Annotated in this window: 52 protein-coding genes and 3 pseudogenes; 37 read left to right on the top strand and 18 right to left on the bottom strand. The window is 71.1% G+C overall.

Annotated elements, in window-relative coordinates:
* The first annotated feature begins 34 nt into the window (after nt 1–34).
* The 4 genes from ABD127_RS01945 (at nt 35) to ABD127_RS01960 (ending at nt 2,070) form a co-directional block, all read left to right on the top strand.
* Complete coding sequence (locus ABD127_RS01945) at nt 35–376, top strand: DUF2200 domain-containing protein (RefSeq protein ID WP_344197158.1); 342 nt, start codon at nt 35–37, stop codon at nt 374–376.
* 13 nt (nt 377–389) lie between these two features.
* On the top strand, nt 390–722 hold the full coding sequence (locus ABD127_RS01950; protein WP_344197160.1) for a glyoxalase superfamily protein: 333 nt from the start codon (nt 390–392) through the stop codon (nt 720–722).
* Between the two features lie 197 nt (nt 723–919).
* Nucleotides 920–1,417, top strand: coding sequence for an S-layer homology domain-containing protein (locus ABD127_RS01955; RefSeq protein WP_344197162.1), 498 nt, complete (start codon nt 920–922; stop codon nt 1,415–1,417).
* Between the two features lie 122 nt (nt 1,418–1,539).
* On the top strand, nt 1,540–2,070 hold the full coding sequence (locus ABD127_RS01960) for a helix-hairpin-helix domain-containing protein (RefSeq protein WP_344197164.1): 531 nt from the start codon (nt 1,540–1,542) through the stop codon (nt 2,068–2,070).
* A gap of 81 nt (nt 2,071–2,151) precedes the next feature.
* Here the strand turns inward: ABD127_RS01960 and ABD127_RS01965 are convergent, their stop codons facing one another.
* On the bottom strand, nt 2,152–2,481 hold the full coding sequence (locus tag ABD127_RS01965) for a hypothetical protein (RefSeq protein WP_344197166.1): 330 nt from the start codon (nt 2,479–2,481) through the stop codon (nt 2,152–2,154).
* A 9-nt stretch (nt 2,482–2,490) separates the two neighbouring features.
* A complete protein-coding gene (locus tag ABD127_RS01970) occupies nt 2,491–3,750 on the bottom strand; it encodes a YibE/F family protein (RefSeq protein WP_344197168.1) in 1,260 nt (419 codons plus the stop codon).
* A 9-nt stretch (nt 3,751–3,759) separates the two neighbouring features.
* Between ABD127_RS01970 and ABD127_RS01975 the strand changes: the two genes are divergently transcribed.
* The 3 genes from ABD127_RS01975 to ABD127_RS01985 are packed head-to-tail and all read left to right on the top strand — an operon-like array spanning nt 3,760 to nt 8,104.
* A complete protein-coding gene (locus ABD127_RS01975) occupies nt 3,760–4,545 on the top strand; it encodes a phosphotransferase (protein ID WP_344197171.1) in 786 nt (261 codons plus the stop codon).
* Entirely contained in the window at nt 4,542–4,949 is a 408-nt protein-coding gene (locus ABD127_RS01980; RefSeq protein ID WP_344197173.1) for a cupin domain-containing protein, read from the top strand. Before ABD127_RS01975 ends, ABD127_RS01980 begins: the two co-directional genes overlap by 4 nt.
* 59 nt (nt 4,950–5,008) lie before the next feature.
* A complete protein-coding gene (locus ABD127_RS01985; protein ID WP_344197175.1) occupies nt 5,009–8,104 on the top strand; it encodes an IPT/TIG domain-containing protein in 3,096 nt (1,031 codons plus the stop codon).
* 4 nt (nt 8,105–8,108) lie between these two features.
* On the opposite strand, the gene ABD127_RS01990 is transcribed toward ABD127_RS01985, so the two are convergent.
* Nucleotides 8,109–9,452, bottom strand: coding sequence for an ATP-binding cassette domain-containing protein (locus ABD127_RS01990; RefSeq protein WP_344197177.1), 1,344 nt, complete (start codon nt 9,450–9,452; stop codon nt 8,109–8,111).
* Complete coding sequence (locus ABD127_RS01995) at nt 9,436–10,302, bottom strand: ABC transporter permease (RefSeq protein WP_344197179.1); 867 nt, start codon at nt 10,300–10,302, stop codon at nt 9,436–9,438. The genes ABD127_RS01990 and ABD127_RS01995 overlap by 17 nt, the downstream gene beginning before the upstream one ends.
* Before the next feature lie 124 nt (nt 10,303–10,426).
* Here ABD127_RS01995 and glf point away from each other — a divergent pair, with 124 nt between their 5' ends.
* Both glf and leuS read left to right on the top strand, forming a co-directional pair.
* The gene (glf, locus tag ABD127_RS02000; RefSeq protein ID WP_344199389.1) at nt 10,427–11,608 is read left to right on the top strand and encodes a UDP-galactopyranose mutase; all 1,182 of its coding nucleotides are present in this window, start codon (nt 10,427–10,429) and stop codon (nt 11,606–11,608) included.
* Nucleotides 11,609–11,687: 79 nt separating this feature from the next.
* Nucleotides 11,688–14,387 (top strand): leucine--tRNA ligase, encoded by a 2,700-nt coding sequence (gene leuS / locus ABD127_RS02005; RefSeq protein ID WP_344197181.1) that lies wholly within the window; start codon nt 11,688–11,690, stop codon nt 14,385–14,387.
* 131 nt (nt 14,388–14,518) lie between these two features.
* Here leuS and ABD127_RS02010 read toward each other — a convergent pair whose 3' ends face one another.
* Nucleotides 14,519–14,818, bottom strand: coding sequence for a GIY-YIG nuclease family protein (locus ABD127_RS02010; RefSeq protein WP_344197183.1), 300 nt, complete (start codon nt 14,816–14,818; stop codon nt 14,519–14,521).
* A 331-nt stretch (nt 14,819–15,149) separates the two neighbouring features.
* Here ABD127_RS02010 and ABD127_RS02015 point away from each other — a divergent pair, with 331 nt between their 5' ends.
* The 5 genes from ABD127_RS02015 to ABD127_RS02035 all read left to right on the top strand — a co-directional run bounded on the left by ABD127_RS02015 (nt 15,150) and on the right by ABD127_RS02035 (nt 21,240).
* Nucleotides 15,150–16,031 (top strand): DegV family protein, encoded by an 882-nt coding sequence (locus tag ABD127_RS02015; RefSeq protein WP_344197185.1) that lies wholly within the window; start codon nt 15,150–15,152, stop codon nt 16,029–16,031.
* A gap of 80 nt (nt 16,032–16,111) precedes the next feature.
* Entirely contained in the window at nt 16,112–16,831 is a 720-nt protein-coding gene (locus tag ABD127_RS02020) for a ComEA family DNA-binding protein (RefSeq protein ID WP_344197187.1), read from the top strand.
* Between the two features lie 7 nt (nt 16,832–16,838).
* Nucleotides 16,839–19,103, top strand: a complete 2,265-nt coding sequence (locus ABD127_RS02025; protein WP_344197189.1) for a DNA internalization-related competence protein ComEC/Rec2 — start codon at nt 16,839–16,841, stop codon at nt 19,101–19,103.
* Nucleotides 19,104–19,112: 9 nt separating this feature from the next.
* A complete protein-coding gene (holA, locus tag ABD127_RS02030) occupies nt 19,113–20,096 on the top strand; it encodes a DNA polymerase III subunit delta (protein WP_344197192.1) in 984 nt (327 codons plus the stop codon).
* Between the two features lie 7 nt (nt 20,097–20,103).
* Entirely contained in the window at nt 20,104–21,240 is a 1,137-nt protein-coding gene (locus ABD127_RS02035) for a DUF418 domain-containing protein (RefSeq protein WP_344197194.1), read from the top strand.
* Nucleotides 21,241–21,367: 127 nt separating this feature from the next.
* On the opposite strand, the gene rpsT is transcribed toward ABD127_RS02035, so the two are convergent.
* Entirely contained in the window at nt 21,368–21,628 is a 261-nt protein-coding gene (rpsT, locus tag ABD127_RS02040; RefSeq protein WP_344197196.1) for a 30S ribosomal protein S20, read from the bottom strand.
* A 307-nt stretch (nt 21,629–21,935) separates the two neighbouring features.
* Between rpsT and lepA the strand changes: the two genes are divergently transcribed.
* From lepA to ABD127_RS02055, 3 genes are all read left to right on the top strand, one after another.
* Complete coding sequence (lepA, locus tag ABD127_RS02045) at nt 21,936–23,798, top strand: translation elongation factor 4 (RefSeq protein ID WP_344197198.1); 1,863 nt, start codon at nt 21,936–21,938, stop codon at nt 23,796–23,798.
* Between the two features lie 90 nt (nt 23,799–23,888).
* Nucleotides 23,889–24,629, top strand: coding sequence for a class I SAM-dependent methyltransferase (locus ABD127_RS02050; RefSeq protein WP_344197200.1), 741 nt, complete (start codon nt 23,889–23,891; stop codon nt 24,627–24,629).
* Between the two features lie 133 nt (nt 24,630–24,762).
* Nucleotides 24,763–26,604: an AMP-dependent synthetase/ligase gene (locus ABD127_RS02055; RefSeq protein ID WP_344197202.1), complete on the top strand. Its 1,842-nt coding sequence runs from the start codon at nt 24,763–24,765 to the stop codon at nt 26,602–26,604.
* 52 nt (nt 26,605–26,656) lie between these two features.
* On the opposite strand, the gene ABD127_RS02060 is transcribed toward ABD127_RS02055, so the two are convergent.
* Nucleotides 26,657–27,112, bottom strand: a complete 456-nt coding sequence (locus ABD127_RS02060; RefSeq protein WP_344197204.1) for a hypothetical protein — start codon at nt 27,110–27,112, stop codon at nt 26,657–26,659.
* 50 nt (nt 27,113–27,162) lie between these two features.
* Between ABD127_RS02060 and hemW the strand changes: the two genes are divergently transcribed.
* The gene (hemW, locus tag ABD127_RS02065) at nt 27,163–28,350 is read left to right on the top strand and encodes a radical SAM family heme chaperone HemW (RefSeq protein ID WP_344197206.1); all 1,188 of its coding nucleotides are present in this window, start codon (nt 27,163–27,165) and stop codon (nt 28,348–28,350) included.
* Nucleotides 28,351–28,438: 88 nt separating this feature from the next.
* Here the strand turns inward: hemW and ABD127_RS02070 are convergent, their stop codons facing one another.
* Nucleotides 28,439–29,266: a DUF3097 domain-containing protein gene (locus tag ABD127_RS02070; protein WP_344197208.1), complete on the bottom strand. Its 828-nt coding sequence runs from the start codon at nt 29,264–29,266 to the stop codon at nt 28,439–28,441.
* A complete protein-coding gene (locus ABD127_RS02075; RefSeq protein WP_344197210.1) occupies nt 29,259–29,699 on the bottom strand; it encodes a hypothetical protein in 441 nt (146 codons plus the stop codon). Before ABD127_RS02075 ends, ABD127_RS02070 begins: the two co-directional genes overlap by 8 nt.
* 73 nt (nt 29,700–29,772) lie before the next feature.
* Here ABD127_RS02075 and hrcA point away from each other — a divergent pair, with 73 nt between their 5' ends.
* From hrcA to ABD127_RS02145, 14 genes and pseudogenes are all read left to right on the top strand, one after another.
* Nucleotides 29,773–30,786 carry a heat-inducible transcriptional repressor HrcA gene (hrcA, locus tag ABD127_RS02080; RefSeq protein WP_344197212.1) on the top strand — a complete coding sequence of 338 codons (1,014 nt, stop codon included), beginning with the start codon at nt 29,773–29,775 and terminating at the stop codon, nt 30,784–30,786.
* Nucleotides 30,787–30,822: 36 nt separating this feature from the next.
* Nucleotides 30,823–31,983, top strand: a complete 1,161-nt coding sequence (dnaJ, locus tag ABD127_RS02085; RefSeq protein ID WP_344197214.1) for a molecular chaperone DnaJ — start codon at nt 30,823–30,825, stop codon at nt 31,981–31,983.
* Between the two features lie 26 nt (nt 31,984–32,009).
* Complete coding sequence (locus ABD127_RS02090) at nt 32,010–32,351, top strand: histidine triad nucleotide-binding protein (RefSeq protein WP_344197216.1); 342 nt, start codon at nt 32,010–32,012, stop codon at nt 32,349–32,351.
* A 42-nt stretch (nt 32,352–32,393) separates the two neighbouring features.
* Nucleotides 32,394–33,071: pseudogene (locus ABD127_RS02095) on the top strand (PhoH family protein); the annotation flags it as partial.
* A gap of 324 nt (nt 33,072–33,395) precedes the next feature.
* A pseudogene (locus ABD127_RS02100) lies at nt 33,396–33,863 on the top strand (LAGLIDADG family homing endonuclease); the annotation flags it as partial.
* Nucleotides 33,864–34,142: 279 nt separating this feature from the next.
* Nucleotides 34,143–34,466 (top strand): annotated as a pseudogene (locus tag ABD127_RS02105) (PhoH family protein); the annotation flags it as partial.
* Nucleotides 34,444–34,920, top strand: coding sequence for an rRNA maturation RNase YbeY (ybeY, locus tag ABD127_RS02110; protein ID WP_344197218.1), 477 nt, complete (start codon nt 34,444–34,446; stop codon nt 34,918–34,920). The pseudogene ABD127_RS02105 and the gene ybeY, both read left to right, overlap by 23 nt.
* Nucleotides 34,920–36,221 carry a hemolysin family protein gene (locus ABD127_RS02115; RefSeq protein ID WP_344197220.1) on the top strand — a complete coding sequence of 434 codons (1,302 nt, stop codon included), beginning with the start codon at nt 34,920–34,922 and terminating at the stop codon, nt 36,219–36,221. The genes ybeY and ABD127_RS02115 overlap by 1 nt, the downstream gene beginning before the upstream one ends.
* The gene (locus ABD127_RS02120) at nt 36,218–36,556 is read left to right on the top strand and encodes a cytidine deaminase (RefSeq protein WP_344197222.1); all 339 of its coding nucleotides are present in this window, start codon (nt 36,218–36,220) and stop codon (nt 36,554–36,556) included. Before ABD127_RS02115 ends, ABD127_RS02120 begins: the two co-directional genes overlap by 4 nt.
* Before the next feature lies 1 nt (nt 36,557).
* Nucleotides 36,558–37,520: a GTPase Era gene (era, locus tag ABD127_RS02125; protein ID WP_344197224.1), complete on the top strand. Its 963-nt coding sequence runs from the start codon at nt 36,558–36,560 to the stop codon at nt 37,518–37,520.
* 37 nt (nt 37,521–37,557) lie between these two features.
* A complete protein-coding gene (locus ABD127_RS02130) occupies nt 37,558–38,577 on the top strand; it encodes a PHP domain-containing protein (protein ID WP_344197226.1) in 1,020 nt (339 codons plus the stop codon).
* Between the two features lie 73 nt (nt 38,578–38,650).
* Entirely contained in the window at nt 38,651–39,574 is a 924-nt protein-coding gene (locus ABD127_RS02135; RefSeq protein ID WP_344197228.1) for an AAA family ATPase, read from the top strand.
* On the top strand, nt 39,574–40,767 hold the full coding sequence (locus ABD127_RS02140) for a DUF58 domain-containing protein (protein WP_344197230.1): 1,194 nt from the start codon (nt 39,574–39,576) through the stop codon (nt 40,765–40,767). The genes ABD127_RS02135 and ABD127_RS02140 overlap by 1 nt, the downstream gene beginning before the upstream one ends.
* Entirely contained in the window at nt 40,754–42,967 is a 2,214-nt protein-coding gene (locus ABD127_RS02145; protein ID WP_344197232.1) for a transglutaminase TgpA family protein, read from the top strand. Before ABD127_RS02140 ends, ABD127_RS02145 begins: the two co-directional genes overlap by 14 nt.
* A gap of 3 nt (nt 42,968–42,970) precedes the next feature.
* On the opposite strand, the gene ABD127_RS02150 is transcribed toward ABD127_RS02145, so the two are convergent.
* Nucleotides 42,971–43,363, bottom strand: a complete 393-nt coding sequence (locus ABD127_RS02150; protein ID WP_344197234.1) for a MerR family transcriptional regulator — start codon at nt 43,361–43,363, stop codon at nt 42,971–42,973.
* A 56-nt stretch (nt 43,364–43,419) separates the two neighbouring features.
* Here ABD127_RS02150 and ABD127_RS02155 point away from each other — a divergent pair, with 56 nt between their 5' ends.
* The gene (locus ABD127_RS02155; protein ID WP_344197236.1) at nt 43,420–44,358 is read left to right on the top strand and encodes an NAD(P)/FAD-dependent oxidoreductase; all 939 of its coding nucleotides are present in this window, start codon (nt 43,420–43,422) and stop codon (nt 44,356–44,358) included.
* 130 nt (nt 44,359–44,488) lie between these two features.
* Here the strand turns inward: ABD127_RS02155 and ABD127_RS02160 are convergent, their stop codons facing one another.
* The 3 genes from ABD127_RS02160 to ABD127_RS02170 all read right to left on the bottom strand — a co-directional run bounded on the left by ABD127_RS02160 (nt 44,489) and on the right by ABD127_RS02170 (nt 47,838).
* Nucleotides 44,489–44,938: a flavodoxin family protein gene (locus ABD127_RS02160; protein ID WP_344197238.1), complete on the bottom strand. Its 450-nt coding sequence runs from the start codon at nt 44,936–44,938 to the stop codon at nt 44,489–44,491.
* A gap of 126 nt (nt 44,939–45,064) precedes the next feature.
* Complete coding sequence (locus ABD127_RS02165) at nt 45,065–46,495, bottom strand: acyl-CoA synthetase (RefSeq protein WP_344197240.1); 1,431 nt, start codon at nt 46,493–46,495, stop codon at nt 45,065–45,067.
* Nucleotides 46,492–47,838, bottom strand: coding sequence for an SLC13 family permease (locus ABD127_RS02170; RefSeq protein WP_344197242.1), 1,347 nt, complete (start codon nt 47,836–47,838; stop codon nt 46,492–46,494). The genes ABD127_RS02165 and ABD127_RS02170 overlap by 4 nt, the downstream gene beginning before the upstream one ends.
* Nucleotides 47,839–47,962: 124 nt before the next feature.
* Here ABD127_RS02170 and ABD127_RS02175 point away from each other — a divergent pair, with 124 nt between their 5' ends.
* Nucleotides 47,963–48,709 carry an IclR family transcriptional regulator gene (locus tag ABD127_RS02175; RefSeq protein ID WP_344197244.1) on the top strand — a complete coding sequence of 249 codons (747 nt, stop codon included), beginning with the start codon at nt 47,963–47,965 and terminating at the stop codon, nt 48,707–48,709.
* Between the two features lie 3 nt (nt 48,710–48,712).
* On the opposite strand, the gene ABD127_RS02180 is transcribed toward ABD127_RS02175, so the two are convergent.
* On the bottom strand, nt 48,713–49,675 hold the full coding sequence (locus ABD127_RS02180) for a glutathione S-transferase family protein (RefSeq protein WP_344197246.1): 963 nt from the start codon (nt 49,673–49,675) through the stop codon (nt 48,713–48,715).
* Between the two features lie 141 nt (nt 49,676–49,816).
* Between ABD127_RS02180 and leuA the strand changes: the two genes are divergently transcribed.
* From leuA to ABD127_RS02195, 3 genes are all read left to right on the top strand, one after another.
* Nucleotides 49,817–51,550, top strand: a complete 1,734-nt coding sequence (gene leuA, locus ABD127_RS02185; RefSeq protein ID WP_344197248.1) for a 2-isopropylmalate synthase — start codon at nt 49,817–49,819, stop codon at nt 51,548–51,550.
* A gap of 109 nt (nt 51,551–51,659) precedes the next feature.
* Nucleotides 51,660–52,661 (top strand): ATP-binding cassette domain-containing protein, encoded by a 1,002-nt coding sequence (locus tag ABD127_RS02190; protein ID WP_344197250.1) that lies wholly within the window; start codon nt 51,660–51,662, stop codon nt 52,659–52,661.
* The gene (locus ABD127_RS02195; protein ID WP_344197252.1) at nt 52,658–53,470 is read left to right on the top strand and encodes an ABC transporter permease subunit; all 813 of its coding nucleotides are present in this window, start codon (nt 52,658–52,660) and stop codon (nt 53,468–53,470) included. Before ABD127_RS02190 ends, ABD127_RS02195 begins: the two co-directional genes overlap by 4 nt.
* A gap of 6 nt (nt 53,471–53,476) precedes the next feature.
* On the opposite strand, the gene ABD127_RS02200 is transcribed toward ABD127_RS02195, so the two are convergent.
* The 4 genes from ABD127_RS02200 to ABD127_RS02215 all read right to left on the bottom strand — a co-directional run bounded on the left by ABD127_RS02200 (nt 53,477) and on the right by ABD127_RS02215 (nt 56,598).
* A complete protein-coding gene (locus tag ABD127_RS02200) occupies nt 53,477–54,301 on the bottom strand; it encodes a hypothetical protein (protein WP_344197254.1) in 825 nt (274 codons plus the stop codon).
* 19 nt (nt 54,302–54,320) lie between these two features.
* Nucleotides 54,321–55,262, bottom strand: coding sequence for a 2,3,4,5-tetrahydropyridine-2,6-dicarboxylate N-succinyltransferase (gene dapD, locus ABD127_RS02205; protein WP_344197256.1), 942 nt, complete (start codon nt 55,260–55,262; stop codon nt 54,321–54,323).
* A 623-nt stretch (nt 55,263–55,885) separates the two neighbouring features.
* Complete coding sequence (locus ABD127_RS02210) at nt 55,886–56,242, bottom strand: fluoride efflux transporter FluC (protein ID WP_344197258.1); 357 nt, start codon at nt 56,240–56,242, stop codon at nt 55,886–55,888.
* Nucleotides 56,239–56,598 carry a fluoride efflux transporter FluC gene (locus tag ABD127_RS02215; RefSeq protein WP_344197260.1) on the bottom strand — a complete coding sequence of 120 codons (360 nt, stop codon included), beginning with the start codon at nt 56,596–56,598 and terminating at the stop codon, nt 56,239–56,241. The genes ABD127_RS02210 and ABD127_RS02215 overlap by 4 nt, the downstream gene beginning before the upstream one ends.
* Nucleotides 56,599–56,657 lie beyond the last annotated feature (59 nt).

The following is a 56,657-nucleotide window of genomic DNA, read 5'->3' on the forward strand; positions in this document are numbered from 1 at the left end:
GCGGGGCCGGCCGTCGGTCGCCTACCCTCGAAGGATGCACCGGATCTTCACGACCAGCGTCGCGTCGGTCTACCCCCACTACGTGACCAAGGTCGAGAAGAAGGGGCGGACGACCGCCGAGCTCCACGAGGTCATCGAGTGGCTGACCGGCTTCGACGAGAGCGAGCTGAACGCGCACCTCGACGCCGGGACGACTTTCCTCGACTTCTTCGCCGCCGCCGAGATGAACCCGAACGTCTCGCTCATCACCGGCTCGGTGTGCGGCGTGAAGGTGCAGGAGGTCGAGGACCCGTTGATGCAGAAGATCCGGTACCTCGACAAGCTCGTCGACGAGCTGGCCAAGGGACGCCCCATGGTCAAGGTCCTGCGCGCCTGAGATCCTCGAGCGCATGACGACCGCGGTCCCGATCCTGCGCATCTCCGACGTCGAGGTCTCGCTCGCGTGGTGGGCTCGGCTCGGGTTCGTCGAGGAGTTCCGTCACGAGTTCGAGCCCGGGCTGCCCCTGTTCATCGGTGTCGTGCGCGACGACTGCAGGGTCTACCTCTCGCAGCACGAGGGTGACGCGCACGGACCGTCGCTGGTCTACCTCTGGGTCGATGACGTCGACGTGGTCGCTGCCGAGCTCGGCGTCCAGGAGGAGGACATGCCGTGGGCCCGTGACTGCGAGGTCACCGACCCCGACGGCAATCGGATCCGGGTGGCGTCACCGCCCCGAGGCTGAGCCTCGAACTGAACGCTTGGTGAACAGCCGCGATAGCCCCACGCCCCCCAGGCCGAGGCCGCGGGCCTGAGCTCGTTCACCGACGTCCCCGACAACCACGTCTTCCTGAACGAGATCGAGTTCCTGGCCGACACCGGGATCACGACCGGCTACGCCGACGGCACGTTCCGCCCGGCCAGCCGGTCCTGCGTGAGCAGATGGCCGCGTTCCTGTACCGCATGGAGACCCTCTACACCGGCTCGGAGCCCGAGTTCTCGCTGCCGTCGACGTCGCCGTTCGTCGACGTCAGCCCCGGCCACGTGTTCTACAAGCAGATCGTCTGGCTCGCGGGAACCGGCATCACGACCGGCTACGCCGACGGCACGTTCCGTCCGAGCCAGCCTGTCCTGCGTGAGCAGATGGCCGCCTTCATCTGCCGTTTCGACCTGGCCCAGCCGTGCGCCGACGTCTCCGAGGACATCGGTGGCGATCCGTTCCAGGTCTTCGTCGACGTCCCGCCGGGTCACACCTTCTTCGACGCCATCTTCGTGATGTTCGCCGCCGGGATCTCGACGGGCTACGCGGACGGCACCTACCGTCCCTCCCAGCCCGTGCTGCGTGAGCAGATGGCGGCGTTCCTGACCCGATACATCAACCTGTGGTCCTCCTCGTCGACCGCGACGGACAAGCCCTCCCCGGAGGCGCTGATCCGCTGAGCCGGAACCGCTGAGAGCGCCTGCTCGTCGTCCCGGACCATCGGACGGCGGGCGGGCGCTCTCGTCTGCGTACGATCGACACGTGCCCATGATCGCGCTGAGGCCCCGCTAGCCTCGGGCGCATGACGAGCCTGACGCACGTGCGTACCGCCGTGAAGCGGCTGGACGAGGTTGAGTCGCTCACCGTGGGCGGGGAGTCCTACGCCGTCGACGGTGCGGTGTTCCTCGCGATCGCGGCGGCCCGCGACGCAGTGCTGCTGCACCTCCCGGTCGACGACGCGGCGAAGGTTGTCGCGGACATGCCGGGGGCGACCCAGCTCGACGGCGGAGCTGACGAGCCCACGGTCACAGTGCCGCTGGACGCGATGAACGGGATGCAGGCGAACGCGGTCATCGGTCGTGCCTGGGCGCATCGTGCGCCCGTGCGGCTCACCCAGGTGGGCGCTGCGGCGTCGGCCGTCGACGGTGACCTGCCACGGTCGATCGGCCGGCCCGCGACGTCGGCGCTCCACGGTGCCGGGATCGCGACGCTCGCCGACCTCGCGGGCCGGACGCAGGACGAGGTCGCGGCGCTGCACGGCGTCGGTCCGAAGGCGGTCCGCATCCTCACCGAGGCCCTCGCGGCCCGCCACCTCGAGTGGGCGGTGAGGTAGCGTCCACATGCGCCGGCGGAACGGACGCCAGGTCACCGCTCGGCGGCTCGAACGGACGCTAGGTCACCGCCCGGGGGTGGGTCAGTCGTCGGCGCGGGGCTCGGGGGCAGGTGTCGCGCGGAGCGTGACGCTGCGCAGGTGACCGTCCTCGTCGAACGTGGCCAGCTTTCCCGGCGGGTGGTCGTCGGCGGACGGCAGGACGGCTCCGGCCTTCTTCTGGCTCTCGAGGTCCTCGCGAGCATCACCGCGGCCGGGGCTGAAGATGTTCTCCACCAGGCCGAGACCGTTACCACCGGTGCCGAGGCCCTCACGGCCGCCGGGCTGGTCGAGCGAGCGCTGGAAGAGCCAGATGGCCAGCACACCGGCACCGAGGATGCCCCCGATCACGAGGACTGGCTCCAACCACGACATGCCCAAAGCCTACGCCGTGTCCGGTCGTCGCACCCGCCTTCCGGCGACCGGCTCCTCGCGCTCCTCCTCCTGCGCCTGCGGAGCCAGCCACACCGCGAACGCCGTCGTGACCGGCACGGCGAGCACGAGCCCGATCGCGCCGACCAGGGTCCGCACGACCTCCTGGGCGATCTCGCCGCTGGTCAGGACGTCGACGAGCCCGCGCTGGTAGGCGGTGATCAGCAGCATCACCGTCATCGCCGATCCCGCGTAGGCGAACACCAGGGTGTAGACGCTGGAGGCGATGTGGTCGCGGCCGATGCGCATCGCCGAGCGGAACAGGTCCCAGGCCGAGGCGAACGGCTGGAGGGCGCGCAGCTCCCAGACGGCGCTGGCCTGCGTGACGGTGACGTCGTTGAGCACGCCGAGTCCGGCGATGACCATGCTGGCCGCGACGATGCCCTGCATCTGCAGCTGCGGCACGGTGGCCAGGAGCAGCGCGTCGTCCTCGGAGGTCAGACCGGTCAGGTGCGACCAGTCGGTGCCGATCAGGCCTGCTGCGGCGGTGAACGCGATGCCGAACAACGTGCCGAACAGGGCCGAGGTCGTGCGTATCGAGATGCCGTGGGCGAGGTAGAGGACCGCGATCATGATGGCGGTCGACCCCACGACCGCGATGAGCAGCGGCGCCTGTCCCGACAGGATGCCCGGGAGCACGAACGTCATCAGCGCCACCAGCGTGACGCCGATGCCGGCGATCGCGAACAGGCCGCGCCAGCGACCGATCAGCACCACGAGCACCGCGAACACCAGCGCGAGCGCGGTGAGGGGGACGCCGCGCACGAAGTCACGGAACTCGTAGCCGTACGCCCCGCCCTCGATCTCGTACTGCACGAGGCGCACCTGGTCGCCCTCGGCGACCGTGCCCGCGACGAAGTTGGTGGAGTTGAGCTGGAACTCGGCGGTGTCGCCCTCGGCCGGGCCGCTGGTCACCTCCGCGGTGACGTTGGCGCAGTCGCCCGCCACGGTCGGCATGCTGTCGATGTCGACCTCGCCGGTGCTGCCGCAGTCGAACGCCTCGAGCCCGGTGACGGTCGCCTCGACGGTCGTCACCCCCTCAGCGCCGTAGGGGTCGACGTTGCGCGGGACGTCGTCGGAGGACGGCCAGAGCAGCACCATCGCGATGCCGGTCGCGACCGCGATCGCCGCGACGATGGCACCGAGGGTGCGGGCGAGCTGGGGGCGGGGCGGGCCCTCGTCGACGGGACCGTGGCCGTGGCTGTGTGACACCATGACAGCGTGCCACGTGATGACATCGGTTCCCACGAGCCCACGCCGGAGCACCTGCCCGGAGGCTCCGGAGGCGTGTGGAAGGTCGGCCGCACGGTCCGCCGCCCGACCGGGCCCTGGACCCCGGCGGTGCACGAGCTGCTGGGCTGGCTCGCCGACGAGGGCCTCGGCGGCATCCCGCACGTCAGCGGCCTGGACGACGAGGGGCGCGAGATCGTCTCGTACGTCGAGGGCCGCGGCGTCCCGGTCGACGACGAGGTCGTGCTCGACACGGTGCTGGTCGAGGCCGTCGCGTGGCTGCGGGACTTCCACGACCTCGTCGACGCGTACCGCCCGGACGGCCCCCGCAGGTGGCGGCAGACGGGGGAGGCACCGGTCGACCTCCAGCCCGGCCAGATCGTCTGCCACAACGACCCGGGCGCGTACAACTGGATCATCCAGAGCGGCCACTTCGTCGCGATGATCGACTGGGACCTCGCGGGTCCGGGCGACCCGATCGACGACCTCGCGTTCCTGTGCTGGACCGCGATCCCGCTCTACCGCGACATCGGGGCCGCCGAGACCGCTCGTCGTCTCGACCTCGTCGTCGACGCGTACGCCGAGTGGGGGCCCATGACGCTGCTCGACGCCGTCGAGCGCCGCATGACGACCGCCACCGAGCGCATCGCGGCCGGCATCGAGCGCGGCGACCCGGGCATGCTCAACCTGCAGACCAAGGGAGAGCCCCAGCGCACGCGTGACCGCGTGGCTGCATTCCGCGAGCGGCGTGCCGACATCGAGGCGGCCCTCGGATGACCGGTGACATCGAGCGTCTCGGTCTGGAGCGACACCCCGAGGGCGGCTGGTTCCGCGAGACGTGGCGCTCGCCGGTCGACGTGACGCTGCCGGACGGTCGGGTGCGGGCCACCGCGACGCTGATCCACTTCCACCTGCCGGCGGGGGAGTCCTCGGCCTGGCACGTCGTGGCCTCCGACGAGCTCTGGATCGCGCAGTCGGGCTCGGTCCGCCTCGAGCTCGCAGGTACCGGCGACCAGCCCGGCGCGGACGTCGAGACCCACAGGTGCGCGGTCGATGCCGAGCCGCAGGTGCTCGTGCCGGCCGGCGTCTGGCAACGCACCCTCCCGAGCGACGCCGACGCCCTCGTCAGCTGTCTCGTCTCACCCGGCTTCGACTTCGCCGACTTCCGCCTGGCCGACTAGGCCTCGAACAACGGGCGAAATCCCGATCCTGTGACCCTCGTGTGCGCTTTGATGGCGCCATGACGAAGAGGCTCGACGGTCGCGGACTGCTCGCCCTGGTGCTGGCAGCGACGTGCCTCGTTGTGCTCCTGGTCCAGCAGCAGTCGACGGCCGGGGACCAGCGCCCCGTCGCGTACACGCCTCCGTCGGTCTCGCCGTTCGTCGACGTGCGAGGACCCAGCACGGGGAACCCGCACACCTTCTACCGTGAGATCGCCTGGCTGGCGCAGGAGCGGATCTCCACCGGGTACGCCTCGCCGGCCGGCCCGGTGTTCGAGCCGGGTGCTCCGGTCCTGCGCGAGCAGATGGCGGCGTTCCTGTACCGCCTCGCGGGGGAGCCGGACGTCGTCCTGCCGGCGACGTCGCCGTTCGTCGACCTGCCCGCCTCGCACCCCTTCTACAAGCACGTCGTCTGGCTGCAGACCACCGGCGTCACGACGGGGTACGCCGAGGGTGCCGGGCGCTACTCGTTCCGGGGCTCGCAGCCGGTGCTGCGCGAGCAGATGGCCGCCTTCCTCTTCCGATTCCGCACCTGGGAGGACAGCGCGGCCCCGGCGGTCGCGTCCGGTCCACGACCGTTCGTCGACGTCCCGTCGAGCCACGCCTTCCAGCGCGAGATCCGGTGGCTCGCCTCGACGGGTGTCAGCACGGGCTACAGCGACGCCGCCGGGCCGACGTTCCGGCCCGCGAACCCGGTGCTGCGCGAGCAGATGGCCGCCTTCCTGTTCCGCTACGACGGCCTGGCGGACGACGAGGGCCCCCCGGCCTCGCCGTTGCCGGTCGTGACACGGCTGACCTCGATCCCGTCCTCCGGGAGCGGGCCGTCGTCGGTCGCGATCGAGGGCAGCAACTTCACAGGTGCGACGACCGTCACCTTCTCGGGCGTGCCCTCTCCCGCTTTCACGGTCGACAGCCCCACGGCCATCACGGCAACGGTTCCGGAGCTCACCGCCACGCAGGGCGTCGACGTCGTCGTGACGACCCCGGCGGGGGCCTCGTTGCCCGGGCTCCTCGACCTACCGGACTCCGGAGGAGCGTCGACGATCACCTCGATGTCGCCGACGTCGGGCATCTACCGCGGCGGCACCACGGTGACTCTCACAGGCTCGGACTTCGTCAACGTCGTGGCCGTCATGTTCGGAGACGTCGATGCGACGTCGTTCGAGGTCGTGTCCCCGACGAAGATCGTCGCCGTCGCGCCTCCGTCGCCTGGCGCTGGCCGGGCCACGGTGACGGTCATCACCCAGAGCACTTCGTCCAACGGCACCACCTGGCGCTTCACGTCCAACGGACTCGTGTTCTCGTACCGGCTGCCGGAGCCGCCCGTGGTCACGGCCGTCACGCCCGCTCGTGGCGAGGTCACCGGCGGCACGGTGGTCCGCGTCACGGGCAACTTCCTGACGGGAGTCGTCCAGGTCTCGTTCGGCGGACAGCCCGCGACGTCCGTCACGGTCGAGAGCCAGTACTCCGTCCTGGCCACGGCACCGCCCGCCTCGGCACCCGGTTCCGTCCTGGTCACCGTGAGCACGATCCACGCGACGTCACGCAGTTCGGCCGCGTTCGAGTACGTACCCGTCGATCCGCGACCCGTGATCACGACGACGGCGCTCCCGCCGGTCACGGCACTCGACGTCTTCGATCAACGACTGACGACGAAGGACGGCCGCCCGGGACGATGGGAGGTGACCGCAGGAGATCTGCCTGCCGGGGTGGCGCTCGTGGGGGACCGGGTGACTGGCGTCCCCACGCGGCCCGGGCTGTACGGGTTCACCACGACTTTCACCGACGAGCTCGACCAGACGGTCTCGGTCGACCTCGCCCTGCACGTCGGCACGCCATCCTGGATCTCCGGTCGCCCACCGAGCACGGTCACCCGGGTGAACGTGCCGCTGTCGGCACCGCAGGCACCGTTCACGAACGGATCCTCCTCGGTCTCGGACGACGGTCGGTGGGTCGCCTTCTCGGCGGCGGAGGACAACTACGCGATCGGGGACCAGCCACTGGGGATGCTGGACGTCTTCCTCCGCGACACGCTGACGGGATCCACCGTGCTCGTCTCGCGCACACCCCTCGGACTGTCGGGTAACCGGAGCTCGTACGAGCCGACGATCTCGGCCGACGGCCGGTTCGTGGCGTTCAACTCATTCGCGACCGACCTCGTCCCCGGCGACACCAACGGGCAGGAGGACGTGTTCGTGTACGACCGGGACGCGGCGACCGTCGAGCGGATCTCCCGCTCGGTCGGCGGGGGCCAGTCAGCAGGTGCCACGGGTGGCTTCGGCACGTCGATCTCGGCCGATGGTCGGTACGTCGTCTTCCCGTCGTCGGCGAAGGATCTCGTCGACGGCCCCCAGCCGACGACCGAGAACGTGTACCGCCACGACCGCCTCACGGGGGCGACCGAGCTGGTCTCGCTTCCGACGGGTGAGCCGGGCGGCGCGTTCCGCTCCGGGCTGTCCGGGGCGATCGCCGTCTCCCCGGACGGCCGGCACGTCGCCTACGGGACCTGGCGCACCATCACCTACGACACGAGGCAGGTCCTGGTCCGCGACATGGAGACGGACGAGGTCGAGACCGTGTCGCTCACGATGCACGGTGAGCCCGGCAGCGGCGGCTCGGGGACGTCCGACCTGGCGATCTCGGCAGACGGCCGTTTCGTGGTGTTCGACTCGACTGCGGCCAACCTGGTTCCCGGTGACACGAACGGCGCGACCGACGTGTTCGTCCGCGACCGGCTCAACGGGACGACGTCGCTCATCACGGTGTCGGTCTCCGGCCACGCGGCCAGCTCAGGGACGTCGCTGAGCGGCCTCGACGTGTCCGACGACGGAAGGTACGTCGCGTTCTCCTCGGCAGCACCCGATCTCGTCCACGCCGATGCCGGACGCACGTCGGACGTCTTCGTGCGAGACACGGTCACGGGCCTGACCGAGATCCACTCGACGACGGTGCCAGGCACCCCGGGCCCCCCGTCGAGCCGGGCATGGTTGTCGGCTGGCGGTGCTCTGTCGGGCGATGGCCGCTTCGTCGTGGTGCAGATGACGAAGTACCTCGTCACCGCGCCGATGGCCGAAGCCGTCGTCGACCTGCACGACCGAGGCGCTCCGGCGCCGTGAATTCTCAGCGCTCGGGGTGCCACTCGCGGTAGCGGTGCAGGAACACGACCGTGGCCTCGCGGGTCAGCGGGGTCTCGGGACGGAACTCCATCGTGCCGCGCGGGGCCTGCCAGCCGGCAGAGATGCCGGTCGAGGCGAGCCACTCGATCGCGGTCAGCTGCGGGTGGTCGAGCGGCACGTCGACGAACGTCGGCTTGCGCGGCAGGTCGTGCGCGGGCTCGCCGGCATGGCGGTGGAGCAGCGCGGCGAACTCGGCGCGGTCGACCGTGTGGTCGGGGCCCAGGTCGGCGACGCCCGCGGGGGCGAGACCGGTGGCGGCGAACCACTCGATCTCGGTCGCACGCGGGTGGGTCGCCGGGACGTCGGCGAAGGTCGGCGTGGCGGGCACCTCGAAGGCAGCGCTGCCCTCGAACCGGTGCAGCAGCTCGGCCAGCTCGGCGCGGGTGATCTCCTCGACCGGGCGGAACTCGCGTCGGTCGCCGACCTCGAAGCCCTCGGCGATGCCAGCGGCCGCGGCCCACTCGACCTCGTCGAAGAACGCGCGGGACGCGGGCACGTCGACGAACGTGGGAGCCGAGCCGCGCATCTGCTCGACGGCGTGCTTGGCCTCGCCGTCGAAGACGACCTTGCCCTCGCGCAGCAGGATGCCGCGGTCGCACAGCTTCGAGACCATGTCGAGGTCGTGGCTCACCACGACCAGCGTCGTGCCCACGGCCTGCAGCTCGCGGATGCGGTCGAGGCACTTGCGCTGGAACGGCTCGTCGCCGACCGAGAGGATCTCGTCGACGAGCAGGATGTCGACCTCGGTGTGCACCGCGACCGAGAACGCCAGCCGCAGGAACATGCCCGAGGAGTAGTGCTTGACCTCGGTGTCGATGAACTTCTCGATCTCGCTGAACGCGACGATGTCGTCGAAGCGGGCGTCGATCTCGTCCTTCGTCATCCCGAGGATCGCGGCGTTGAGGTAGACGTTCTCGCGCCCGGACAGGTCGGGGTGGAACCCGGCACCGACCTCGATCAGCCCGGCGATGCGACCTCGGATGCGGATCGTGCCGGCATCCGGACGGAGCACGCCGGAGATGAGCTTGAGCAGCGTCGACTTGCCGGAGCCGTTGAACCCCAGCAGCGCCACGGACTCGCCCGACTCGATCGCGAAGTCGACCCCGCTCAGCGCGTCGAACGTCGAGGAGATCGTCTTGCCGCGCACCATCGCGACGACCGACTCCTTGATCGAGTGGGTGTGGCGCAGCTTGAACGTCTTGCGCACCTCGGCGACGGCCACGGCCGTGCTGTCGGTGACCTGGACGGCGCCCGGGGAGGAGGTTCGTGCCTCAGAGATCTTGGGCAAAACGACCCTCCAGACGGTGGAAGACGAACTGGCCGGCCGCGAGCACGATCAGCGACGAGAGCAGGCCGATGCCGGCGTACACCCACGTGTGCGGGGCGACCGTGCCGCTGCCGGTGGTCGGCTCCCAGAAGCCCTGGTGCATCAGGTTGACCGCCGAGGTCACCGGGTTCAGCTGGTAGAGGGTGAACAGCCAGTCGGGGACGACGTCCTTGACCATGCTCCACTGGTAGAGCACCGGCGACGCCCACGGCGCGACCATGACGATGAGCTCCACGAAGTTCTGCGAGTCGCGGTACGAGACGTTGGCCGCGCCGAACAGCATGCCCAGGCCGAGCGCGAAGATCATGATGATCGCGATCGCCAGCAGCACGCCGAGCGCCTGTGCCACCGTCGGCGTCCAGCCGACGCCGACGCACACCAGCAGCAGGATCACGACCTGCGGCAGCAGGTTCACGATCGCGACGAAGATCGTGGCGACGGGGAACAGCTCGCGCGGCATGAAGATCTTCTTGATCAGCGGCCCGTTCTCCACGAGCGAGCGCGTCGAGTTGATGAACGCCTCGCTGAAGAAGTTGACCAGGATCAGGCCCGAGAACAGGTAGATCGGGTAGTTCTCGATCGTGTCGTTGAGCCGCAGGAAGACGCCGAGCGCCAGGAAGTAGACCGTGAACAGCGCAGCCGGCTTGACGAACGACCATGCCCAGCCGAGCACGGAGCCGCGGTAGCGGACCTGCACGTCCTTGCGGGTCAGCAGCTGGAGCAGGTACCTCCGGCGGACCACGTCGACCAGGCCGAACCCGCGTCCCGGATCGACCATCTCGGGCACCGGGTCACCAGCGCGAAGCGGCACGTGCTCTCCTTCGGGTCAGACGCCTCCAGCGCCCAGACGGTCGGAGTGAGTGTAGCCCCGAGCGCTCCGGTAACGTTGATGGCTGCGTGGCCCGTCGTCGTCTGAGCAAAAGGGAACTCTCGTGGTGAATGCTGATCTGCTGATCGTCGGTTCCGGCTTCTTCGGCCTGACGATCGCCGAGCGTGCTGCCGAGCACGGCCAGAAGGTCGTGGTGATCGACCGGCGCTCGCACCTCGGAGGCAACGCCTACAGCGAGTTCGAGCCGGAGACCGGCATCGAGGTCCACCGCTACGGCGCCCACCTGTTCCACACCTCCAACGAGCGCGTGTGGGAGTACGTCAACCGGTTCACCGCGTTCACGAGCTACGTCCACCGCGTCTACACGGTCCACAAGGGCGAGGTGTACCCGCTGCCCATCAACTTGGGCACGGTCAACCAGTTCTTCCGCTCGGCGCACTCGCCCGACCAGGCTCGTGCGCTGCTGGCCGAGCAGGCCGGCGAGTTCGAGTCGGGATCGGCGTCGAACCTGGAGGAGAAGGGCATCAGCCTGATCGGGCGCCCCCTCTACGAGGCGTTCATCCGCGACTACACCGCCAAGCAGTGGCAGACGTCGCCCACCGAGCTGCCGCCCGAGATCATCAGCCGCCTGCCCGTGCGCTACACGTACGACAACCGGTACTTCAACGACACCCACGAGGGCCTGCCGGTCGACGGCTACACCGCGTGGCTCGAGCGCATGGCCGACCACCCCAACATCGAGGTACGCCTCGACACCGACTTCTTCGACGACTCCCACGACGCCAGCAAGGCCGCGACGCTCGGCAAGCTGCCGATCGTCTACACGGGCCCCGTCGACCGCTACTTCGACTACTCCGAGGGCCACCTGTCGTGGCGCACCCTCGACTTCGAGGAGGAGGTGCTCCCGGTCGGCGACTTCCAGGGCACCTCGGTCATGAACTACGCCGACTCGGACGCCGCGTACACGCGCATCCACGAGTTCAAGCACTTCCACCCCGAGCGTGACTCGCCGAAGGACAAGACCGTCGTGATGCGGGAGTTCTCGCGCTTCGCCGAGGGCGACGACGAGCCGTACTACCCGGTCAACACCCCCGAGGACCGCGAGATGCTGCTGGCCTACCGCCAGCGCATCGAGGGCGAGCCGCAGGTGCTGTTCGGCGGCCGCCTGGGCACGTACCAGTACCTCGACATGCACATGGCGATCGGCTCGGCGCTGTCGATGTTCGACAACCAGCTGCCCGAGCTGATCCCTGCGCTGAACGACGTCACGCCGGCGAGCAAGGCGTGAGCGAGCGCCAGCGAGCGAGCGATCAGGCTGGTCTCACGCCGGTGTCGCCTACGTTCGCTCTTTCCGAGGCGGGACCGGCGTGAGCGTCGAGGGTCAGGGCTACCGGTACACCGCCGCCCTCGCGGCGGACATCGAGCAGCGCTGGCAGGACCGGTGGGAGGCCGAGGGCACGTTCCACGCGGTCAACCCCGAGGGCGACCTGGCCGACCCCGCCGCGGGTGAGCTGGGCGAGAAGTACTTCCTGATGGACATGTTCCCGTACCCCTCGGGTGCGGGCCTGCACGTCGGGCACCCGCTCGGCTACATCGCCACCGACGTCGTCGGCCGTCACCAGCGGATGCTGGGCAAGAACGTGCTGCACGCGCTCGGCTACGACGCGTACGGCCTGCCGGCCGAGATCCATGCGATCTCGACGGGGGAGCACCCGCGCGACAACACCCTGGCCAACATCGCCAACATGCGTCGCCAGCTGCGACGCCTGGGTCTCGGCCACGACGACCGCCGCTCGTTCGCGACGATCGACCCGGAGTTCGTGCGCTGGACGCAGTGGATCTTCCTGCAGCTGTTCAACGCCTGGTTCGACCCCGAGCAGCAGAAGGCCCGCCCGATCGCCGACCTGGTCGAGAAGCTCGGCACGTCCGACCCGGCCGTGATCGACGGCTACCGCCTGGCCTACGTCTCGGAGTCGCCGGTCAACTGGTGCCCGGGTCTCGGCACGGTGCTGGCCAACGAGGAGGTCACGGCCGAGGGCCGCTCCGAGCGCGGCAACTTCCCGGTCTTCACCCGCAGCCTGCGGCAGTGGAACATGCGCATCACGGCGTACTCCGACCGCTTGATCGACGACCTCGAGCGCGTCGACTGGCCGGAGCCGGTCAAGCAGATGCAGCGCAACTGGATCGGTCGATCGCACGGCGCCCACGTCGACTTCGCCTCGTCGGCCGGCCCGATCCGGGTCTTCACCACCCGCCCCGACACGCTGTTCGGTGCGACGTTCATGGCGCTCTCGCCCGAGCACCCGCTGGTCGACGCGCTGACGACGCCGGAGCAGGCCGAGTCCGTCGCGGCGTACCGCGAGAAGGCAGCCGCCAAGACCGACGTCGACCGCCAGGCCGACAAGGTCAAGACCGGCGTGCTGACCGGCAGCACCGCGACCAACCCGGTCAACGGCGAGCAGGTCCCGGTGCTCGTCGCCGACTACGTCCTGATGGGCTACGGCACCGGCGCCATCATGGCCGTCCCCGACGGCGACGCGCGCGACGCCGAGTTCGCCGAGGTCCTGGGTCTGCCCACGGTGCAGGTCATCGAGGGCGACACGATCGTGAACTCCAGCAACGCCGACGTGAGCCTCGACGGGCTCTCGGTCGACGACGCCAAGGCCGCGATCATCGCGTGGCTCGAGGCGAACGGCCACGGCACCGGCACCACCACGTACCGCCTGCGCGACTGGCTGTTCAGCCGTCAGCGCTACTGGGGCGAGCCGTTCCCGATCGTCTACGACGAGGACGACAACCCCATCGCGGTGCCCGACCACATGCTGCCCGTCGAGCTGCCCGAGGTGCCCGACTACAGCCCGCGCACGTTCGAGCCCGACGACGTCACGAGCGAGCCCGAGCCGCCGCTGGGCCGGGTCGACGAGTGGGTGCACGTCACGCTCGACCTGGGCGACGGTCCGAAGCAGTACCGCCGCGAGACCAACACGATGCCCAACTGGGCCGGCTCGAGCTGGTACGAGCTGCGCTACGCCGACCCGACCAACGCCGACGAGCTGTGCTCCCCGGCCAACGAGGCCTACTGGCTGGGCCCGAGGGAGCAGGGCGGCACCGGTGGCGTCGACCTGTACGTCGGCGGCGTCGAGCACGCCGTGCTCCACCTGCTCTACGCGCGCTTCTGGCACAAGGTCCTGTTCGACCTCGGCCACGCCACGAGCGAGGAGCCGTTCCACCGCCTGTTCAACCAGGGCTACATCCAGGCGTACGCCTTCACCGACGCCCGCGGCACCTACGTGCCGGCCGACGAGGTCGAGGAGACGGTGTCCGACGCCGGCGTCTCGACGTTCACGCACGACGGCCAGCCGGTCGACCGCGAGTACGGGAAGATGGGCAAGTCGCTCAAGAACGTCGTGACGCCCGACGAGATGTACGACGCGTACGGCGCCGACACGTTCCGCGTGTACGAGATGAGCATGGGCCCGCTGGACGTCTCGCGTCCGTGGGAGACCCGCGCCGTCGTGGGTTCGCAGCGCTTCCTGCAGCGCGTGTGGCGCCTGGTCGTCGACGAGGAGTCTGGCGACACCATCGTCAGCGACGCCGACCTCGACACCGCCACGCTGCGCGTGCTGCACCGCACGATCGAGGGCGTCGCGGCCGACATGGACGGGCTGCGGTTCAACACCGCGATCGCCAAGCTCATCGAGCTGACGAACCACCTGACCAAGGCTGAGGTCACCGCCCGCGCGGCGATCGAGCCGCTCGCGCTGATGCTCGCCCCGCTGGCACCGCACCTGGCCGAGGAGATCTGGGCGCGCCTGGGTCACGAGGGCTCGCTCGCGCGGGCCCCGTACCCCGTCGCCGACCCGGCCCACCTGGTCGCCGACACCGTGCTGTGCATCGTGCAGGTGCAGGGCAAGGTGCGCGCGAAGCTCGACGTCGCGGCCGACGCGACCGAGGAGCAGCTCACCGAGCTGGCCCTCGCGGAGGAGAACGTGCAGCGAGCGATCGACGGCCGCGAGGTCCGCAAGGTCATCGTCAAGGCCCCCAAGCTCGTCAACATCGTCGTCTGACCCCCGCGGTGGTCGAGCTGAGAGGGTTTCGAGGCTCGCGCCGCAGGCGGCACTCGCACCTCAACCACCGGAGGTCACCACCGGTGGTTGAGGTGTGAAGGCGCTCTGGCGCCTGAGCCTCGAAACCTCGGTCAGCGCTCGGGCGGCGGTCGTCCGGCACGTCGCTGGGAGAGCACGGGGAGCAGCTGGAAGTCGCCGCGCATCAGCGCATCGCGTTTGGCTCTCGACCACCCGTGGATCTTCCGCTCCCATCCGTACGCCTCGCGGACGCTCTCGGTCTCCTGAGCCCAGGCAAGGGTGACAGGCAGGCGCATCCGCGTGTACTCGGCGCCGCGACCCGACGCGTGTTGCTGCAGTCGGTGCTCGAGGTTGCGGGTGCTTCCGACGTAGTAGGTCCCGTCGGAGCAGAGCAGGATGTAGACGGCTGGCATCGACCCATGAGACCTCAGGTGAGCCAGACGCGGGTCACGCCGTCCACAGGTGCGGGGCTTTCGCCCTTCGAGGCTCCTCGTTCCTCGTCGCACCTCAGGACCCGGCTCGCGCCGCAGGCGGCACTCGCACCTCAACCACCCGTGGTGGCCCTCGGTGGTTGAGGTGTGAAGGCGCTCTGGCGCCTGAGCCTCGAAACCGTGGTTGGCTCGGCCCGAACCGTTAGCAGGGTTTCGAGGCTCGCGCCGCAGGCGGCACTCGCACCTCAACCACCGGTGGTGGACAGGCCAGTGGTTCAGGCGTGAGTGGCGGGAGCCGCTATAGACTCCGCGCATGGCCGGGAAACGACGCACGAAGAAGTCCGCGGCGTTCCCCGGGGGCGTCGCGATCGTCACCGACTCGACGGCGTCGCTCGATCCCGCGGACGCCGAGCGTGAGGGCATCGCGGTCGTCCCGCTCAGCGTCGTCGTGGGTGCGGAGACGTACACCGAGGGCGTCGACACCTCGGCCGACCTGATCGCCGGAGCGCTCAAGGAGTTCGTGCCGGTCAGCACGTCGCGGCCCAACCCCGACGAGTTCGCCGAGGTCTACGCCCGCCTGGCGAAGGACGGCGCCACGTCGATCGTCTCGGTGCACCTCTCGAGCCGCATGTCGGGCACGCTCGACTCCGCGATGCTGGCCGCGAAGCGGTCGCCCGTGCCGGTGTCGGTCGTCGACTCGCGGCAGGTCGGTCTCGCGACGGGCTTCGCCGCCGGTCTCGCCGCCCGCGCGCGGGGTGAGGACGTCAGCCCGGAGGACGTCGCCGAGGTCGCACGGGTGGCCGGGGCCGGTTCCACGGCACTGATCTACGTCGACACGCTGGAGTACCTGCGCCGCGGCGGACGGGTCAACGCCGTCGGGGCCCTGATCGGCTCGGCGCTCGCGGTCAAGCCGCTGCTCACGATCACCGACGGCCTCGTGGTCCCGCTCGAGAAGGTCCGCACCTCGGGCAAGGCCATCGCCCGGATGGAGACCCTGGCCGCCGAGGCGGCCGAGGAGCTCGACGGCTTCGACATCGGCGTGCAGCACCTCGCCAACGCTCCCGTGGCCGAGCAGCTCGCCGAACGTCTGGCGAAGCGCCTCGGACGTGAGGTCGTGCCGGTCGACGAGGTCGGAGCGGTGATCGGTGCCCACGTGGGGCCCGGCACCGTCGCCGTCACCGTCACGCCGCACTGACCCTCGTCCACAGGGCTCCGCCACCCACAGGCGACGAATTGGTCGTCGCTGAGTCGCCGCGCGCTGCCTAGCGTCGGGACGTGGACACCGACGACACCCGAGCGGAGATCGCCCGCCGCAGGCTCGCCCAGCTCGTGGCGTCGTTCGACGAGCACGTGCCGCGCCCCGCGGAGGAGGCCGCGCCGACGGACACGAGCGGGTCGGTCGCTCCCGGGCCACCGGGCCACCGCCGCGTCACGAGCCTGCACGTGCGGGTCGCGGTGGCGGCCGCCGCCGGACTGGCGGTCGTGCTGGCCTGGTGGGTGCTCTCGGGTCGGCCCCAGTCCGAGCCTGCCGGTACGCCCGCGGCCTCCGTGGAGGCGGGCTCGACCTCGGGTCCCGTGGAGACCGGCGAGATCGTCGTCGACGTCAGCGGGCTCGTCCAGCGCCCGGGCATCGTCACGCTCCCGGCCGGGTCGCGGGTGCACGAGGCGATCGAGGCGGCCGGTGGACTGGCCGGTGTCGTCGACACCTCGGGCCTCAACCTCGCGCGCAAGCTCGTCGACGGCGAGCAGGTGCTCGTCGGGATCGCCCCGGTCGTGCCCGCCGGTGGCGGCGCGTCGGCGGGCGGCGCCACCAACCTCAACACCGCGACGCTCGAGCAGCTCGACGAGCTGCCGGGCGTCGGGCCGGTCACGGCGGAGTCGATCATCACCTGGCGCACCGAGAACGGGCCGTTCACCAGCGTCGAGGACCTGCTCGAGGTGAGCGGGATCGGCACGGCGACGCTCGACGACCTCCGTGACCTCGTCACGGTCTGACACCGGGGTGTCGGCCCCCACCGTCAGCGAACCGGACGACGTCCTGCGACCTCGCCACGACCTGCGGCTCGTGCCGGCGGCCCTCGTGGCGTGGGCGCTCGCGGCAGGCGCGGTCGCGCAGCCGTCGTGGGTCGCGCTGGCGACGGTCGGGCTCTGTGCCGCCGTCGTGGCCCTCGTGCGGCGTCCGGTCATCAGGGTGTCGGCGTGCCTCGTCGGGGTCGTGGCGGTCTCGGTAGCGTGGCAGGTCGCCGCGGTCGAGGGCTCGCCCCTGGGGGAGTGGAGCGGCCGCGGGGTGGTGGTCGAGGCGGTCCTGGGCGTCACGGTCGACGCGCGGGTCTACCGCGCGCCGGGAGGTGACGGCGTGGTGCTGACCGGCCAGGTGCGCGAGGCGACGTCCCGGCTCGGGACGGTGCGCGACGCGGGCACCGTCACCGTCTTCGTCCCGGTCGAGGTCGCCTCGGACGTCGACATCGCGGACCTGACCGTCGGGCGCACGGTCGCGGTCACGGCTCGGGCCTCGCCCGCGGAGGACTCCGCCGAGGTCGCGGTGCTCAGTGCGACGGCCCTGAGGGTGCTGGACGGCGTGCCCTGGTGGTGGGCGATGAGCGAACGGGTGCGCACCGGCGTCCGCGAGGCGGTCGCGCACGAGCCGATCGGCCCCCGGTCCCTCGTGCCGGCGCTGGTCGACGGTGACGACGCGGCGGTGCCCGACGAGCTGGACGAGGACTTCCGCCGCAGTGGTCTGACGCACCTGCTCGCGGTCTCGGGCACCAACCTGACGATCGTCCTGGCGGCGGTCCTGGGTGTGGCCCGCGCGGCCGGGGTGCGGCGGCGCTGGTGGGCCGTGCTGGGGCTGCTGGCGGTCGTGGGCTTCGTGCTGGTGGCGCGTCCGGAGCCCAGCGTCCTCCGGGCCGCCGCGATGGGTGTGGTGGGCATCGTGGCGCTCGGCGTCGGTGCTGCCGGCGGCGTGCGAGCGCTGGCGGTCGCGGTGCTCGCGCTGCTGACCTTCGACCCGTGGCTCGGGCGGTCACCCGGCTTCGTGCTGTCGGTGTGCGCGACGGCGGGGATCGTGGTGCTGGGAGCTCCCCTGGCTGCGCGTCTGCGGTGGCTACCGCCGTGGGCCGCGGTCTCGGTCGCCGTGCCGCTCGCGGCTCAGATCGCCTGCACGCCGGCGCTCGTGGCGGTGAGTGGTGAGCTCTCGGTCGTCGCGGTGCTGGCGAACCTCCTGGCCGGGCCGGCCGTCGCCCCGACGACCGTCGCCGGACTGCTGGGCGGACTGCTCTGGCTGGTGGCGCCGCCGCTCGGGTCCGCGGCGGGCGCCGTGGCCGCGCTGGGTGCTCGGTGGATCATCGCGGTCGCCCGCCAGGCGGGCGGGCTCGACGGTGCTGCGATCGACTGGGGCGGCCCGTGGTGGATCAGCCTGATCGCCGTTCCCGTCGTCCTGGTGGTCCTGTGGTGGGTCCTGCGCCGACCTGCCGTGACCATCGGGCTCGTGCTCGGTCTGTCGTTCGTCGTCTGGCGACCCCCCACTCCCGGCTGGCCACCCGCCGACTGGGCGGTGGTCGCGTGCGACGTCGGTCAGGGCGACGGCCTCGTGATCCCGGCGGGCGACGGGAGCGCCGTCGTCGTCGACACGGGCCTGGAGCCCGCACCGATCGACCGGTGCCTGCGACGACTCGGGATCGACCACGTCGCGGCGCTGGTGCTCACCCATGCCGATGCCGACCACGTCGCGGGATGGCAGGGGGTCGTGCGTGACCGCCGGGTCGACACCGTCGTCGTCGGCGCCTCGGGAGGTCCGCGGGTGCCGGGCGTGCCCGTGGTGCTCGCGGCCGCCGGTGACGTGATCCGTGCGGGCGACGTGCGGCTCGAGGTCCTCTGGCCGGTCGAGCGCGACCGCGCGCCCGGTGATGACCGCAACGACCTCAGCCTCGTCCTCCGGCTCCGGACCGACGGGGTGACCGTCCTGCTGACGGGCGACGTCGAGCCCGAGGCCCAGCGCGCGATCGTGCGCGCGGGCACCGATCTTCGGGCCGACGTCCTGAAGGTGCCGCACCACGGCAGCGCGCACCAGGACCCGGACTTCATCGCCGCGACCGGCGCCTCGGTCGCACTGCTCAGCGTCGGGCGCGACAACGACTACGGCCACCCCGCGCCCACGGCCCTGGACCTGCTGGAGCGGCTCGGCGCGGCCTGGTGGCGCACCGACCTGCAGGGCGACGTCGCCGTCGTCGTGCGTGACGGTGGACTGCATGTCCTGACGCGCGACTAGACTCGTCAGGTGCCCTCGGTCTTCGGCAGGATCCTGCTCATCACGGGTGGATCGGAGTTCCTCGCCGACCGCACCCGTCGGCGGGCCGTCTCTGCCGTGCTGGCCGAGCAGCCCGAGTGCGAGGTCTCCGAGTGCATCGCCGGCCAGCTCGTCCCCGGTGAGCTCCTGACCCTCACGAGCCCCTCGCTGTTCAGCACCGCCAGCGCGGTCGTCGTCCACGACCTCCAGGACCTGAACGAGGACGTGCAGGCCGAGCTGCTCGCCTACGCCGCCGAGCCGGCCGCCGAGGTCGCCCTCGTGCTGGTGCACGGCGGCGGCCAGAAGGGGCGCGGGGTGCTCGACAAGCTCCGCAAGCTCTCCGCCGTCTCCGAGGCCAAGCAGGAGGCGCCGAAGTACGAGCGCGACCACGCCGCCTGGGTGCGGGCCGAGGTGCGGCGTCTGGGCACCGCGATGTCCGACGAGGCCGCCAGCACGCTCGTCACGGCCGTCGGTCTGGACCTGCGGGCGCTGGCCGGCGCGGCCGACCAGCTCGTGGCCTCGGTGCCCGAGGGCGACGAGGTCTCGGTCGAGGTCGTCCGCCGGTACTTCGGCGGGCGTGCCGAGGTGCGCGGCTACGAGATCGCCGACGCCGTGCTCGACGGGCGGCTCGACATCGCCGTCGAGCGTCTGCGCTGGGCGTTCGCGGCGCGCACGTCACCGGTCGTCGTCGTCTCGGCGGTCGCCTCGGGGGTCCGGCAGCTCGTGCGGCTCGCCACGGCTCCGCAGGGCCTTCGCGATGCCGACCTGGCCAAGCACGTCGGCGCGCCGCCCTTCAAGATCCAGGGCATGCGCCGCCAGCTCCAGCAGTGGGACCCGGCCGGGCTGCAGGGAGCGCTCGCCGCCGTCGCGCAGGCCGATCTCGACGTCAAGGGCGCCACCGCCGACCCCGAGTACGCCACCGAGCGCATGGTCCTGCGGGTCGCCGCGCTGCGCCGACGACCGAGCCGAGGATGACCCGGCCGTGAGCGGCCTGCGCCGCCCAGGCTCCGGCCGTCTCGACGGCATCGACCTGGCACGGGCGGTCGCCCTGCTGGGCATGATGCTGGCGCACCTCGGACCGGCGTGGACGGGGTACGACTGGCCGCCGGTGTCGGAGTGGCTGGCCTCGGGGCGCGCGGCACCGCTGTTCGCCGTGCTCGCGGGTCTCAGCGTCGGGCTGATGACCCGGCTCGACCCCGACGGTGTCGGTTCCCGCCTCGCCGTGCTGCGTCGAGGCGCGGTGCTGCTGGTGCTCGGTCTCGGCCTCGCCGCACTGCCCGACCTGACGATCGCGGTGATCCTTCCCTGTTACGCCGTGCTCATCGCCGCGACCGTGCTGGTCCGCGGTCTGTCGACCCGAGCCCTCGTGGTGCTCGCCGTCACGTGGTGCGTGCTGTCGCCCGTCGTGCTGTTCGCGGTGCGTCACCTGGTCGACCGGCAGATCAACGACAACATCCAGCCCTCCTTCGGCGGAGGCCTGGGTGAGCTGCCCGTCTCGTTGTTCGTCTGGGGCGCCTACCCGGCGATCGTCTGGTTCGGGTACGTGCTGGTGGGCCTGGCCGTCGCGCGGCTCGACCTGCGCAGCATCGTCGTGGTGCGGCGGCTGGTCGTCGGGGGAGCGGTCACGACCGTGGCAGCGCTCTGGATCGCGGCGACCGCGTTGTTCCTCGGCGTGTTCGAGGACCAGCGCATCGAGCCGCCGGCCGTCGAGCAGCTCTTCTGGCCCGCCAGGCAGCTCGACGTGCTCGACCCGACCTGGTTCTGGGCCGCGGGGCAGCACACCTCGACGCCGCTGAACGTGATCGGCGCAGCGGGGTCGGCCGTGCTGGTCATCGGGCTGTGCCTGCTGGTGTGCCGCAGCTCGACCGCCACCCGCGTCGTCGCGCCGCTGCGTGCTGCCGGCTCCATGACGCTCACGCTGTACGCGATGCACGTGGTGCTGACCTGGGCCTACCGCCAGCACGAGATCAGCTTCACCGGCGGCGACTACCGCGAGTGGTGGGTGCAGGTCGTGCTGCTCGTCGCGCTCGCGTGGCTGTGGCGCTCGCTCGCCCCGCGCGGCCCGCTGGAGGCGTTCGTCCGCTTCACCAGCACCGTCCCCCTCCGCCGCGGGCGGTGACGTTTCCGCCCTGGCGGAGGAGGGCATTCGGTGGCTGACGCACCGCCCACCCGCTGGACCGGGCCCGGACGTGAAACGACCCCGGCCGGTGGCCGGGGTCGTGACGTGAAGCTGGGGTGAGGCTGGCTCAGAGCGAGGCGGCCTTCTTGGCGATGGCCGACTTGCGGTTGGCCGCCTGGTTCTTGTGGATGACGCCCTTCGTGGCGGCCTTGTCGAGCTTGCGACCGGCCTCGACGGCGAGGGTCTTGGCCTCGTCGGAGTTGCCGGCGTCGGCAGCCTCGGTGAAACGGCGCACCGCGGTCTTGAGCGCGGAACGGACGGCCTTGTTGCGCTCGCGCGCGGCCTCGTTCTGACGGTTGCGCTTGATCTGCGACTTGATGTTCGCCACGGGGCGTACCTGTTCTTTCGACGGATTCCCCGGAAAGCCCAGGGAGGGACAGAGTGGAGCAAGACTGGTGGTGCAAAGTCTGATGGCGTGCTCAGCACGCGACCCCCCACCCTACCACCGGCCGCCGGTGCGTCCCAAATCCACCGGGGTCACTACGATCGGCCCTCATGGAGACTCTCACCGACGTGCCGTGGTCTCCGCAGATCGGCGGGCACACGCACGAAGCTCGCACCCACCATCCTGGCCCAGGTCCCGGCGACGCTCGTCGCCGCCGACCTCGGCCCCGCCTACCCCTGGTGACCACCTGATGACCCCGCCCCCCGCCACGTCCGCCCCGCAGGTCGGCTCCACACCCCCGGAGCTCCTGCGGAACTTCTGCATCATCGCCCACATCGACCACGGCAAGTCGACCCTGGCCGACCGCATGCTCCAGATCACCGGGGTCGTCGACGAGCGCGCCGCTCGCGCGCAGTACCTCGACCGGATGGACATCGAGCGCGAGCGCGGCATCACGATCAAGAGCCAGGCCGTGCGCATGCCGTTCACGAAGTCCGACGGCGACGACGCCGGCACGGCCTACGTGCTCAACATGATCGACACGCCCGGCCACGTCGACTTCACCTACGAGGTCAGCCGTTCGCTCGAGGCGTGCGAGGGGGCGATCCTGCTGGTCGACGCGGCCCAGGGCATCGAGGCGCAGACCCTCGCGAACCTCTACCTCGCGATGGACGCCGACCTCCACATCATCCCCGTGCTCAACAAGATCGACCTCCCGGGCGCACAGCCCGAGAAGTACGCCGAGGAGATCGCCGGCATCATCGGCGGCGACCCCGACGACGTCCTGCGGGTCTCGGCCAAGACGGGCCAGGGCGTCGAGGCGCTGCTGAACCTCATCGTCGACGAGGTCCCGGCCCCGGTCGGCGACGCCGACGGTCCGCCGCGCGCGCTGATCTTCGACTCGGTCTACGACACCTACCGCGGCGTCATCACGTACGTGCGCGTCATGGACGGGAAGCTCAGCCACCGCGACAAGATCAAGATGATGTCGACCGGTGCCGTGCACGAGATGCTCGAGGTCGGCGTCATCAGCCCCGAGCCCGTCAAGGCCGACCACCTCGGCGTCGGCGAGGTCGGCTACCTCATCACGGGCGTGAAGGAGGTCCGGCAGTCGCGCGTGGGCGACACCGTCACCTCCAACGTCAAGCCCGCGCAGGAGCCGTTGAGCGGCTACGCGCACCCCAACCCGATGGTGTTCTCGGGCCTGTACCCGATCGACGGCGACGACTTCGCCACGCTGCGCGAGGCGCTCGAGAAGCTCCAGCTCAACGATGCCGCGCTGGTCTACGAGCCCGAGTCGTCCGGCGCGCTCGGCTTCGGCTTCCGCATCGGCTTCCTCGGCCTGCTGCACCTTGAGATCGTCCGCGAGCGGCTCGAGCGCGAGTTCGGTCTCGACCTCATCGCGACGGCGCCGAACGTCGTCTACCGCATCGAGCTCGAGGACGGCTCGGTCCACACGGTGACGAACCCGAGCGAGTACCCCAACGCCGGCAAGATCGCGAAGGTCTACGAGCCCGTCGTCTCCGCCACGGTGCTCGCGCCGAGCGACTACATCGGCACGATCATGGAGCTGTGCCAGGCGCGTCGCGGGCAGCTGGTCGCGATGGACTACCTCTCCGAGGACCGCGTCGAGATCCGCTACACGCTGCCCATGGGCGAGATCATGTTCGACTTCTTCGACGCGCTCAAGAGCCGCACGAAGGGGTACGCCTCGCTCAACTATGAGCTGTCCGGCGAGCAGGTCGCCGACCTGGTCAAGGTCGACATCCTCCTCCAGGGCGAGATCGTCGACGCGTTCAGCGCGATCGTGCACCGCGACAACGCGTACGCGTACGGCGTGGCGCTGGCGGGCAAGCTCAAGGAGCTCATCCCGCGCCAGCAGTTCGAGGTGCCGATCCAGGCTGCCATCGGCGCCCGGGTCATCGCTCGCGAGAACATCCGCGCGATCCGCAAGGACGTGCTCGCCAAGTGCTACGGCGGCGACATCAGCCGCAAGCGCAAGCTGCTCGAGAAGCAGAAGGAGGGCAAGAAGCGGATGAAGATGGTCGGCCGCGTCGAGGTCCCCCAGGAGGCGTTCATCGCCGCGCTCTCGACCGGCGACGGACCGTCCTGACGGCCAACCCCGTCCCATACTGACCCCAGCCCGGGCACACGCCCTGGGTGATGACGGGGGAGTGCGGTGCTGGAGCGGGTGAGGTCGCGGTTGCGGGAGAAGATCGTGCACGTCGTCGAGGACGCCGTGCGACAGCGCGACGCAGAGCTGCGCCACGAGGTGCGCCGGCTCCGGGCCCAGATCGAGGGCCTCGAGCTGCGTGAGCGTCGCGACCTGTTCGCCGCGGCCGAGCGTGCGGCCGTGCTCTCGAGTGCGGAGTACGTCGGACGTCACTTCGCCGGTGCCGCCTCCTTCGGCCATCCCCACGACACCCTGCGCCACGCGATCTCCCAGGCTCCGACCACGGGCCTGGCGCTCGAGATGGGCGTCTACTCCGGCACGACGTTGCGTCTCATCGCCGACGCCCGCCCGGGCACGGTGTACGGCTTCGACGTGTTCACCGGGCTTCCGGAGGACTGGCGGCCGGGGTTCCCAGCAGGCACCTTCGCCGCCGCCGAGCTGCCCGACGTGCCCGGTGCCGAGCTCGTCGTCGGCCTGTTCGAGGACACGTTGCCGCGCTTCCTGGCCGAGCACCCCGGACCGATCGACCTGCTCCACGTCGACTGCGACCTGTACAGCGCAACCGTCACGGTGCTCGACGCGGTCGTGTCGCGCTTGGTGGTGGGTTCGGTCGTCGCGTTCGACGAGTACCTCAACCACCAGAACTGGCAGGACGGAGAGTTCAGGGCGTGGGCCGAGCTGGTCGCCCGCACGGGCATCTCCTACGAGTACCTGGCCTACACCTTCGACAACGAGCAGGTCGTCGTGCGGATCACCGGCGTACCGTCCTGACCTGCAGGAACATCGATTCTCGGACATCCGACCATCCCGAGAGTATGTGCCGGACGCAACCTTCGCGGACGTGACCGAGCGGTAGGTTAGGGTGATCCGCACCACACGCCCCCGTCGCCCCGTGAGGACCCGCATGAGCCCCCTTGTCCTGACCCCGCAGCAGCAGAAGCTGATCGACGACCGTGCCCCGAGCATCGGTCGTCTCTTCCTGAACCGCGTCGCCGAGACGCCCAACCGTGAGGCCTTCCGCTACCCGGACGCCAACGAGCGCTGGCACTCCCTGTCGTGGGGCGAGGTGGGCGAGCGCGTCAACAAGCTCGCCGCCGGCCTGGTCTCCCTCGGCCTCGAGCTCGAGGCCCGCGCCGCGGTCGCCTCCGGCACGCGCGTCGAGTGGATCCTGGCCGACCTCGCCATCAACGCCGCCGGTGGCGCCACCACCACGGTGTACCCGTCCACGGTGTCCGACGACGTCGCGTACATCCTGTCCGACTCGGGCAGCGTCATCGTGTTCGCCGAGGACGACGAGCAGATCGCGAAGCTCCGCGAGAAGCGGTCCGAGCTCCCCGACATCACCAAGGTCATCACGTTCGACGGTCAGAGCGACGGCGACTGGATCATCACGCTGGCCGACCTCGAGAAGGTCGGTGAGGCGTACCTGGGCGACCACCCGACGGTGGTCGAGGACCGCGTCTCGGCGATCAAGCCCGAGGACCTCGCGACCCTGATCTACACCTCCGGCACGACCGGCCGCTCCAAGGGCGTGCGCCTGAGCCACAGCGGCTGGGTGTTCGAGGGTGCGGCGATCCACGCCAACGGCATCCTGTCGATCGACGACCTCGAGTACCGCTGGCTGCCGATGGCGCACTCGTTCGGCAAGGTCCTTCAGATGACCCAGCTCGAGATCGGCTTCGCCGCCGCGATCGACGGTCGCGTCACCAAGATCGTCGACAACCTCGCCGTCGTGAAGCCCACGTTCATGGGCGCCGCGCCCCGCATCTTCGAGAAGGCCTACGGCCGCGTCGTCGGCATGATGGAGGAGGAGGGCGGCGTCAAGCTCAAGCTCTTCCGGTGGGCCGAGAAGGTCGGCCTCGAGCACTCGCGCCGCACCCGCGCGGGCCAGTCGATCCCGGCGGGTCTCAAGATCCAGCACGGCATCGCCGACAAGCTCGTGTTCTCCAAGGTCCGCGACCGCTTCGGTGGCCGCGTGCGCTTCTTCATCTCGGGCTCGGCCGCGCTGTCGGCCGACGTCGCGGAGTGGTTCCACTCGGCCGGCGTCATCATCCTCGAGGGCTACGGCCTGACCGAGACGTCCGCGGGCTCGACGGTCAACCACCCCGACCACCTCAAGCTCGGTTCGGTCGGCATCCCGTTCCCCGGTGTCGAGATCAAGATCGCCGCTGACGGTGAGGTCCTGATCAAGGGCCCGCACATCATGCACGGCTACCACAACCTCGACACCGCCACGAAGGAGACGCTCGACGCCGACGGCTGGCTCGCCACGGGCGACATCGGCGAGCTCGACTCCGACGGGTTCCTCAAGATCACCGACCGCAAGAAGGACCTCTTCAAGACCTCGGGCGGCAAGTACGTCGCACCGTCGCACGTCGAGGGCGTCTTCAAGGGCGTCTGCCCGCTCGCGAGCCAGATGATCGTGCACGGCAACGACCGCAACTTCTGCTCGGCGCTCATCACCCTCGACCCCGACGCGATCGCGGCCTGGGCCGAGAGCCACGGCAAGTCGGGCCAGTCGTACACCGAGGTCGTCAAGTCCCCGGAGATCCACGCGCTGATCAGCGGCTACGTCGACGAGCTCAACTCCAAGCTCAACCGCTGGGAGACGATCAAGAAGTGGGAGATCCTCGAGAACGACCTCTCGATCGAGACCGGTGAGCTCACGCCGAGCCTCAAGGTCAAGCGCAAGGTCGTCGAGGAGAAGTACCGCGACATCCTCGACGGGTTCTACGCCGGCGCCTGAGGCTCCGCACGACGGAACGAGGGGGACGGCAGCTGCCGTCCCCCTCGTCTCGTCAGAGGTCCATGAGGATGCTGGCGACCGTGAGCCATCCGCCGACCACGACAACGTTGATCGCCCCTGTCACGAGCAGGGCTCGCCACGGCGGTTCGACACGGCGAAGGATCTGGATGTTCACGAAGCCCACGAGGACGCCGACCACGAGCCCGACCAGGCAGCTCACGAAGACCAGCAGCACCGGGGCAGCCGCCCACGCGACGTGCCATCCCGGCAGCGGCGCGACAGCGTCGTAGGTGCGCCCCTCGACCAGCAGCTGCGGCACGTCGAGCCCTAGGTTCACCGCCGTGAATCGCGCCTCGACCTGGGTGCCGTCGGTGCGGGTCAACGTGAAGCTGCCCTGCCGCGGGGGCGGTGCGCCGTCCAGGAAGAGTCGCTTCGTGCCGAGCGTGGTCACCTCGACCTCGAGCGACCTGTCCTCGAACCCCGGGACGTCGTAGGCGTAGCGGACCATGTCGCTCCTGGGATGTCGGGGGCGGAGGGCCATCAGCCTAGGCTGGACGGGTGTCATCCCTTCCCGCCTTCGGCGAGGCTCCGCCCTCGCGCCCCGCCTTCGGCGTGTACGTCCACGTCCCGTTCTGCTCGGTGCGGTGCGGGTACTGCGACTTCAACACCTACACCGCCGACGAGCTGGGTGAGGGGGCCACGCGGGCGTCGTACGCCGACTCCGCGATCGCCGAGATCCATCGGGCCGCCGCGCGGACGGGTCCGCGCACGGTCGAGACCGTCTTCGTCGGTGGCGGGACGCCGACGCAGCTCGCAGCGACCGAACTCGTGCGCATCCTGGACGCGATCGACGAGGCGTGGGGACTGGCGCCCGACGTGGAGGTCACGACCGAGGCCAATCCCGACAGCGTCGACCCCGCGATGCTGGCGACCCTGAAGGCTGGTGGGTTCACCCGCATCTCCTTCGGCGTGCAGTCGGCCGTGCCGCACGTGCTGCGCGTGCTCGACCGGACCCACGACCCCGCCCGCGTGCCGGAGGCGGTGCGCTGGGCGCGGGAGGCCGGGTTCGAGCAGGTCAGCGTCGACCTCATCTACGGGTCGCCGGGGGAGTCGATGGACGACTGGCGGCGCACCGTGGAGCACGCGATCAGCCTCGAGCCCGATCACGTCAGCGCCTATGCCCTGATCGTCGAGGCCGGCACGGCGTTCGCCCGCAAGGTGTCGCGCGGGGAGGTCGTGATGCCCGACGACGACGAGACCGCCGACAAGTACCTGCTGGCCGACGAGATGCTCGAGGCGGCGGGTCTTCGCTGGTACGAGCTCTCGAACTGGGGGCGCGACGACGCGTCGCAGTGCCGCCACAACGTCCTGTACTGGACGGGCGGCGAGTGGTGGGGGGTTGGTCCTGGAGCGCACTCGTTCCTGCGCACCTCTGGCGAGCGCTCAGGAACCGGGGCTGGTGCTGAAGGGCGCCGGTGGTGGAACGTCAAGCACCCCGCGGCGTACGCGCAGCGCCTGGCCGCCGGTCAGTCGCCGGAGGCCGACGGCGAGGACATCGACGCCGACGCCGCCCGCATGGAGGACGTCATGCTCCGCACCCGCCTGCGCACGGGCCTCGACCCGCACGGCCTGCCAGCGCACGAGCACCTGATCGCCGATGGCCTCCTGCAACCGGTCGCCGACAAGCTGGTCCTGACGCGCAAGGGCCGCCTCCTCGCCGACCACGTCGTCCGCGAACTGACATGACGCCCACCAGATCTGCGCACTTGTTCGGCAGCTTCGGGCTCTGATCGCCGAACAACTGCGCACATCTGGCGGAAGGGGAGGTGGTGGGCTAGGCGGTGACGAAGTCGATGAGCTCCTCGACCCGCCCCAGGAAGACCGGCTCCAGGTCGGTCCAGGTGCCGACGCTGCCGAGGATCTTCTTCCAGGCGCGGGCGATGTCGGCCTGCTCGGCGTGCGGCCAGCCCATCGCCTCGCAGATGCCGTGCTTCCACTCGATGCCGCGGGGGATCACGGGCCACGCGTCCAGCCCGAGGCGCTGCGGCTTCACGGTCTGCCAGACGTCGACATAGGGGTGCCCGACGACGAGCACGTGCGGCTCCTTCGAGAGGGTCTGCGCGATGCGCCACTCCTTCGAGCCGGTCACGAGGTGGTCGACCAGCACGCCGAGGCGTCGGCCCGGCCCGGGGTCGAAGGAGTCGACCTCGGCCTTGAGGTCGTCGATGCCGCCGAGGTACTCGACCGCGACGCCCACGTGGCGCAGGTCGTCGCCCCAGACCTTCTCGACGAGCTCGGCGTCGTGACGGCCCTCGACCCAGATGCGGCTGGGCTGCGCGACCTTGGCCCGCTCGCGGGGGCCGGCGACCGAGCCGGAGGCCGTGCGCTTCGGGCCCGCCGCAGCGACGGCCGGCGGCCGGAGCGTGACGGGCTTGCCGTCGACCCAGTACCCAGGTCCGAGCGGGAAGCTGCGGCGCTTGAGCCGGCGGTCCTCCAGCACGACCATGCCCATCTGCGGGTCGACCTGCACGACCTCGCCGACGAAGCCGCTCGTGACGTCCTCGACGACGATGCCCAGCTCGACCGGCAGGTCGGCGGACCGGCCCTTCGGCGGCCGCTGCCAGTCGCCCGACAGCACGTCCTGTCCGTATCGATCACTCATGCGTTCCTCCGGCGTGCAGCAGGCCGAGCAGGTGCTGGTGCAGGTCCTCGAGGTCCTCCCGGGCGATGAGGCCGGCGGAGGAGTAGATCGTGCTGGTGGGTCGGGTCAGACCGATCGCCAGGTCGACCGCGGGCGGCCAGCTGGCGGGCACGACGCCGTCCGCGGGAGCGACCGCGAGATCGCCGAGCAGCACCGTGTCGACGTCGGGCACGACCACGACGAGCTCGCCGCCGAGCGGGCCCCCGCCGAGGTGCACGACCTCGACGAACCGGTCGCCCAGGTCGACGGCCCAGACCGAGCTCATGAAGCCGCCGCGGGACTCGTGCGCGACCCAGGAGCCGTCGCTGAGCGTCACGCGCCGGGGTCGGTACGTGAGGCTGCGGTCGTGGCCCTCGACGACGATCGTGTCGTCGGTGCGCACGATGGTCCTCATCGGTGCTGTCCCATCGGGCTAGACTGGCAAACAGGCACCGAGAGTGCCAGCGACGCGCCGACAGGAGGCCAGGATGTCCGACGACCGCCGCCTCGACGTCCTCCGGGCCATCGTCGAGGACTACGTCGCCACGCAGGAGCCCGTGGGCTCCCGTTCCCTCGTGGAGCGCCACCACCTGGGCGTCTCGCCGGCGACGATCCGGGGCGACATGAAGGTGCTGGAGGACGAGGGGTACCTCACCCAGCCGCACACGTCGGCCGGTCGCATCCCGACCGACAAGGGCTACCGGATGTTCGTCGACCGCCTCGCGACGGTCAAGGCGCTCTCGCCGGCCGAGCGTCGCGCGATCGAACGGTTCCTGTCGGAGTCGGTCGACGTCGACGACATCGTGCAGCGCAGCGTGCGCGTGCTCTCGCAGCTGACGAGCCAGGTCGCCGTCGTGCAGTACCCGAGCCTGACCCGGTCGACGGTGCGCCACGTGGAGGTCGTCTCCCTCGACGGCGACCGTGCGCTGGTCGTCGTCATCACGAGCTCCGGCCGCGTCGAGCAGCGCACGATCCAGCTGCCCGCGCCCCTGACCGACCAGCTGCTCGCCGACCTGCGCGCGCGCCTCGTGCCCGTGGTCCTGGGGGAGCGCCTGTCGAAGGCGGCGGTGAAGGTCGCCGACCTGATCCACACCTTCGAGCCCGTCGACCAGCCGCTCGTGGCCGCCGTTGTCGCGACGCTGACCCAGACGTTCTCCGACGAGCGCTCCGATGCCCGCATCGTGGTGGGCGGCACGTCGAACCTCGCCCGCTACGGCGCCGAGTTCGACACGACCGTGCGCCCGGTCCTCGAGGCCCTCGAGGAGCAGGTCGTGCTGCTCAAGCTGCTGGGCGAGGCCTCCAGCGGGGTGACCGTGCGCATCGGCGGCGAGACCGGTTTCGACACCCTCGCGGGCAACGCGGTGGTGGCCTCTGCCTACGGTGGGGACGGCAGCCGCGCGACGCTCGGCACCGTGGGTCCGGCCCGCATGGACTACCCCGGCACCATCGCGGCTGTCGCCGCTGTCGCCCGCTACGTCGGCCGCATGCTCGACGACGCCTGACCCGACCTCACGAAATCTCCAGCCCGAAAGCACCTCATGGCCACCGACTACTACGCGACCCTCGGCGTCGATCGCTCTGCGACCCCCGAGGAGATCAAGAAGGCGTACCGACGCCTGGCGCGCCAGTTCCACCCCGACGTCAACGACGCCCCTGACGCCTCCGAGAAGTTCAAGGAGGTCTCGCAGGCCTACGAGATCCTCTCGGACCCGCAGAAGCGCCAGGTCTTCGACCGCGGCGGCGACCCGACGGGCGGCCAGCGTGGCGGCGCGGGCTTCGGCCAGGGGTTCAGCTTCGACGACATCATGGACGCCTTCTTCGGGCAGTCCGGCCCGCGCGGTCCGCGCTCGCGCATCCAGCGCGGCCAGGACGCGCTGCTGCGTCTCGAGGTCGAGCTGGCCGAGGCGGCCTTCGGCGTCACGCAGGAGCTCAAGGTCGACACGGCCGTCGTGTGCGAGGTCTGCGACGGCAGCGGCGCCCACGAGGACTCCGCCCCGGTGGTCTGCGGCACGTGCCGCGGCCAGGGCGCGATCCAGCACGTCCAGCGCTCGCTGCTCGGCGACATCCGCACGGCCCGTCCGTGCCCCACGTGCCAGGGCTTCGGCTCGGTCATCCCCGACCCGTGCCGCGAGTGCGAGGGTGAGGGGCGCGTCCGCGCGCGTCGCAACCTGACGCTCACGATCCCGGCGGGCGTCGACCACGGCACGCGCATCCAGCTCTCGGGCGAGGGTGAGATCGGCCCCGGCGGCGGCCCGGCCGGCGACCTCTACGTCGAGATCCAGGTGCGGCGTCACCCGGTCTACTCCCGCAGCGGCGACCACCTGGAGTGCCAGGTCACGCTGCCCATGACCGCTGCCGCGCTCGGCACGACGCTCGACCTGCCCTCGCTCAAGGCCGATCTCGAGGAGCACGACGGCCCCGAGGGCGTCACGGTCGACATCGAGCCGGGCACGCAGTCCGGTCAGGTCGTCGTGGTGCGCGGTGAGGGGGTGCCGCGGCTGCGCGGCATCGGTGCGGGCGACCTGCGGGTCACGGTCGTGGTCGAGACGCCCGGCAAGCTCGACGACGAGCAGCGCGAGCTGCTGCACCGGCTCGCGACGATCCGTGACGAGCAGCGCCCCGAGGCCCGTCTCGGCGCGACGCACCGTAGCGTGTTCGGCCGCATGAAGGACGCCTTCCGCGCCGGCGCTGGTGAGTGACGGCCGGCGAGTGAGAGCCTGGACCCATGACTGACGACTGCCTGTTCTGCAAGATCGTCTCCGGTGACGTCCCGGCCGACGTGGTCGGCGAGACCGACCACACGATCGCGTTCCGCGACATCAACCCGCAGGCTCCCACCCACGTGCTGGTGATCCCGAAGCGGCACGAGCCCGACGTCGCGAGCCTGGCGGCCGCTGACCCGGAGGCCACGGTCGACCTGATCACGCACACGCGCCGCATCGCCGACGAGCTCGGCACGGGTTCGTACCGGCTGGTGTTCAACACCGGTGCCGACGCCTTCCAGACGGTGTTCCACTGCCACGGTCACGTGCTGTCCGGCCGGTCGCTGACCTGGCCTCCCGGCTGAGGCCGCCACGCCTGCGGTTCTGGTCGTAGACTGGAGGGACCCATGACTGACGAGCACCCCACCCACACCTTCACGGTCCCCTCCAGCGTCGACGCCGTCTCGCTCTTCGGGGCGGGCGACGAGTTCCTCCGCCTGATCGAGCGCGACTTCGACGCCGACGTCCACGTGCGCGGCAATCGCGTCAGCGTCACCGGCGAGCCCGGCGAGGTCGCCCTCGTCGAGCGGCTCCTCGACGAGCTCACGACGATCGTCCGCACCGGCCAGGGCATGACCCGCGAGACCGTCGAGCGCAGCATCGGCATGCTCCGCACCGAGACGCAGGAGCGCCCGGCCGACGTGCTGAGCCTCAACATCCTGTCGAACCGCGGCCGCACGATCCGTCCGAAGACGCTCAACCAGAAGCGCTACGTCGACGCGATCGACGAGCACACGATCGTCTTCGGCATCGGCCCCGCCGGCACCGGCAAGACCTATCTCGCGATGGCCAAGGCCGTCCAGGCGCTGCAGTCCAAGCAGGTCAGCCGCATCATCCTGACCCGGCCGGCGGTCGAGGCGGGGGAGCGGCTCGGCTACCTGCCCGGCACGCTGAGCGAGAAGATCGACCCGTACCTGCGCCCGCTGTACGACGCGCTGCACGACATGATGGATCCCGAGGCCATCCCGAAGCTGCTCACGGCCGGCGTCATCGAGGTCGCGCCCCTGGCGTACATGCGTGGCCGGGCCCAGCCCGTGGACCGGGCAGTCATGACGCCGACGGGATGGCGCCGCATCGGTGCTTTGAAGGTCGGCGACCTCGTCACGGGGAGCAACGGGCGACCGACGCCAGTCCTGGGTGTCTACCCCCAGGGCGAGCGCGATGTCTTCCGAGTGACCACGCAGGACGGTGCCTCCACCGTCGCGTGTGGCGAGCACCTCTGGACGGTCCGGACCCGCGATGACCGTCGCCGGGGCACGTCCCGGACCCTGCAGACGTCGGAGATGATCGGAAACCTCCGCAGCGCCCATGCCCGCCGGTACGAGCTGCCGATGGTGGATGCCGTCGAGATGGAGGCGCAGGACGTCCCGCTCGACCCCTACGCCTTGGGGCTTCTCCTCGGTGACGGGTGCATCACCACGTCGACGACGCCGTCATTCTCGACGGCCGATCCGGAGCTTGCTGAAGCGCTGGAGGTCGCCCTTCCCGGTATCGAGCTGAAGCACCTGGGTCGTTACGACTACACCCTTCGGCACACCGAGGGTGGCCGCGGCGGCTTGAGGGTTGCCAACCCGGTCACCGTGGTGATCCGCCAGCTCGGACTCGCCCACACGACGTCCTCGACGAAGTTCATCCCGATCTCGTACCTGCACAACTCGCGGGCCATCCGGCTGGCCGTGCTCCAGGGGCTTCTCGACACCGACGGTGGACCTGTCACCCAGCAAGGCCGTACGTGTCGCATCCAGTACACGACCACGTCCGACCGGCTGCGTGACGACGTCCTCCACCTGGTCCGATCTCTCGGCGGCGTGGCCTACGCGAGGACCCGTTCCGCGGTCGGCCGAGCTCCAGGGCACGCCAACGGGCGCGAGGTCGGGTACGTCCACGACGCGCACGTGCTCGACATCCGTCTGCCGGCAGGCGTCGAGCCGTTCCGGCTCACGCGGAAGGCCGCGAAGTACGACGCCACGGGCGTCGGGCGTCCGATGCGCTTCATCGACTCGATCGAGCCGGCCGGGCGCGCGGAGACCGTCTGCATCTCGGTGGGCGCGCAGGACTCGCTGTATGTCACGGACGACTTCATCGTCACTCACAACACCCTCAACGACGCGTTCATCATCCTCGACGAGGCGCAGAACACGACCGCCGAGCAGATGAAGATGTTCCTGACGCGTCTGGGCTTCGGCTCCAAGATCGTGGTCACGGGCGACGTCACGCAGGTCGACCTGCCGACGGGTCAGCGCAGCGGTCTGCGGATCATCCAGGGCATCCTGGGCGACGTCGACGACATCCACTTCTCGCAGCTCTCGTCGCAGGACGTCGTGCGTCACCGCCTCGTCGGCCGCATCGTCGCCGCCTACGACCAGTTCGAGAACGGCCCCGAGGAGCAGGAGATCCGTGAACGTCGACGTCCTCGATGAGTCCGGCACGGGCGTCGACGTCGTCGCCCTGACGCGCCTCTGCCGCTTCGTCATGCGACGCATGCGGCTCCACCCGGCCACCGAGCTCACCGTCCGGCTCGTCGAGCCCGACACCATCGCGACGCTCAACGAGCAGTGGATGGGCAAGTCGGGCCCCACCGACGTGCTGTCCTTCCCGATGGACGAGCTCACGCCCGGCAGCGACGACGAGGACGCCCCCGAGGGCTACCTCGGCGACATCGCGCTGTGTCCGCAGATCGCCGAGCAGCAGGCCCCTGCGGCGGGGCACTCGACGTCCGACGAGGTCGACCTCCTGCTGGTGCACGGCATCCTGCACCTGCTCGGGTACGACCACGCCGAGCCCGAGGAGCACCGCGAGATGTTCGGGCTGCAGGGCCGGCTGCTGCTGGAGTGGCAGCGCGCCGAGCTCGGCGTCGACCCCGAAGGCCCCTGATGCTCGACCCGGTCAGCTGGACCCCAGCGATCGTCGCCCTGGTCCTGGCCTTCGTCGCCGGCCTGCTCACGAGCGTCGAGGCGGCCGTGTCGTCGTTCTCGCGCGCTCGCGCCGAGGAGCTCGACGAGGAGGGCCGGGCGGGTGCTGCGCGCCTCATGCGCATCCTCGACGACCCGGCGCCCTACCTCAACAGCGTCACGCTGGTGCGCGTGCTGGCCGAGACCGCGTCGGTCGTCCTCGCGGCGATCTTCGTCGCGGGCGAGATCGACGGTCTCTGGCAGCAGTTCGTCGTGGCCACGCTCGTGATGGGGGTCGTGAGCTTCGTCTTCATCGGTGTCGGACCCCGCACCCTCGGGCGCCAGCGCGCGGAGGCGATCGCGGTCTGGTCGGCCTGGCCCGTCATGGCGCTGGAGTGGGTGCTCGGCCCGATCCCCAAGCTCCTGATCCTGGTGGGCAACGCGCTCACGCCGGGGCGCGGTTTCAGTGACGGACCGTTCGCCTCGGAGGTCGAGGTGCGCGAGCTGGTCGACCTGGCGGCGGCCTCGTCGGTCATCGAGTCCGACGAGTCCAAGATGATCCACTCGGTCTTCGAGCTGGGCGACACGATCGTGCGCGAGGTCATGGTGCCCCGCACCGACGTCGTGGCGGTCGAGCACACCAAGACCCTGCGCAAGGCGATGTCGCTGTCGCTCGAGAGCGGCTACTCGCGGCTGCCGGTCGTCGACGAGAACCTCGACGACGTCGTCGGCATCGCGTACCTGAAGGACGTCACGAAGCGCGTCTTCGACAACCACACGGCCGAGCAGATCGAGCGCGTCGCCACGATCATGCGGCCGTGCCTGTTCGTGCCCGACACCAAGCCGTGCGACGACCTGCTGCGCGAGATGCAGGCCAGCCGCACGCACATCGCGATCGTCGTCGACGAGTTCGGCGGCACCGCGGGTCTGGTGACGATCGAGGACATCCTGGAGGAGATCGTCGGCGAGATCACTGACGAGTACGACTCCGAGCCCGACGAGGTCGAGGTCCTGTCCGACGGCTCCTGGCGGGTCAGCGTTCGGTTCGACATCGACGACCTGGCCGAGCTCACGGGCATCGACGACCTGGAGGACGAGGACGTCGACACGGTCGGCGGACTCCTGGCCAAGCACCTCGGCGAGGTGCCCCTCCCGGGGTCCCACACCGAGGCGCTCGGGCTCCGGATCGTGGCCGAGGGCTCGACCGGTCGCCGCAACAAGGTCGGCCACGTCCGGGTGACGCGGCTCGCACCCGACGACGAGTCGGTAGCCTCGTCGTCATGACGATCGAAGTTGAGGCCGAGGACGCGAAGCTGGTGACCCTGGCGCGCGCCTCTCGGGCCCGCACCAGCGCCGTCCAGGGTGCCGCCGTGCGCGACCAGGACGGCCGCACCTACACCGCGGCCACGATCCGGCTGGAGTCCCTCGAGCTCGAGGCTCTCGACCTCGCGGTCGCGATGGCGGTCTCGTCCGGCGCCACGAGCCTGGAGGCCGGTGCCGTGGTCGGTCCGGAGGACCGGCTCGTCAACCTCGACGCCTTCCGCGAGCTCGCGGGCGAGGGCACTCCCGTGTTCTCGGCGTTCCCCGACGGCACGGTGCACGCCGTCAAGCACTCCTGAGATGGGCGACGACATCACCGACACCGAGACCGATCCGACCGAGGAGGCCGTGGGCTTCCGCTCCGGCTTCGCGTGCTTCGTGGGCCGCCCCAATGCCGGCAAGTCCACGCTCACCAACGCCCTCGTGGGCGACAAGATCGCGATCACCTCGTCGAAGCCGCAGACCACGCGTCACGCGATCCGCGGCCTCGTGCACACGCCGGACGCCCAGCTGGTCCTGGTCGACACCCCGGGTCTGCACCGTCCGCGCAACACGCTGGGTGAGCGGCTCAACGACCTCGTGCGCGCGACCTGGACCGACGTCGACACCGTCGCGATGTGCTTCCCGTCGGACCAGAAGGTCGGCCCGGGCGACAAGTACCTCGTCAAGGAGCTCGCCGGTCTGCGCCGCAAGCCGGTGCTGGCCGTGGCCACCAAGACCGACCTCGTCTCGCCGGACCGGCTCGCCCAGCACCTGATGGCGATCCACGCCGCGGGCGAGGAGGCCGGGCTGCGCTGGCAGGACATCGTGCCGGTCAGTGCGGTCGACGGCAGCCAGGTCGAGCTGTTGCGGGACCTGCTGATCGCGACGCTGCCGCAGGGCTCGCCCCTGTACCCCGACGGCCAGCTCACCGACGAGCCCGCCGAGACGCTCGTGGCCGAGGTCATCCGGGAGGCGGCGCTCGAGGGCGTCCGCGACGAGCTGCCGCACTCGCTGGCCGTCGTCGTCGACGAGATCGTGCCGCGTGAGGACCGTCCCGAGGGCAAGCCGCTCACCGACGTGCGCGTCAACGTCTACGTCGAGCGCGACAGCCAGAAGGGCATCATCATCGGCAAGCAGGGCGTGCGCCTGCGCGAGATCGGGGCCACCTCGCGGCGCCAGATCGAGAAGATCCTCGGCGTCCCGGTGTACCTCGACCTGCACGTCAAGGTGGCCAAGGACTGGCAGCGCGACCCCAAGCAGCTGCGCAAGCTGGGCTTCTAGCCGCGCGATGCCAGCCCGCTCGGGTCACGATGGGGCCATGGACCCCGTGGAGGCGCTCGACGAGATCGGCTTCTGGCTCGAGCGCAGTCGGTCGTCGGGCTATCGGGTCGAGGCGTTCCGCACGGTGGCGCGGACCCTGGAGAGCCGCAGCGCGAAGACCGTGCGAAGCCTGGTCGAGAGCGGTCGGCTGCGCGACGTTCGGGGGATCGGCGAACGGACCGCGACGGTCGTCGAGCAGGCCCTGGCCGGCGACGTGCCCGAGTACCTCGCCGACCTGCGGGAGCAGGGCGAGGGGCCGCTCGTCCCCGGTGGGGAGACCGTCCGTGAGGCGCTGCGTGGCGACCTGCACGTGCACTCGGACTGGTCGGACGGCGGGTCGCCGATCGACGTCATGGCACGAACGGCGCGCTGGCTCGGGCACGAGTACGTCGCGCTGACCGACCACTCGCCGCGGCTGAAGGTCGCGAACGGACTGTCGGCGCACCGGCTGGCCGAGCAGCTGGACGTCGTCGCCGAGGTCGACGCGGGGCTCGACGACTTCCGCCTGCTCGCCGGCATCGAGGTCGACATCCTCGAGGACGGCACGCTCGACCAGACCCCGCGGATGCTCGGACGCCTGGACGTCGTGGTGGCCAGCGTCCACTCCAAGCTGCGGTCCGACCGCCGCACGATGACGCGTCGCATGCTCGGCGCGATCGACGACCCCCACACGAACGTCCTGGGCCACTGCACGGGTCGGCTCGTCGAGGGTGCGCGGGGCACGCGGCCGCCCAGCCAGTTCGACGCGAAGGCGGTCTTCACGGCGTGCGCCGAGCAGGGTGTCGCGGTCGAGGTCAACGCGCGCCCGGAGCGGGCGGACCCGCCGGACGACCTCCTGCGCCTCGCGCTCGACCTCGGCTGCTTGATCTCGATCGACTCCGACGCGCACGCTCCCGGACAGCTCGACTTCCTCGACCACGGGTGCGCCCGCGTGGCCGGTCTCGACGTGCCGCTGGAGCGGATCGTGACGACCTGGCCGGTGGACCGCCTGCTCGACTGGACCCACGCCCGCCGGTGACGGGAACCTCGATTCGATCGGCAGCGTTGACCTCGTAGGGCCATCATGGAGTCCTTACGGGTGAGAGGCGCGCATGAGTCAGGTCAGCAGCATCGTCGAGCAGGTCGAGCGCGTGATCGACGGGAAGTCCGCAGCAGTCGAGACCGCCCTCGTGGTGCTCCTGGCCGAGGGTCACCTCCTGATCGAGGACGTGCCCGGCGTGGGCAAGACCGTGCTCGCCAAGGCGATGGCCCGCACCCTGGGGTGCTCCGTGAGCCGCATCCAGTTCACCCCGGACCTGCTGCCGTCCGACGTCACGGGCGTCGCGGTGTACGAGCAGCAGTCGGGTGAGTTCGTCTTCAAGCCGGGCGCGGTCTTCGCGAACGTCGTGATCGGTGACGAGATCAACCGGGCGTCGCCGAAGACGCAGTCGGCCCTGCTGGAGTCGATGGAGGAGCGCCACGTCACGGTCGACGGGACGACCCACCAGCTCGCCACGCCGTTCGCCGTCATCGCGACGCAGAACCCGGTCGAGATGGAGGGCACCTTCCCGCTGCCCGAGGCACAGCTCGACCGCTTCATGGCGCGCATCTCGATGGGATACCCCGACGAGGGCGCCGAGCTCTCGATGCTGCGCGACCGTGATGGGGGCGACCCGCTCGACGCGATCGCGCCGGTGACGTCCGTGGAGGGCATGCGCGCGATGATCGCGTCGGCGCGGGCCGTGCACGCCTCGCCCGCCGTCGAGCAGTACGGCGTCTCCCTCGTGCGGGCCACCCGCACCGATCCCGACGTCCGGCTCGGCGCCAGCCCGCGTGCGGCGCTGCACCTGCTGCGCGCGGCGAAATCCCGGGCCTACGTCCACGGACGGGAGTTCGTGCTGCCGGACGACCTCGTCGCCCTCTCGGGACCCGTGCTGGCCCACCGCATCGCGACGCACCGCGGCTCTGGGGAGGACGCGGTGGCGCGGGTCCTGGAGGCCACGCCCGTGCCGTCCGGCGCCCGGCACCAGCCCTGATGCTCCCGATCCGGCTCACGCTCCGCGGCACCGTCCTGCTGGTCGGGGGAGTCGTGGCGCTGCTCGCCGCCGGACGATACGAGCTGGACGCGCTGCGCCCGGTCTCGGGACTCCTGCTGGGACTGGTCGTGCTGGGCGTCACCGCTGCGCTCCTCGTGCCGCGTCGTCTGGGGATCGAGCGCCAGGCGACCTCCCGCGTGCTCGACCACGGAGCGTCGACCACCGCGCGGGTGCGCCTGAGCAACAGGTCGCGAGTGCAGGCCCACGACCTGACCTGGCGGGCGCCACTGCCGGACGGCCTGGGAGGTGTGCAGAGCGGAACGGTCGCGAGGCTGGACCCGCGGTGGGCCACGGCGTCATCGGTCGAGGTCGACGTCAGGTTGAGCGGGGTCGCCCGGGGCCGACATCCGCTCGGGATCCTGGTCGTCGAGGTGCGGGACCCGTTCGGCGTGGTCGTGCGCCGTCGCCGGTACTCCGACGACGTCACGATGGTCGTGCTGCCGCGTCGGGTGCGCCTGGAACGAGCTGCCGTCCTGCGGGGGATGGGCGCGGACCGTGACTCGCGCAGGACAGCCGGGCGTCGTGGGGAGACCGAGGACGACGTCGTGCCCCGCGAGTACCAGCCGGGCGACGCCCCGAAGCGCATCGACTGGCGCAGCACGGCTCGTCGCGGCGAGCTCATGGTCCGTCAGGACGCGCCGGCGACGGCCGACCGGGTCGCGGTCGCCGTCGATCCGGGGACCTCGGCGGGCCCCACCGAGTGGGCGCTGACCGCGGCAGCCTCCGTGATGAGCCACCTCGTCGAGCGTGGTTACGCCGTCACGACCGTGGTGCCCGGGCACGAGAGCCGCACCGTCGTCGGCGGCCAGGAGGCGCTGCGCCCCGTGCTCGTCGACCTCGCCGAGCTGACTCACGACGACCGTGAGGACGTGCTCGCGGACCACGACACGCGGTCGGTCGTCGTGGTCCTCGGCGTCGTCAGCGTGCAGCGGGCGCAGGAGTGGGCGTCGGTGCTGCACCAGACGCCGCGTGTGGCCGGCCTCGTGGCCGCCGAGAGCGGTGAGGCGGCGATCGGACTGCTTCGCTCGGCGGGCTGGCGCGTGGTCGCCTGGGACGAGGTCGACGACGTCGGCACCCGGTGGAAGGAGCTGGGCTCGGCGTCCGGGTCGGGAGGCGACCGTGCTGCGGGGTGAACCGGCGCGTCGACCGCGCACGCGACCCCGGCGTCACGAGGCCTCGCTGCTCGACCACGCCGTGCTGCTGCTCGCCCTCGCGGTGCTGGTCGGAGGCTTCTCGCCCGTGCTCGACGGGCCGTGGTGGTGGACCACGACCGTCGTCGTGATGGCGTGCGTCCTGGTCACCACCGGTGTCCTGCGAGCGTTCAGCGTCCGCCTGGCGCCGGTCGCCGGGCTCGCGCTCGCCTCGTTCGTCGTGCTGTGGGCCTTCGTGCCGGGCACCCTGGCGCTCGGGGTCGTGCCGACGCCTTCCACGGTGCGCGAGATCTCCGCATTGCTGGACCGGGCCGGCACGATCATCGCCGCGGAGCCGCCGCCCGTCGAGGCCGTGGAGCCGATCGCCATCGTGCTGGTCGGCGGGTTCGGGCTCGTCGCCCTGGTCGCCGTGCTCCTGCTGGGACGACGCGGGGGAGTCCTGCTGATCGGCGGCATCATGGCCGGCGCTTACCTCGTGCCGGCTGCGATCACCGAGGACGTGCCCTCGTTCGCCGTGCTGACGGTGGCCGGCGGGCTGTGGCTCGTGCTGCTGCACCGGTCGGTGCGCGTGCCGGTGGACGACCGGCAGCAGGGTGCCCAGTCGCCGGTCAGCACGATCGCGGTCGCCTTCGGTCTAGCGGCTGTCGTAGCGGCGTTCGCGCTGGCGCCCGTGCTGCCGGACACGACGCCGCTGACGGGTGTGGCGGACGCCGAGGCCTCTGGTCCGTTCGACCGGGGCATCAACCCGATGCTGACGCTCGGTGACGACCTCCGGCGGGGCGGCAACACCACGGCGCTGGAGTACACGACCTCGGGCGGTCCCGTGTACCTCTCGGTCGCGATGCTGACGGACTTCACCGGCGACACGTTCGAGCCCGTCGAGGACGACAGCGGCCTGCCGGACGAGGGGCGCGTCGACATCGGTGAGGAGGTGCGGGTCTCGCGCGAGAGCGTCGACGTCCGCATCCGCTCGCTGCGGGCGAGCGTCCTGCCGGTGCCGTATCCGTCGGTCGACGTCGACCGACTGCTGGGGCCCTGGGAGATGCTCGCCGGCGGGCGCACCTACTTCTCCGAGACGAGCGACACCCGTGACCAGTCGTACTCGGTGCGCTACCTCGAGCGGCGGCCGACGGCGGCGCAGCTGGCCGAGGCGAGCGAGGACGACCTGCCGTCGTCGCTCGACCCGTACCTCGAGCTGCCGGCCGCGCTGCCGTCGGTCGTGAGCGACACGGCCGAGCAGGTGACCGCCGGAGCTGTCGGCGCGTACGCGAAGGCCCAGGCGCTGCAGGACTTCTTCCGGTCCGGAGCCTTCGAGTACTCCGAGACCGCGCCGGTCGACGGCGACTACGACGGCACGGGCATCGAGGTGCTCGAGCGGTTCCTCGCCGAGCGGAGCGGGTACTGCGTGCACTACGCGTCGGCGATGGCGGCGATGGCGCGGTCGCTCGGGATTCCCGCACGGATCATGGTCGGCTACGCGCCCGGCCAGCTCATGCGCCCCGGACCCGACGACGACGGTGACCAGGAGCGCTACCGGGTCATGAGCAACGACCTGCACGCGTGGCCGCAGATCTACGTCGACGGGGTCGGGTGGATGGAGTTCGAGCCGACACCGGGCATCTCCGACGGCACCCCGGCCTCCGGCCCCGACGCGGCGCCGACCGAGCCGGCTCCCGAGGTGACGACGGCTGCGCCGGAGCCGACCGCCTCCGTGCCGGCACCGGAGCGGGAGGAGAACCTGAGCGACGTCGCTGCACCTCAGCAGACCGAGACCAGCAACCGACTCGGGTGGCTGGCGCTCCCCGTCCTGCTCGTGCTGGCCGCGCCGGCCCTGGCTCGGGTGGCCCTGCGTCGTCGGCGCCTGCGAGCGTCAGCGATGCTCGACGACCGCTGGCGCGAGGTCGTCTCCACCGCGATCGACCTCGGCATCCCGGTCGACGCGACGACGACCGTGCGCGACCACGCGGTCACGCTGTTCGACCACGTCGGCAAGGACACGATGGCGGCGGTGGAGCGCCTGTGCCTGGCGGTCGAGGAGAGCCGGTACGGGCCGCGGATCCGGACCGCGGTCGTGGACGACCTGCGTGCGGACGCGTCGACCGTGGTCGCCTCGCTGCTCGCGACGGCCCCGCCCGGTCGTCGCCGTCGCGCCCGCCTGCTGCCGCGCTCGCTGTACCGCTGAGCGTCAGGCCACCAGGTCGGCCACGAAGCCGGCGAACGACGGGCAGCGCGTGATGTCGTGCTGCTCGCACTCGAAGGCGTGCATCGTCATCTCGCGGGAGCGGCGCATCTCCTCCATCCGCCGGTCGAGGTCGGCGACGTGGTCGAGCAGGACCTGGTGGCGGTGCGGCGATTCCTCGTCCAGCAGCACGCGGATCTGGTCGAGGGTCATGCCGGCGGCCTTGTTGCGCACGATCACGGCGATGCGCACGACGTCGTGCTGGTCGTAGCGCCGCCGGCCACCGCCGTCGCGGGCCGGGAGCACGAGACCGACGTCCTCCCAGTGGCGCAGGACGTGGGTCGGGAGGTCGAACTTCGCGGCGGTCTCGCCGACGGTCCAGGTCTCGCTTGACTTCATGTCAACATGAAGTCACACGATGGTCTGGACGGCAAGTCCCAGACCCAGGAGAACCCATGCACGACGACCACCTCTACGACGCCCTCGTGATCGGCGGCGGCCCCGCCGGGCTGCAGGCCACCCTGACGCTGGCTCGCGTCCACCGCACCGTGCTGCACGTCGACTCCGGCGTGTACCGCAACGCCCCCGAGCGCCACATGCACAACCTCATCACCCACGAGGGACAGGACCCGGCCGACCTGCGCGCCGCTGCGCGTCGCGACATCGCGGCCTACGACACCGTCACGTCGCTCTCGGCGCGGGTCGCGTCGCTGGCCGGCGCGGCCGGCGACTTCACCGCGACGTTCGAGGACGGCTCGACCCGCCGCGCGCGTCACGTCGTGCTGGCGACCGGGGTGCGCGACGAGCTGCCGGCGGTGCCCGGCGTGGCCGAGCTGTGGGGGCGCGGCGTCGCCCACTGCCCGTTCTGCCACGGCCACGAGCTGACGGGACGGGCGACCGGCGCCATCGGCACGGACCCGGCCCGGCTCCTGCACCTGGCGGGGTTCTTCGGACGGATCGCGGAGTCGTTCACGCTGTTCTCGCACGGCACCGAGCTGGACGCGGAGACGGCTGCGCTGGCCGCCGCCTACGGGGCGACCGTGCGGCCTGAGGTCGTCGAGCGGGTCGAGGAGAACGGCGACGGCGTGGTCGTGCACCTCGCCGGGGGAGAAGCCCTCGCGCTCGGTGGCGTGTTCGTCGCGCCCACGGTGCACCAGGCCGCGCCGTTCGCCGAGCAGCTCGGCGTGGAGGTGTCGCCGACGGGCGGGATCCTGCTCGACGGCTTCGGCCGGACGAGCGTCGCGGGGGTCTACGCCGCGGGCGACGCGGCCCACCACCGCGACCTGCCGATGGCGATGGCCTCGGTGGGCACCGCGATCGGCGCGGGCCTGACCGCGGGCGGCGCCTGCGTCGCCGATCTCATGGCCGCCGAGCGCCCCGCCCTGACCCCCTGACCCCCGGTGGGCGGTGAGTGAGGGACCTGTCCACCCCCTGAGCGGTGAGTTAGGGACGTGTCAGAGGCCCCAACACGTCCCTGACTCACCGCTGGTGTGTCGGACACGTCCCTGACTCACCGCCCGGGGGTCAGGTGAGGGTGGCGGCGACGGTGCCGCCGAGCTCGAGGGCGGCCTCGAGGTGCGCCTCGCTCGGCTCGCCGGTGAACACCAGCGGCTCGGCGACGAGGTTCCAGCCCAGGCCCGTCGTGATCTGTTCCATCGCGCGCTCGGCGCCCGTCGTGTCGTAGCCGCCATGGATCCAGTACGAGAACGGGCGCTTGGCGGTCTCGTCGCGCACGTGGTCGTAGACCGTGTCGAAGAAGTGCTTCAGCGCGCCCGAGATGTATCCGAAGTTGGCCGGCGTCCCGAGCAGGTACCCATCGGCCGCCAGCACGTCGTCGATCCCGGCCTCGAGCGCGGGCAGCACCTGCACCTCGACGCCCTCCAGGTCCGGGTGCCGCGCGCCCCCGAGCACCGCGTCCGCGATCGAGACCAGACGGTCGGTCGGCGTGTGCTGGACCACGAGCAGGCGAGGCATGCCGGAAACGCTACGGGGTGGACCGCGCTCCGTGCGACGCCGAGCGGTGAGCTAGGCGCCATTCAGGGCCACGATTTGGCGCCTATCTCACCGCCCGCCCGGTTGATGGGCGCCTAGCTCACCGCCTCACGGGGCGGTGGGGAGGAGCTGCTTCTTCTGGATCTTGCCCATGTGGTTGCGGGGGAGCGACGCGACGAAGCGGATCTCGCGGGGGCGCTTGTGCCACGAGAGGTCCTCGGCGACGTGGTCGACGAGGATCTGCGCGAGGGCGTCGGACGCGCCGTCCACGGCAGCGGGATCGATGACGACGTGCGCAACGATGCGCTGGCCGAGGTCCTCGTCGGGCTCGCCGACGACCGCGACCTCCAGCACTTCCGGGCGGTCGAGCAGGGACGTCTCGATCTCGCCCGCGCCGATCCGGTAACCGCCGGACTTGATGAGGTCGACCGACTCGCGGCCGACGATGCGGTGGAAGCCCTCGGCGTCGACGACCGCGAGGTCGCCCGTCACGAACCAGCCGTCGTCGGTCATCGTGGCTGCGGTGACCTCGGGCAGGCCGAGGTAGCCGTCGAACAGCATCGATCCGCGCACCTCGAGCCGGCCCACGGTCTCGCCGTCGTGCGGCGCGACCTCGCCGTCCTCGCCGCGGATGCGCGTCTCGGCACCGGCGACGGGCAGGCCGACCCAGCCGGGACGGCGCTCGCCGTCGGCGCGGGTGCTGAGCGTCAGGAGCGTCTCGGTCATGCCGTACCGCTCCAGCGGCGACTGGCCGGTCAGCTCGCGGAGCCTCTCGAACACCGGCACCGGCAGGGGAGCGCTGCCCGAGACCAGCAGGCGGGCTGACGAGAGCTGGCGCGCCGACTCGGGGTCGCGGGCGATGCGGCCCCAGATCGTCGGGACCCCGAAGTACATCGAGGCCCCGGCGGCCGCGTAGCGCTCGGGCGTGGGCTTGCCGGTGTGGAGCACGCGCGATCCGAGGTGCAGCGAGCCGAGCACGCCGAGCACGAGCCCGTGCGTGTGGAACAGCGGGAGCCCGTGCGCCACCGTGTCGGCGTCGGTCCAGCCCCAGGCCTCGGCGAGCCCCTCGATCCCGGCGCGCAGCGCGCCCTGGCTCATCAGCACGCCCTTCGGCGCACCCGTGGTGCCGGACGTGTAGAGGATCGTCGCGACGACCGACTCGTCGACCGGAGCCGGCAGCGGCACCTCGGCGCTCGGGCGGAGGTCGACCGTGCGCACCGGCAGGTCGATGCCGTCGCGCAGCCCGCCGACCCAGCTCGTGGCACCCGAGTCACGCACGAGGTGCGCGAGCTCGGCAGGGCCGGAGTCCGGGGCGACCGGCACGACCGGGACACCCGCCAGCAGGCAACCCGTCACCGCCACGACGGTCGTCAGCGACGGATCGGCGTTGACCGCCACGGGACCCGCGCCGTCGAGCGTCGCGGCGAAGGCCGACGCGGCCCCGCGCAGCTCCGACCACGACATCGCGTCCTGGTCGATCTGGACCGCCTGGGGGTCGTCCGGGCGGGTGGTGTCGCGCAGTGCGGCGAGGAACGTCATGAGAAGGCCATCCCGGGCAGGATCAGGGTCAGGGTCAGGGCGACGGGTCCGACGACCACCATCGACAGGCCCCAGCGTGTCAGCAGGGTCGTCATGCGCGGGCGCTCGGCCTCGTCGACCGTGGTGGCGACGTAGGTGGCGCCGACGGTCGAGAACGGGGAGACGTCGACGATCGAGGCGCACACGCCGATCGCACAGATCATGGCCCAGCCGGGGATGCCGCCCTCGGAGATGAGGGGAAGGGCCAGCGGGACGATCGCGGCGAGCATGCCGGTCGTTGACGCGAACGCCGAGATCAGGCCGGCGGCGGCGCACAGCATCAGCGCGGCGAGCACCGGCGCCCCGATGTCGGCCGCCTTCTCGCCGAGCAGGTCCACGACGCCCATCGCGGTCAGCACGCCGACGTAGGTGATGATGCCGCCGACGAGCAGGACCGAGCCCCAGTCGATGCGCGACATCGCGGCCTTGCCGGCCTTCGGATCGATCACGGCGAGGATCGCGCCGAGGGCGAAGCCGATCACGCCGATGTCGGGCTGGCTGTCGCGCAGCGCCATCACGACGACGACCACGACCAGCGCGACCATGGCGGCCAGCGTCAGCGACTGCAGGCCGGTCGGACGGCCGACCGGACCACGCTCGTCGGGGTCGCCGCCCGCGTTGTCGAGGTTCAACGAGGACTGGCCGTAGGTGTCGAGCGACTCACCGCGGGCGACCATCGCCTTGGCGAGCTCGGGCGTGCCGGCGGAGCGGCGACGGCCGCGACCGAACAGGACGTGGGCGACGACGAGCAGCACGATGTTGATCGCGATCGCGACGCCGAACAGCAGCAGCGGGCTCAGCTCGATGCCGGCCGAGTCGGCCGTGCCCCAGGTGATGATGCCGAACAGGCTGGTCGGCGCGAACGCGCCGGCGCTCAGGCCGCAGCCCATCGCCAGCGCCATCAGCATCGGGTCGATGCCGCGCTTGTGCGCGACGCTCATGCCCATCGGCGCCATGACCAGGCCGCCGAGAGGCGCGCCCATCGCCGAGATCAGCGCGGTCAGGACGAAGAACGCGGTCGGCAGGAGCGCCACGCGGTCGCCGACCTTCGCGAGCGAGGCTTCGATGAGCCAGTCGATCGTGCCGTTGGAGTGGGCGATGCCGAAGAAGTACGTCACCCCCACGAGCAGCACGAGGATCGACAGCGGGAAGCCCGCGACGACGTCCTCGAGGGCGAGGTCGGCGATCAGCAGGCCCACGACGCACGCGACGGGGAACATGACGATGCCGATGTTGACGTTGCGCACGGCCGCGATCGCGAACACCGCGACGAAGATCGCGAGGGCGAGGAGTTGTTCGAGCATGGATGGTCTCCGGGCTGGGGGACAGAATCAAGGGGGTGACAAACGGTCCATCAGGCGGCACAATGGTCTGACTAGTGGACCGTGCGATGTAACGTAGGCCACACCGACCGCGAAAGGCAAGCCATTGGCCACCACGAGTGTCGTCTCCGCGTTCCGCGTGCTGGAGGGCGTCGCCGAGCTGCAGCCCATCGGGCTGTCCGAGCTCGCCCGTGCCGTCGACCTGCCGAAGAGCACGGTCCAGCGCTGCCTGCTGACGCTGCAGGAGGTGGGCTGGGTCGAGTCGTCCGCCGCGGCGCCGACGCGCTGGGGGATGACGCTGCGCGCGCTCTCGGTCTGCGGCGGCGTCGGCCTGCGCGAGAGCCTGCGGGAGGTCGCGCTGCCGGTCATGAACGACCTGCAGCTCGCCACGACCGAGACCGTCCACCTCGCCGCTCCCGACGGCGACGTCCTGGTGCTGCTGGAGCGGCTCGACACCTCGCACCGGCTGCGCGCGTTCCTGGCCCTGGGGGAGCGGATCCCGCTCCACACCTCGGCCACGGGCCTGGCGTACCTCTCGGCGTGCACCCCCGAGTACGTCGCCGACTACCTCGCCGGTCCCCTCGAGCAGCGCACGCCCGACTCGATGAAGGACCCCGCCGCGATCCGCGCCGAGCTCGCCGTGATCCGCGAGCGTGGCTACTCGGTCAACGTCGGAGGACTGTCGTCGGGCATCAGCTCGCTCGGTGCGCCCGTGCTCGACCGCACCGGCGCGCCCGTCGCGGCCGTCTCGGTCTCCGGCCCGTCGAGCCGGCTCGAGCCCTCGCGGTTCGACGACCTCGGGCCGCGCGTCGCCGACGCGGCGGCCCGCATCACCCGCCTCCTGCGACCGTAGGGGTCAGACCTTCTCGCGCCCGTGGGGCGTCAGCCAGACGGCCGGGTCGGGCCCCTTCGGCACGATCTGCGTCGGGTTGATGTCGGTGTGCACCACGTAGTAGTGCGCCTTGATCTGGTCGAAGTCGGTGTTCTCGCCGAAGCCCGGCGTCTGGAACAGGTCGCGGGCGTAGCCCCAGAGGTTCGGCATCTCGGTCAGCTTGGTGCGGTTGCACTTGAAGTGCCCGTGGTAGACCGCGTCGAAGCGCGCCAGGGTCGTGAACAGGCGCACGTCGGCCTCGGTGATCGCGTCGCCCATCAGGAACCGGCGGTCGGCCAGACGCTCCTCGAGCCAGTCCATCGTGTCCCACAGGCGGTCGTAAGCGGACTCGTACGCGGACTGCGAGCCGGCGAACCCGCACCGGTAGACGCCGTTGTTGATCTCGGTGAAGACCCGCTTCATGACGGCCTCCATCTCCTCGCGGAGGTCCTCGGGCCAGAGGTCCGGCGCGTCGGGACGGTGGTACTGCTTCCACTCGAAGAAGAAGTCGTGCGTGATCCACGGGAAGTCGTTCGTGACGACCTGCTTCGTGGGCACGTCGACCATCGCGGGCACCGTGATGCCCTTGGGGTAGTCGGGGAAGCGCGCGAAGTAGGCCTGCTGCAGACGCTCGTAGCCGAGCACGGGGTCGACGCCGCCCGGGTCGAGGTCGAAGGTCCAGCTGCGGCGGTCGTGGGTCGGCCCCGTGAGCCCGAGGCTGATGACGTCCTCCAGGCCGAGCAGCTGGCGCACGATGATCGCGCGATTCGCCCAGGGGCACGCCTTCGCGGCCACGAGCCGGTAGCGCCCCGGCTCGACCGGCCAGTGCTCGGAGTCGCGCGTGATGCGGTCCGGGATGTAGTCCATGTCGCGGTCGAACTCCTCGCCCGCCTTCACGTAGGCGCCGGAGGTCGAGTGGTCGGCCGTGGGGGAGTCCTGACTCGTCATGCTGTTACGCTATCCGGGACATGCGTATCGCGAACATCCTCCTCCTTCGCTGCCACGTCGAGGTCTGATCAGGTCGGACGCCTCGCCGTGGAGTCTCGTGATGCCGACCGCCGAGACCGCACACTTATCGAGGATCCGACCATGAAGAACAACATCGTCTCTGCGCAGACCCCTTCGTCGATGCCGGTGCACCGCTATCGCGCGTTCCCGCCGATCGAGCTGCCCGACCGCACCTGGCCCAGCCAGACCATCACGCACGCGCCGCGCTGGCTCTCGACCGACCTGCGCGACGGCAACCAGGCGCTCATCGACCCGATGACCCCGGTCCGCAAGCGCCGCATGTTCGACCTGCTGGTCCGCATGGGCTACCAGGAGATCGAGGTCGGCTTCCCGTCCGCCTCGGAGACCGAGTTCGAGTTCATCCGCTCGCTGATCGAGGGCGACCTGATCCCGGACAACGTCACGATCTCGGTGCTGACCCAGGCCCGCGAGGACCTGATCGAGCGCACGACGCAGGCCCTGACGGGTGCCAAGCGTGCCAACATCCACCTGTACAACGCCGTCGCCCCGCTGTTCCGCCGGGTGGTCTTCCAGGGCACGCGCGACGAGGTGCGCGCCATCGCGACCCGCGGCACCGAGCTCGTCATGAAGCACGCCGAGCAGAACATGCAGGGCACCGAGTTCGGCTACCAGTACAGCCCCGAGATCTTCACGGGCGCCGAGCTGGAGTTCTCTGCCGAGGTCTGCGAGGCCGTCATGGACGTCTGGCAGCCCGAGGAGGGCCGCGAGATCATCCTCAACCTGCCCGCCACGGTCGAGATGGCCACGCCGAACACCTACGCCGACCAGATCGAGTGGTTCAGCCGGAACATCAGCCGCCGCGAGCACGTCGCGATCAGCCTGCACCCGCACAACGACCGGGGCACCGCCGTCGCGGCCACCGAGCTGGGCCTGATGGCCGGCGCCGACCGCGTCGAGGGCTGCCTGTTCGGCCACGGCGAGCGCACCGGCAACGTCGACCTGGTCACCCTGGGCATGAACCTGTTCAGCCAGGGCGTCGACCCGCAGATCGACTTCTCCGACATCGACGAGGTCCGTCGCACGGTCGAGTACTGCACGAACCTGCCGGTGCACCCGCGCCACCCGTACGCGGGCGACCTGGTCTACACCGCCTTCTCGGGCTCGCACCAGGACGCGATCAAGAAGGGCCTGGAGGACCTGGACCGTCAGGCCGCCGAGCAGGGCAAGCCCGTCGCGGAGATCCCGTGGGAGGCGCCCTACCTGCCGATCGACCCGCACGACGTGGGTCGCAGCTACGAGGCCGTCATCCGCGTGAACAGCCAGTCCGGCAAGGGCGGTGTCGCGTACATCCTGAAGTCCGAGCACCAGCTCGACCTGCCGCGCCGCCTGCAGATCGAGTTCAGCCGGGTCATCCAGACGCTCTCCGAGGGCGACGCGGGCGAGATCGACGGCGCCACGATCTGGACCACGTTCCAGCGGGAGTACCTGGAGCGCACCGAGCCGTACGCGCTGACCTCGTTCAGCTCCACGACCTCCACCGACGGACGCGACCAGCAGGTCGTCGACCTCGTCGTGCGCGGCGAGGCCCAGTCGTTCAAGGGCGAGGGCAACGGTCCGGTCGACGCGTTCGTCGACGGCATGCGTCAGGCGGGCGCCGAGATCCGGGTGCTCGACTACTCCGAGCACGCCCTCTCCGCCGGCGGCGACGCCCTGGCAGCGGCCTACGTCGAGTGCGAGATCGCCGGCGAGATCGTGTGGGGCGTCGGCATCCACGCCAACATCGTGCGGGCCTCGCTCGAGGCGGTCGTGTCGGCCGCCAACCGCGCCGTCGCGGTCACGATCCCCGTCGGCTGACCTGGTTCCACCACGTCGACCCGTCCCGCTGCGCGGGGCGGGTCGACGTGTCTCCGGGCGCGCGTGTCGCTAGGGTCGGTCGGGAGTCATCACCGACCAAGGGGGAGTCGTGACCTCACCAGCCATCTCCGTCGACCACCTGACCAAGCGCTTCGGCCCGGTCACCGCCGTGGACGACCTGTCCTTCACCGTCGCGCCCGGACGCGTCACGGGCTTCCTGGGGCCGAACGGCTCCGGCAAGACCACCACGCTGCGCATGCTGCTCGGTCTCATGGCACCGACGTCGGGCCACGCGATCGTCGGCGAGCGGGCGTACCGCGACATCCGCCGTCCCGCGCAGCTCGTGGGGGCGGCCCTGGAGGCCTCCAGCTTCCACCCGGGCCGCACGGGACTCGGGCACCTGCGCACCCTGGCGCCGCAGGTCGGCGTCAAGGACGCCCGATGCCACGAGGTGCTCGAGCTCGTGGGCCTGGCAGACGCCAAGAAGCGTCGGGTCGGCGGCTACTCGATGGGCATGCGCCAGCGGCTCGGTCTCGCGACCGCCCTGCTCGGCGACCCGTCGATCATCATCCTCGACGAGCCGGCCAACGGTCTCGACCCGCAGGGCATCGCCTGGTTGCGCGGCCTGCTGCGCGCCCTCGCCGCCGACGGGCGCACCGTGCTGGTCTCGAGCCACGTGCTGGCCGAGGTGCAGCAGTCGGTCGACGACGTCGTCGTGATCGGCAGCGGCAAGCTCATCCACGCCTCGACGCTGGGCGAGTTCGAGCAGCTCGCGTCGCGCGACGTCGTGGTGCGCACGACCGACTACCAGGCGGTCGACCAGCTCGTGCGTGATCGCGGCTGGGCCTTCGACGCGCACCTCGACCACCACGTCGTGCACGACGTCGCCGCCCCCGAGATCGGCGCGGCCCTGTTCGCCGCCGGCCTCGAGGTCCACCAGCTCGCCGACCACGGTGCCGACCTGGAAGCCGTGTTCCTCCGGCTGACCGAGTCCTCGGACGCTCCGACCACCCACTTCACCGGATCGGCACCGCCGGCGGCCGCCGCTCCCGCGCCCGATGCAGCACCGCCGCCGCCCCCGGCACCGCCGACGACGGGAGGCAACGCATGATCGCCGCCCTCGTCGCGGAGTACCGCAAGTTCTTCTCCACCCGCCTGTGGTGGATCCTCGCGATCGTCATGGTCGGCTACCTGGCCTTCATCGCGGCCGTCTTCGGCTTCTCGCTGACCGTCGACACCGGTGCCGAGACCCAGCCCTCGAACTTCCTGTCGCCCAAGGAGATCGCGCAGAGCATCTACTCGCTGACGAGCCCGATCGGGTACGTCTTCCCGCTCATCATCGGCAGCCTCGCGGTCACGTCGGAGTTCCGGCACAAGACCGTCACCGGCAGCCTGCTGGTCGAGCCTCGGCGCACGCTCCTCGTGGTCGCGAAGCTCGTCTCGAGCATCCCCATGGGCCTGGCCTACGGCGTGCTCGCGACCGTCACGGTTGTCGCCGCGGGAGCGCCGCTGCTCGAGCTCGTCGGTGACGGCGCGTTCCTCGGCGACGGCGACGTCATCGAGACGCTGGTCCTGTCGGTCGTCGTCATGGCGCTCTGGACCATGATGGGCGTCGCCTTCGGCACGGTGCTCACCAACCAGGTGGCCGCGATCGTCGTGGTGCTGGCCTTCACGCAGCTCATCGAGCCGATCGCGCGCGTCGCGCTCGGGGCGTTCGACGCCACGAGCGAGGTCTCGAAGTTCCTGCCGGGCGCGGCGGCCGACGCACTCCTCGGGTCGAGCTTCTTCAGCTCGTTCGGCGGCGAGGGCGGCGGCACGGACCTGCTCCCGCAGTGGGGCGGAGCCGTCGTGATGGTCAGCTACATCCTGGTGCTGGCCGTCATCGGCCGCGTCACGACGTTCCGCCGCGACATCGGCTGACGGGGCTCAGCGCGTCAGGATCGTGACGGTGTCGGCAGCGGCGGCCGGGTCCTCGACCCAGCCGTCGGGGGAGTCCTCGATGGTCCAGCGCCGGCCGTCGAACGTCACGGCGTGGATGCCGAGGTGCGAGGCGTTGGCCACGGCGTACTGCGCGAGCGCCCAGCCGCGGATGCGGGTGTCCTCGGCCGCGCCGGTGAAGCGGGTCACGACCGCGTCGTCCGTGACCTCGCCGCCCAGGCTGCCGAACGCCGCGTTGACGTCGTCGAGCACCGCGGCGGCGCTGCCGGGGTCGCTCTCGTTCAGCTGGCAGGTGAACGCGGCCGGGCTGTAGCCGCGCAGCGACGAGGCCAGCGAGCGGGACGCCGGCTCGTGCTGCGCGTAGGCCTCGGGGAACGCCGAGCGCTGCACGGCCTGGGCCGCCACCGTGATCTCGAGCGTCGTGTAGTCGGGGATCTCCACGAGCCCGTCGTAGAACTCGCCGATCGAGTACCTCGGGTCCATGATCTGCTCGACCGTGCCCCACCCCTGCGAGGGACGCTGCTGGAACAGGCCGACCGAGTCGCGGTCGCCGTAGTCGATGTTGTGGATGCGCGACTCCTGGAACGCCGTCGCGATCGCGATCGTCGTGGCACGTGGCGGCAGGCCACGGTTCTGCGCCATCGCCGCCATGAGGGAGGTCCAGCGCGCCTGCTCGAGGTCGACCTGCGCGCGGGTGCCCTCGACGTCGGCGACGCAGTACTCGGCGCGGTTCGGCTCGCGGTCGTTCAGGGTCGCGGCGACGACGACGCCGGTGAACACCAGGGCCCCGACGAGGAGCCAGCGGAGCTTCACGGGGCGGGCACCGCCCGCATCAGTTCGCGTGCAGCGCGGCGTTCAGCTCGACCCCGGCGCGCTCGCCGCGCGGACGCACCTCGAGGCGGCCCGTCTCGGTGTTGAGGAGGAACAGCAGGCCGTTGCGCCCCGACAGCTCGAGGGCCTTGACGACGCTGCCGTCGGGGAGCGTGACCTTGCTGGCGGCGGTGACGTACGTGCCGGCGGCCACGACGCAGTCGTCGCCGAGGCTGATGCCGATGCCGGAGTTCGCGCCGAGCAGGCTGTTCGTGCCGATGCTGATGACCTGGGCGCCACCGCCGGACAGGGTGCCCATGATCGAGGCGCCGCCGCCGACGTCGCTGCCGTCCCCGACCACGACGCCGGCCGAGATGCGGCCCTCGACCATCGCGTGGCCGAGCGTTCCGGCGTTGAAGTTCACGAAGCCCTCGTGCATCACGGTGGTGCCGTCGGCCAGGTGCGCGCCGAGGCGGACGCGGTCGGCGTCGGCGATGCGCACGCCCGACGGCACGACGTAGTCGGTCATGCGCGGGAACTTGTCGACGCTCGTGACCGAGAGGTGATGGCCGTGCGCGCGGGCCCGCGCGCGGGTGGCGTTCAGCTCCGGAACGGCGACGGGACCCAGCGAGGTCCACGCGACGTTGGCCAGGAGGCCGAAGACGCCGTCGAGGCTCTGGCCGTGGGGGCGCACGAGGCGGTGCGAGAGCAGGTGCAGGCGCAGGTAGACGTCGTACGCGTCCGACGGGGCCTGCGTGAGGTCGTCGATCACGGTGTGGACCACGACGACCCGCACGCCGCGGATCGCGTCGTCGCGCTCGGCGGCGGTCAGGGCCTCCGGCTCGTGGTCGTGAGCGCCGGGCGCGCCGAGGCGCGGTTCCGGGTACCAGACGTCGAGGACGGTGCCGTCCTCCGTGAGGGTGGCAAGGCCGAAGGCGTGGGCGCCGGGGTGCTCCGTCGTCATGGTCACCACGCTACCGACTGGTGCCGCGCGAGGACCCCGCCGGTCGCGCGGTGGGACCGCCGGCTTGCCGACCGCCGTCGGTTGGTCGGCGACAGGCGGGCATGGACGACCCGGCGTGGCGGGGACCGGAGATGATGCATTCGGGCTGCCCGGGGTGCCGGAATGCATCGTTTCCGGTTCTGTGGGACCGGGGATGAGGGTTTGCGGTGGTTGCGGACAAGCGGGCATGGACGACCCAGCGGGGCTGGTACCGGAGATGATGCATTCGGGCTGCCCGGGGTGCCGAAATGCATCATCGGCGGTCCTCGTCGGACCGGGGATGAGGCATTGCGGTTGTTGGGGCTACCCGGACGCATCGTTTCCGGTCCCTGACGACGGAGGTAGGGGGTCGGTGGTCGCCCTGGCACCCTCAACCCCGCGACCTTCGTCGCCACCCCACCAAGCTCGAGGGATCACGGCTGCCCCAGCAACCACAATCCCTCGACCTCGGTCGTGCAGGTCCCTCAGCCGGCGGTGAGCTCCTGCGGTGTCGGGCGGTGCTGCACGTACTCGACGACGGTGCCGTCGGGGTGGCGGGCGTTGAACCCCGAGCCGGTCCTGCATCGTGGACTGCGCCGGCGACCTCAACCCCCGACAGCTGAACCCGCGAACGCGGCAGCGACGCAAACCACGAGCATCACGACGGCCGAGCGCACGCCGTCGCTGCGGCCTCCGTCGACCCACCGCACGGCGGCGTCGAGGCTCGCCGTGCTGAAGGTCGTGTAGCCGCCGAGGAGGCCGGTGCCCACGACGGCGTGCCAGGTCGCGTCCGAGGTGAGCGAGACCAGCAACCCCAGGGCGAACGACCCGGTGGCGTTGATCAGCAGCAGCGCCCAGGGGAAGCGCTCCCGGGCGGGCACGAGCCCGTCGACGAGGTGGCGCAGCGCAGCGCCGATGCCACCCGCAGCGGCCACCGCGAGCGCGAGCGCGATGCCGGTCATCGTCGGCCCCACCGCAGACCGAGCACGGCGAGCGCGAAGCCGCCGACCACGGTCCCGATCGCGTAGGCGCCGGCCAGCGCCGCGTCCGAGGCCGACGTGAGGTCCTGCACCTGCACGGCGAACGCGCTGTACGTCGTGAACCCTCCGATCAGTCCCGTCCCGACGAGCAGGCGCAGGCGGTCCGACGCTCCGTGGCCGACGAGCAGCCCGAGCGCGAGCGATCCGAGAAGGTTCACGAGCAGCGTCGAGACCGGCAGGTCGCCGACCGTGCCGACCGCCTCGTCGAGCCCGAACCGCAGCAGCGTGCCGACCGCGCCCCCTCCGGCGACGAGCCCGAGGGCGGCGGAGCGGTGCACGGGACGAGAATAGGCCTGGGACGAGGAGACCAAGCGATGCGCGCAGACGACACACGGCG

It is taken from the genome of Aeromicrobium alkaliterrae (assembly GCF_039529015.1).
Lineage (GTDB): Bacteria > Actinomycetota > Actinomycetes > Propionibacteriales > Nocardioidaceae > Aeromicrobium > Aeromicrobium alkaliterrae.

Excerpts from the sequence above, each read along its gene's own strand:
- ABD127_RS01945 (WP_344197158.1), top strand. The coding sequence starts at position 35 with ATGCACCGGATCTTCACGACCAGCGTCGCGTCGGTCTACCCCCACTAC.
- ABD127_RS01950 (WP_344197160.1), top strand. The coding sequence starts at position 390 with ATGACGACCGCGGTCCCGATCCTGCGCATCTCCGACGTCGAGGTCTCG.
- ABD127_RS01955 (WP_344197162.1), top strand. The coding sequence starts at position 920 with ATGGCCGCGTTCCTGTACCGCATGGAGACCCTCTACACCGGCTCGGAG.
- ABD127_RS01960 (WP_344197164.1), top strand. The coding sequence starts at position 1,540 with ATGACGAGCCTGACGCACGTGCGTACCGCCGTGAAGCGGCTGGACGAG.
- ABD127_RS01965 (WP_344197166.1), bottom strand. The coding sequence starts at position 2,481 with ATGTCGTGGTTGGAGCCAGTCCTCGTGATCGGGGGCATCCTCGGTGCC.
- ABD127_RS01980 (WP_344197173.1), top strand. The coding sequence starts at position 4,542 with ATGACCGGTGACATCGAGCGTCTCGGTCTGGAGCGACACCCCGAGGGC.
- ABD127_RS01985 (WP_344197175.1), top strand. The coding sequence starts at position 5,009 with ATGACGAAGAGGCTCGACGGTCGCGGACTGCTCGCCCTGGTGCTGGCA.
- ABD127_RS02010 (WP_344197183.1), bottom strand. The coding sequence starts at position 14,818 with ATGCCAGCCGTCTACATCCTGCTCTGCTCCGACGGGACCTACTACGTC.
- ABD127_RS02015 (WP_344197185.1), top strand. The coding sequence starts at position 15,150 with ATGGCCGGGAAACGACGCACGAAGAAGTCCGCGGCGTTCCCCGGGGGC.
- lepA (WP_344197198.1), top strand. The coding sequence starts at position 21,936 with ATGACCCCGCCCCCCGCCACGTCCGCCCCGCAGGTCGGCTCCACACCC.
- ABD127_RS02055 (WP_344197202.1), top strand. The coding sequence starts at position 24,763 with ATGAGCCCCCTTGTCCTGACCCCGCAGCAGCAGAAGCTGATCGACGAC.
- ABD127_RS02060 (WP_344197204.1), bottom strand. The coding sequence starts at position 27,112 with ATGGTCCGCTACGCCTACGACGTCCCGGGGTTCGAGGACAGGTCGCTC.
- ABD127_RS02070 (WP_344197208.1), bottom strand. The coding sequence starts at position 29,266 with ATGAGTGATCGATACGGACAGGACGTGCTGTCGGGCGACTGGCAGCGG.
- ABD127_RS02075 (WP_344197210.1), bottom strand. The coding sequence starts at position 29,699 with ATGAGGACCATCGTGCGCACCGACGACACGATCGTCGTCGAGGGCCAC.
- hrcA (WP_344197212.1), top strand. The coding sequence starts at position 29,773 with ATGTCCGACGACCGCCGCCTCGACGTCCTCCGGGCCATCGTCGAGGAC.
- dnaJ (WP_344197214.1), top strand. The coding sequence starts at position 30,823 with ATGGCCACCGACTACTACGCGACCCTCGGCGTCGATCGCTCTGCGACC.
- ABD127_RS02090 (WP_344197216.1), top strand. The coding sequence starts at position 32,010 with ATGACTGACGACTGCCTGTTCTGCAAGATCGTCTCCGGTGACGTCCCG.
- ABD127_RS02115 (WP_344197220.1), top strand. The coding sequence starts at position 34,920 with ATGCTCGACCCGGTCAGCTGGACCCCAGCGATCGTCGCCCTGGTCCTG.
- ABD127_RS02120 (WP_344197222.1), top strand. The coding sequence starts at position 36,218 with ATGACGATCGAAGTTGAGGCCGAGGACGCGAAGCTGGTGACCCTGGCG.
- era (WP_344197224.1), top strand. The coding sequence starts at position 36,558 with ATGGGCGACGACATCACCGACACCGAGACCGATCCGACCGAGGAGGCC.
- ABD127_RS02130 (WP_344197226.1), top strand. The coding sequence starts at position 37,558 with ATGGACCCCGTGGAGGCGCTCGACGAGATCGGCTTCTGGCTCGAGCGC.
- ABD127_RS02135 (WP_344197228.1), top strand. The coding sequence starts at position 38,651 with ATGAGTCAGGTCAGCAGCATCGTCGAGCAGGTCGAGCGCGTGATCGAC.
- ABD127_RS02140 (WP_344197230.1), top strand. The coding sequence starts at position 39,574 with ATGCTCCCGATCCGGCTCACGCTCCGCGGCACCGTCCTGCTGGTCGGG.
- ABD127_RS02150 (WP_344197234.1), bottom strand. The coding sequence starts at position 43,363 with ATGAAGTCAAGCGAGACCTGGACCGTCGGCGAGACCGCCGCGAAGTTC.
- ABD127_RS02155 (WP_344197236.1), top strand. The coding sequence starts at position 43,420 with ATGCACGACGACCACCTCTACGACGCCCTCGTGATCGGCGGCGGCCCC.
- ABD127_RS02160 (WP_344197238.1), bottom strand. The coding sequence starts at position 44,938 with ATGCCTCGCCTGCTCGTGGTCCAGCACACGCCGACCGACCGTCTGGTC.
- ABD127_RS02165 (WP_344197240.1), bottom strand. The coding sequence starts at position 46,495 with ATGACGTTCCTCGCCGCACTGCGCGACACCACCCGCCCGGACGACCCC.
- ABD127_RS02170 (WP_344197242.1), bottom strand. The coding sequence starts at position 47,838 with ATGCTCGAACAACTCCTCGCCCTCGCGATCTTCGTCGCGGTGTTCGCG.
- ABD127_RS02180 (WP_344197246.1), bottom strand. The coding sequence starts at position 49,675 with ATGACGAGTCAGGACTCCCCCACGGCCGACCACTCGACCTCCGGCGCC.
- leuA (WP_344197248.1), top strand. The coding sequence starts at position 49,817 with ATGAAGAACAACATCGTCTCTGCGCAGACCCCTTCGTCGATGCCGGTG.
- ABD127_RS02195 (WP_344197252.1), top strand. The coding sequence starts at position 52,658 with ATGATCGCCGCCCTCGTCGCGGAGTACCGCAAGTTCTTCTCCACCCGC.
- dapD (WP_344197256.1), bottom strand. The coding sequence starts at position 55,262 with ATGACGACGGAGCACCCCGGCGCCCACGCCTTCGGCCTTGCCACCCTC.
- ABD127_RS02210 (WP_344197258.1), bottom strand. The coding sequence starts at position 56,242 with ATGACCGGCATCGCGCTCGCGCTCGCGGTGGCCGCTGCGGGTGGCATC.